The sequence below is a fragment of the Streptomyces sp. NPDC058773 genome (assembly GCF_042746015.1).
Taxonomy (GTDB): domain Bacteria; phylum Actinomycetota; class Actinomycetes; order Streptomycetales; family Streptomycetaceae; genus Streptomyces.
The window spans coordinates 194,252-249,462 of sequence record NZ_JBHYPE010000007.1 but is presented as its reverse complement, the minus strand read 5'-3'; the positions used below and the strand labels follow the sequence as shown (position 1 = coordinate 249,462).

Here is a 55,211-nt window from a genome sequence, read left to right as displayed (position 1 = left end):
GACCTGAGCGCGGCCCTCGACGTCCTGGGCGGCGGACTGGCCGGCTCCACCGTCCTGGCCCGCAAGAAGCACAACTTCACCACCCGCGACTTCACCCCCGGCTTCCGCATCGACCTCCACCACAAGGACATGGGCATCGTCACCGACGCCGCCCGCACCGTCGGCGCCGCCCTCCCCGTCGGCGGCGTCGTCGCCCAACTCGTCGCCGCCCTCCGCGCACAAGGCGACGGACACCTCGACCACTCCGCCCTCCTCCGCGGCGTCGAACGCCTCTCCGGCCACACCACCCAAAGCTGAGCCGGTACCCCCCCGGCACGCGGTCCGGTCCGCGTGCCCATCCAGCTTCCGGGCGGCGGCCACGCCGACACTTGTCCTGTCGCGCCCGGCGCGGCCGCCGCCCGGAACCCTCTCGGACACCCCTCACGTTTGTTTCAACAAACTGTTGACGTTTGGTCGGAGCCCTTCTTACGCTCCGACTGCGGAAGCCAACTTCCGCGCTCTCGTACGGAAGGTCACCATGTCGAAGCCCACGCTGACGTCGCGCTTTCTCACTACGGAGGCTGGCGCCCCCGTCGCCGACAACCAGAACTCCGCCACCGCCGGCGTCGGCGGCCCGATCGTGCTCCAGGACCAGCACCTGCTGGAGAAGCTCGCCCGCTTCAACCGCGAGCGCATCCCGGAGCGGGTCGTGCACGCCCGCGGCTCGGGCGCGTACGGCTACTTCGAGGTGACCGACGACGTCACCGACTTCACCCGCGCCGGCTTCCTCGACACCGTGGGCAAGCGGACCGAGACCTTCATCCGCTTCTCGACCGTCGCCGACAGCCTCGGCGGACCGGACGCGGCGCGCGACCCGCGCGGCTTCGCCCTCAAGTTCTACACCGAGGAGGGAAATTACGACCTCGTCGGCAACAACACCCCGGTGTTCTTCATCAAGGACCCGATCAAGTTCCCGGACTTCATCCACTCGCAGAAGCGCGACCCGTTCACGGGCAAGCAGGAGCCGGACAACGTCTGGGACTTCTGGGCGCACGCCCCCGAGGCCACCCACCAGATCACCTGGCTGATGGGCGACCGCGGCATCCCTGCCTCCTACCGCCACATGAACGGCTACGGCTCGCACACCTACCAGTGGACGAACGCCGAGGGCGAGGCCTTCTTCGTCAAGTACCACTTCAAGACCAACCAGGGCATCCGCTGCCTGGACGCCCAGCAGGGCGCCGAACTGTCCGGCACGGACCCGAACAGCCACCAGACCGATCTGCTGCAGTCCATCGAGCGGGGCGTCTACCCCTCCTGGACGCTGTACGTGCAGATCATGCCGGCGGCCGAGGCGGCCGACTACCGCTTCAACCCGTTCGACCTGACGAAGGTGTGGCCGCACAGCGACCACCCGCTGCAGCGGGTGGGCCGGCTGGTCCTGGACCGCAACCCCGACAACGTCTTCGCCGAGGTCGAGCAGTCCGCCTTCTCCCCGAACAACTTCGTGCCCGGCATCGGCCCGTCCCCGGACAAGATGCTCCAGGGCCGGTTGTTCGCGTACGCCGACGCCCACCGCTACCGCCTGGGCGTCAACCACACCCAGCTGCCGGTGAACGCCCCCAAGGCGACCCAGGCCGACAACTACGGCCGGGACGGCTTCATGGCGACCAACGGCTACGACCGCCACGCCAAGAACTACGAGCCCAACTCCTACGGCGGCCCGGTGCAGACCGGCCGGCCGCTCTCCGCGCCGCTCGCCGTCACCGGCCACGTCGGCACCCACGAGGCCCCCGCGCACACCAAGGACGACGACTTCTTCCAGGCCGGTGAGCTCTACCGGCTGATGTCGGAGGACGAGAAGCAGCGCCTGGTGAACAACATCGCCGGTGGCCTCTCCCAGGTCAGCCGCGACGACGTGATCGAGAAGAACCTCGCCCACTTCCACGCCGCCGACCCCGACTACGGCAAGCGCGTCGAGACCAGGGTCCGCGAACTGCGCGAGGACTGACGGGAGGTCAGTTCCCGCGCGTCCGTACCGGCGGTCCATTGAGGGGTGGCCGGCGGTACGGAGTGGGAGCGCGAGCTCCGCGGCACACGGGGAGCATCCAGTGCGGTGGCAGCGCTCACCCGGCAGGAAGGGTGAGCCGCTCCTCCGCCGCGGAGCCCGCCTCCACCACCCCAGACCCCGTCCGGCGGCGCGATGTCCCGTCGCGCCCGATGGCCCGCGCTGCCGGACGGAATCCACGACAGGGCCCGGCCTCCGTACGCTCACGGGTCGGGCCCCGCGGCCGTACGGCCTGCCACCGGCACGACGCGCCCTTGGCGCGCCACGGTTGCGCTACGCGAGGGGCCTCCACCACGCACCGCCTCCCGCCTTGCGCCGCCGCGCCCTGCGCTCCCGCCGCCCCCCGTGGGCCCCGACGCGTTCCGAAGGTCTTCCAAAAGTCCTCCGAAGTTCTTCGGAAGACCTTCCGAAGGTGTTCCGACGCGTTCTCCCCCGCCCTCGACTCTCCCCCGCAATTCCGCCCCCGGCGCCCGCTTTTGGAGAGACCATGGGGGCAGCAGCAGATCCGACCTGTCTGCCGCCCGACTGCCAGGAGCGACCATGGCCGACAGCGTGCCGGTGCGGTGCCCCACGTGCCGCCGTGAGAACGCCTTCACCCCGCCCACCTTCCCGTGCGCGTGCGGTGCCCCGCTCACCCTGCCCGTGCTGCGCGGCGGGGTGCCCGTCGAGATACTCCACCGCACCTGGCAGGCCTCCTGGGTGGAGGTGCGCTGTGAGGTCTGCGGCCGGCAGGACGAGTGGCCGGCCCCGGAATCCGGCTGCGCCTGCGGCACGGTCGTCCGGGTCCCCGTCGCCCCCGCGCCCCCTCTGCCCCCGCCGAACTTCCCGTCGTCCGGCCCGCCGGCCTCCCATCCCGCGCCGAGGTCCGCGCCGAAATCGGCTCCACCAGCGGCCGCCGACCCCGCACGCGCCGCCCTGCGGCCCGCCTTCCGCCCGGTCACCATCCGCACCGCCCGCGACTGCGTCACCGCCGCCGAGCAGTATCTGAAGTGGCTGGGCTTCGCCGATGTCGCACGCACCCAGGAACGCACCGCCTCCGGCGTGGACCTGCGCGGCACGGGCGTGGTCGCCCAGGTCGACCCGACCACCCGCGCCACCGAACTGCGCGAGATCGAATGCGTCTGGCTCAACGGCCTCAACGACTCCGCCCTCGCGGTCTTCTTCTCCCTCGCCGGCTACGCCCGCGACGCCCGCTCCCGCGCCGACGACCTGCGCCTCCCCCTCTTCGTCATGGACCTCACCGGCACCCCGCAACCGGTCAACGACCCGGCCGACGAACTGATCAAGTACGGCGCGGCGGGGCGGTGACGGGAGCGTCGGCGGCCGTGGTCCGTGCCCGCAGCCGGGCGGCTGACGGCGAGCGGGCACCGGGCCCGCGGGACCGCCGCTCGCCTCCGTCCGTCCGCAATCCCCTCGCCCGCCCCCTCGGAACCCACGACACTGCTCCCATGCTCATCCAGCTCCCCAACCTCGACGAACTGCCCGCGCTGCGCGCCCTTGAGCGTGCGGCCGGCGAGCCCTTCCGCGCCCTCGGCATGGCGTCGGTCGCCGACGACGAGCCGCCGTCGCCGGCACAGTTGACGGAGTACCGGCAGGCGGGGCGGGCCTTGGCCGCGTACGAGGAAGCAGGGCCAGGCGGCGGGCGCCGCCGCCCGGTCGGCTATCTGCTGTGGGCTCCGGTCGACGGCTGCACCCATATCGAGCAGGTATCGGTCCACCCGGACCGCGCCCACCGTGGCATCGGCCGGACCCTCATCGACCGGGCGGAGAGGGACGGCGGCCCGGTCCCGCTGACCCTGACCACCTTCACCGACGTCCCGTGGAACGCGCCGTATTACACCCGGATCGGCTTCCGGACTCTCCCCGAGGCCGAACTCACCCCGGGGCTACGGGCGATCCGTACCCATGAGGCGGCCCTGGGCCTCGACCGCTGGCCCCGGGTCGCGATGCGGCGGGAGCCGCGGTGGGATGGCTGATGCGGCTGGTCCCGGGCGGGCTGCGCGCCAAGGGGCAGCAGGCCGCGTCGGACGCGCGTCAGCGGAGAGCCGAAGTGCGTAGACGCCGCGGTCCGGGGCATCGTTCTCCGGGACATCGCGGACCAGGTCGTCGAGCACCGGTCCGAGATAGTGATGGCCGGTCATATGGCACCAGGCCGGCAGATCGAGTGGAGCCGCCGGATCGGTGGCGATGACATGGACGACCGTGCCCGGCTCGGCCTCGGCGATTGCGGCCCGTAGTCGACCGCCGCGGTGACGCCACCGGCGGCCGCGAGGTGGTTCTCCTTGAGCAGCACCATCGCCGACAGATCGAGCCGGTGACTGCTGCCCCCTCCGGACGTCACGGCGTACTTGTCCGGGGCGCGCAGCCCGGGAGCCGTCTTGCGGGTGTCGAGCACCTTGACGTCCAGGTCGGCGACGAGGTCCGCGTACCGCTTCGTCAGCGTGACGATACCGGACATCCGCTGGAGGAAATTCAGCGCGGTGCGTTCCCCCGTGATCAGACTGCGCGCCGCACCGGTGAGGCGGACCACCGTCCGGCCCGGCGCAACGAGCGTCCCTTCCGCCACCAGCTCGTCCACCGTCACCTCGGGGTCGAGCTGGCCGAACACCTCGGAAACGGTGGCAGTCCGCTGATCACCCCCGGCTGCTTCGCCGTGATCTCGGCCTGCGCACGCAACCCCGCGGGCACGCTCCACCGGGTGGTGACATCGTCGCGGCAGCCGTCCTCCGCCAGCGTGTGCGCGGGCTTCGGCCGCAGCCTGCCACCCGCCCGCGAGAATGGCCGCATGATCGACGCGAATGCCCTGCGGGCCGTCTGCCTGGATTTCAATGGTGCGACCGAGGAGTTCCCCTTCCCCCGGCACCCGGATGTGTCGACCTTCAAGGTCGGCGGGAAGATCTTCGCGCTGTCGACGCTGACGGATGCGCCGCTCAGCGTGAGCCTCAAGTGCGAGCCCGAGCTGGCGGAGCGGCTGCGGGCGGCGCACCCGGAAGTGGTGCCGGGCTATCACCTCAACAAGCGGCACTGGAACACCGTTTCGCTGGCAGGAGACCTTCCCGACCGGCTGGTGCTGGACATGATCGAGGACTCGTACGACCTCGTGGTCGCCTCACTGCCGAAGGCGCAACGGCTGTTGCTGGACTGGCCGGGAGAGCGGCGGGCCTGAACGACCTCAACGGCCTGGACCACCACCGGTCCGGCCCCGCCCCTGTCCACGAGGGGCCCCGTCCACGCGCGGCGCAGGCCGGGCGGCATGCGAACTGCCTGACAGGCGGGCCGAGTTGTCGTACTCGGTCCCGGCGGTGCGCTCTTCCTCTTCCCCGCAGGTGGCGGCGCCCCCGCTGAGTGCCGCGGCGTCCCCGTGCACCCTCACCGCCGCAGCTCCTTCGCCAGCCGCTCGCGCAGTTCGACCTTGCGGACCTTGCCGCTGACCGTCATCGGGAAGGCGTCGAGGATCTCCAGGTGGCGCGGCACCTTGTAGTGGGCGAGACGGGTGCGGCAGTAGTCGGTCAACTCTGCGTGGGTGAGGGGGACTTCGGGGTCGCGGAGGATGACGCAGGCGGCGATCTCCTCGCCGTATTTGTCGTCGGGGACGCCGACGACCTGGACGTCGGCGATCTTGGGGTGGGAGTAGAGGAACTCCTCGATCTCCCGTGGATAGACGTTCTCACCACCCCGGATGATCATGTCCTTGATGCGGCCGACGATCCGGACGTAGCCGTCGTCGTTCATCACCGCGAGATCGCCGGTGTGCATCCAGCGGGCCGGGTCGATGACCTCGGCGGTGCGCTCGGGGTCCGACCAGTAGCCGAGCATCACGCTGTAGCCGCGGGTGCACAGTTCGCCCGGTGTGCCGCGGGGTACGGTCACCCCGCTCGTCGGATCGGCGACCTTCACCTCGATGTGCGGCAGCACCCGGCCGACGGTCGCGGTGCGGTGGACGAGGTCGTCGTCGCGGCGGGTCTGGGTGGAGACCGGTGAGGTCTCGGTCATGCCGTAGCAGATGGAGACCTCGGTCATGTGCATCTCGGCGACCACCCGTTTCATCACCTCCTCGGGGCACGGTGAGCCCGCCATGATGCCGGTGCGGAGCGAGGTGAGGTCGTACGAGGTGAATTCGGGGTGGCCGAGCTCGGCGATGAACATGGTGGGGACGCCGTAGAGGGAGGTGCAGCGCTCGTTCTGTACGGCCTGGAGGGTGGCGGCGGGGTCGAAGGCGGGGGACGGGATGACGATGCAGGCGCCGTGCGAGGTGCTGCCGAGGTTGCCCATGACCATGCCGAAGCAGTGATAGAAGGGCACCGGCAGACACACCCGGTCCTGTTCGGTGTAAGCGAGGGTCTCGCCGACCCAGTAGCCGTTGTTGAGGATGTTGTGGTGGGAGAGTGTGGCGCCCTTGGGGAAGCCGGTGGTGCCCGAGGTGTACTGGATGTTGACCGGGTCATCGGCGGTCAGCTCCGCCTCGCGGGCGGTGAGCCGGTCGGGCGGGACGGTGGCGCCGGCGGCCAGCAGCCCGCTCCAGGTCTCGTCGCCGATGTAGATCACCTCGCGCAGCTCCGGGCACTCGGCCCGGACCTCCTCGGTCATCCCGCGGTAGTCGCTGGTCCGGTGCCGGGTGGCGGAGACCAGGACGGTGATGCCGGCCTGCTGGAGGACGTACGCCAACTCGTGCACCCGGTAGGCGGGATTGACGTTCACGAGGATGGCGCCGATCTTGGCGGTGGCGTACTGGACGAGGACCCATTCGGCGCAGTTGGGTGCCCAGATGCCGACCCGGTCGCCCTTGGCGACGCCCCGGGCGAGCAGTCCGAGCGCCACCTCGTCGACCGCGCGGCCCAGTTCGGTGTAGGTCCAGCGCCGGCCGCTCGCCACCTCGACCAGCGCCTCGCGGTCGCCGAACCGGGCGATGGTGCGGGCCAGATCGGTGCCGATGGTGTGGCCGAGCAGCGGCCGCCCGGCGGTCCCGCAGGCATACGACAACTCCTGGTGCTGCTGGCTCATCGGTGGTTCTCCTCCCGGCACTCCGCACCGCCGTCCCCCTGCGCGGTGCGCTCGCGCAGCTCGATGCGGCGGATCATCATCCGGGGATCGACCCGTCCCCTGACCTCAAGGGGCGGAAGCATCACTCCGCCCTCCGGGGGCGCCTCCCCCGGCACATCCACCAACGCGTTCATCAGCCGCTCCCAGAAGCCCGACGTCAGCCATCGCTGCCCTGCACCCGCAAGATTGCCCGCCGGAGCGGACAAGCCACTCCAAGGACACCCGGTGCGCGTCTTGTACAGCATGGCGTCCAGAGTGCCCCGAGGGTCTCGAAGCCGCCTCCCCTTTCGATCCACGAAGATCGGCGCGGCCTTCGCCCACGCCTCGTCCGTCAACAGAGGAACGCGACGGGCACGCTCCACGTGAGGACAGCTTGCTCGATGGCGGCCTTGGCGTTCCCGCTGTTTGGCGGCCGCAACATCAGCCATCGTCCGCCCGGGTGCGATATCTCTCCCCAGCCGTCGGCCGGTAGGCATCAGCTGCCACAATTGGGGGATGAACGGAGACTTCTTGGCCCGACACCATGACCAGTTGGCTGCGTGGCTGAGGGACGGGAAGGCCGAAAGCCTCAGCGCATTCCTGGGCGCACACCACGAGTCCTTCGTGCTCGTGACGACGGATGGAGCGGTCCTCGACCTTGAGACGCTGCGAGAATCCCTGCGCAGTGCGGGCGGCAGCCGGCCCGGCTTGTCGATCCAGGTCGAGGAAGTCACCAGGATCACCCCCGAGGTATACCGGTTCCTGGAGCGCCACATCGTGGACGGCTCCGTGGTGGGCGTGCGGGTGGTGACTGCCGTAATGGAGGACGGGTTGCTGCTCAGCGTGCAGGAGACCGCCCGTCGGTAGTGGCGCCGGCGGACGTCACCACGACGGCGCGGCGGCCCGTAGGGCCAGGCAACGCCACCGCCGGCACCCGTGGAGGTGGGGCAAGAGATCGCGATCCGCGAGGGCCGCAGTGACCGTCAAGGCGGGCGGCCACGTGGTCCTGCACGGGAGTGAGCGGCTGAGCAGGACCACGCCGTCTGTCATCTGCGTTCCGGGTCAGCGCTTTTCCACCGCTCCGACCTTCACCCACGTGATGGGGTTCCCGGCATAGGCGTACACGCGCAGTGTCTCGCCCGGGTTATAGGCGCCGGTGGCTTGCTTGGCCTGCCGAGTCCCTGTGCACTTCTTCCATCCGGTGTCGAGGATGGTTTTGTTCCTGTCCACGTTCTTGATCGTGATCCGGGCGTACCTGTTCTTCATGCACGTGTACCAGACGCCGTGGTTCTTGACGTTGGTGGTGTAGGGACGTGAGTTCCACTTGCTGTTGTGCTCAGCAAAATACGTCCTGGTGATGCCCGAGGGACCCCAGACATAGCGCCAGCTCGCGCGCTGGAGGTCTGCCTGACCGGCTGCCTGCCCATGCTCAGCAGTTGCCGGGGAGGCGGATTGAGCGGTCACCGAGCCGGCGGACGCCGGCACCACAGCCGGCCCGCCGGTGAGCGCCGCGGTGACAGTACAAATCATCGCCCAACGTCCTGTATTCATGTTTCCCCCTTTGGTTTGATTCCCGTTCTCTGTGTCGGCCACTGACAGTGGTCTCGACTCCTGTCCAACTGATCGTTCTGGCCAGGTCCTCACCGTGTCTGCGCCGACAGCTCATCCGCGTTGGTGAGAACCTGCTGAGGGCTGTTCGGGTGTGCGGCATTCAGGATGCCAAGGGGGACAGCACCTGCCCTTGTCATTCCGCGCAGGGTTGTTGACGATTCGCGCACGCCTTGGGGCTCAGATTTCTGTAGTCCCGCGGAGACATCCCGTAGGTGGCTCGGAACAGGCGGCTGAACCGGGCGGGGTCGGTGAAGGCCCAGCGGGCGGCGATGGCCTGGATCGGGCGGCCGTGCAGGCGGGGGTCGGCCAGGTCGAGGCGGCAGCGTTCCAGACGGCGGTGGCGTATCCAGGCCGCCGGCGAGGTGTCGTCCTCGGCGAGCAGTTGCTGGAGGCGACGCAGGGAGATGTGGTGTGCGTCCGCGATCGTTCGGGGAGTCATGGCCGGGTCGGCGAGGTGCTGTTCGACGAACGCGTTGATCTCAGCCCGCAGGGCGCTCCGGCGGGCTTCGGGGCACAGCGCCTCCTCAGCGGTGAGGCACCGCGCTATTACGGATGCCAGGAGGTCCAGGGTGACCGCGGCGAGGGTGGGGATGTCGGCGGGGGTGAATTCGTCGGCGCGCGTGTTGAGGTCGGACAGCCAGCGGGTGAACACCCCGCCTATCCCGTGGCGCCCGCTGATCGGGACAGCGAGCAGGCGCTGCACCGTCTTCTCCGGCAGCGGCAACAGCCCTCTAGGGAACTGCACGGTCACATGCGACCAACCGCCAGGAACGGTGTGAACATCGCCGCGGAAAGGACGGCTGCTGTCCAGCACCACCATGTCACCGGTACGCAGCGCCGTATCACCCCCGGCCAGGGAGACCACCCCCTGCGCACGGAGGAAGTAGGTGATCAGATAGGCCTCCGGGTCGGACTGCCGTATCAACTTCGCGGTCCGCACGATCTCCAGATGTGGGCAGGTCAGCGCGGACACCTGCACCTCGCCCAATCCGACGCCGCGCAGCTTGGCGCGGAAGTCGTCCTGGTCGTTGCTGCGCAGTCGATTGCGCATGTGCGACCGTGAGGTGGATTCCTCCCACAGGGCGAATCGCTCCGGCGCTTCCACGATGTCCGTGCTGAACTCCGTCACCAGCATTCCCAGCCCCCCGATAGCCGGTTCCCTCGTGGGTTTGAACGTGACACGAGAAGGCGTACCCAGTCCAGCAGCACTTCGGTCACATGTGCCGCCCCGTGCCATCGAGCTTCAGAAGAAGGTTCTCAGGCCCCCGTTGCGGGCGCGGCGGGCGTCGCGTACGGATTCCCCCAGGGCGGCCATCGGGTCCACCGGCGGCTGCGGCTCAACAGGGGGCGCCGCCGTGCGTCTGCGGCGGGGGTGTCGACGAGGAGGTTCAGCGCCTGGGAGGCAGGCTGGACAGCAATCACAGGGTTCATGGGGCGTGCAACCGCTCGACGACGACAGTCGGGCCGCATCTTTCGTCGGCCTCCGCGCCTGCGGCCTTACGGCCGGCCAGTCAGTTGACTCCTCGCTCACTCCCTGACCAGTACGGCTGCCGGAGCTTGAACTTCTGGATTTTTCCCGTGGCCGTCCGCGGAATGCTGTCGCGGAACTCCACGGAAGTCGGGGCCTTGTAGCCGGCCATGTGCTGCTTGCAGTGGGCGATGATGTCGGCCTCCTGTGCCGTCGCACCCTCCGCGAGGACCACGAGGGCCTTGATGGTCTCGCCCCACTTCTCGTGTGGCACGCCGATGACGGCGACCTCGGCGACCGCCGGGTGGCTGAAGATCGTGTCCTCCACCTCGATCGACGACACATTCTCACCGCCGGTGATGATCACGTCCTTCTTCCGGTCCGAGATCGTCAGATGGCCATCGGTGTTGTCGATGGTTCCGCCATCGCCTGTGTGGAACCAGCCGTCCTCAAGAGCCGCCGACGTCTCCTCCGGTTTGTCCCAGTACCCGTCGAGCACCGTATTCGAGCGGGCCAGGACCTCGCCGGAGTCCGAGATCTTCATCTTGACGCCGAGCGCGGGCAGCCCCGCCCGGGACAGCTTGCGCGCCCGCTCCTCCGCGGAAAGCCCTGCGTCGCCGGGCCGGGTCCGGTTGAAGGTCAGCAGTGGCGAGGTCTCGGTGAGGCCGTAGATCTGCATGAATTCCCAGCCCAGTTCCTCCCCCATCCGCTGGATCACCTTGCTTGGAGGCGGGGCCCCAGCGCAGATGACGCGTACGCGGTCGCGGCCCGGGATCTCGCCGTCCCACCTCGCCGCGGCATCCAGCACCATGTTCCACACAGTCGGCGCACCGCACATGAGCGTGACGCCGTGCTCGTCGACGCGTCGCAGGATCTCGGTGCCGTCGACCTTGCGCAGCACCACCTGCTTGACGCCCAGTCCTGCCATCACATACGGCATGCCCCAGCCATTGCAGTGGAACATCGGCAACGTGTGCATATAGACATCGCGTTCCCATGCCCGGGTGTGCAGGCCGAAGGTCAGACCGTTGACCCAGATATTGCGGTGGGTCAGCTGCACGCCCTTGGGCCGGGCGGTGGTACCCGACGTGTAATTGATCGTCGCGGTGGCGTCCTCGTCCGGGTTCGACCACGGACGCGGATCCACGCCGAACCGCATCAGCTCGGTCTCGGTCTGCTCGCCGAGAACGAACCGGTGACGCACCTTGACGCCGGACAGTGCGGCATCCAGCTCCGGGTCGACGACCAGGACCGAGGATCCGCTCTGCTGGACCACGTATGCGACCTCTTCCGGCTTGAGGCGGAAGTTCACCGGCACGCAGATCCGGCCGCTCATCGGCACCGCGAACAGCAGCTCCAGCATCCGCGCGGAGTTGTGGCCGGCCACCGCCACCCGCTCCCCCTCGCCGACCCCGAGCGCATCCAGCCCCGCCTGCCACGCACGGACTCGTTCGCCGAACCGCCCATACGTCGACACGGGCACCGGCGGGGCGGGCTGATGCGGCTCGTCGACCACCCCCGGGCTGTCGTGGAAGCCCAGCTCGGCCCGGTCGAGGAAATCCGCGATCGTCATCGGTGTCCGCATGCTCTCTCCTGTGCTCGGATTTACGGGGAACTCACGTGTCTGAAGTGGAGTGTGGCGGCTGCCGGAGGCGCCTGGGGCGGAGCGGCGGATTCCGCAACGGCAACGTCAGGCAGCCAGCGGCAATGGGAAAGGAATGCCCCCTGGTCCGGACGCCTCGAAGACATCGTCGGCGCGTCCGACGTAGGTGATCCAGCCGTCGCGGTCGCGGATGCCGATGTCGCCGGTGCGGTCGTAGCCCTCGGACATCGCCTCTTCGGTGCGTGCCGGGTCCCCGTGGTGGCCGGTCTGGGCGGACAGCCAGTTGGCGGCCTGGGCGGAGCGGCGGCGCATCGCGTCGAAGCTCAGCTTGGTCTCGGTGCCGTCCTCCTCGACGAGGTGCAGCGCGGTGCGGTCGTTGCCGTGGGCGAGGGGGTCGAACCAGTCCAGGGCCCGGTTGAAGTGCTCCGGACGGGGCCGGCGGAGCGCCTCGCGGCCCGCGTCGTCGTCCTCCCCGTGCCGCAACAGGAGATCGCGCGCCGCCCGGAACTCCTCGGTGGCGGCCGGTGTGCGACCCGCCGCCCGGTCTTCGGTGTCCGTCATGTGTCCTCCTCATCGCCGCACCGCTCCCTGCCATCGTGTAATCAGGGGCGCAGTTCTCACCACCCCCGAATGGGGGGGAAGCGGAGGATTCGGCGTACGGCTCGCCCCGGGTGCGAACGAGACGGCGGACGTACGGGCGGCGCTGTCTCGGCTGCGGCGGACCACCGGACTGCCGGTGGCATTCGGCGGCCTGCTGTCCGGCGGGAGGCGCACGGTGAGCTGCGCGGGCCGGTACGGAGACCGCGGTGCTGCGCGGCCGTAAGGGCCCGCGGGCGGGCCGGCCCTCCCCCGTGAAGGCCGGTCCGCCCGTCGGCGGGCCACTTGCCGGCGGTCAGGGTGCCCGCCGCGCCCCAGCTGTCGGTGGGCACCTCCTGGATCCAGACCGTGACGGTCTCGGCCGGGGACCCGGTAGGCGTCCACGAACGCATCGGTGATCTGCTTGACCAGCTGCCGCTTCCGCTCGACGGTGCGCCTTGCCGGCCGGTCAATCCCGTTGCCGCGAGGGCGCCGCCCGGACAACATCCCCCCATGATCGATGCCACCGCACTCGCCGAGAAGCCGGTGCTCACCGGCGCCCGGGTCCGTCTCGTGACGCTGTCGGCCCGGCATGCGGCCGCCTTTCACGCCGCCTGCCAGGACCCGGAGACGCGCCGGCTGACCGGCACCCACCACGACTTCACGCGCGCGGAGCTGGGGACCTGGTGCGCGGGCAGCGCCGACCGCCCGGACCGTCTCGACCTCGCCATCGAGGACCGGGCGACCGGTGACTTCCTGGGTGAACTCGCCCTGAGCCGGATCGATCCGCCCAACGCCCACGGGGTCTTCCGGATCGCCCTCGTTCCGGAGGCCACCGACCGCGGTATCGGCAGCGAGGCGACCCGTCTGCTGCTCGACTACGCCTTCGACCGGGTGGGCCTGCACCGGGTGCAGCTGGAGGTCTACGACTTCAACCCGCGGGCCCGGCGGGCATACGAGAAGTGCGGCTTCGAGGTGGAGGGCCGGATGCGGGAGGCGCTCCACTGGGACGGTGCGTGGTATGACGTGCTGGTGATGGCGGCGCTGCGGCGGGGGCGGGCCGGGGGCGAGGGCTGACGGCCGGGAGGAGCCGGGCAGGCACGGGCCGAGGGCCGGGACGGGGCACGGGCCGAGGGCCGGCACGACGGACGCCCCGGCCCTCAGCCCACATCCGCGCCCACGCCAGCGCCCATGCCCACACCCGCACCCGCACCCGCACCCGCACCCGCACCAGCGCTCACGCCCGGGCCGCCGCTCAGTCATTCCCCCCGGTGAACGGCAGCCACTCCGTCTCCAGCGCGGCGTCCAGGCGGCGGACCGCGTCCGGGGTGTGCTCGGTGAGCAGTCCGGCGTGGGCGAAGCGCCGCAGCGGAGTGCCGCCGAGGTAGCGGGACGCCAACTCCCGTACGTCCAGGGAGAGATCGGGCGTCTCGTCGGTGGGCCGCCAGGTGGCGCCGTCCGGGCCCGCGGTCAGCCGGAAGCGGCCCGCGTTGGCCGGCAGGGCGGTGTCGCGCAGATCGAGGACGAGGTCGACGGGGGCCGCCCAGGAACGGGCGGTCAGCGCGGCGCCGACGTCCACCAGCCGCAGCCACATGGCGGGTTCCTGGCGGGTGACGCGCACCTGGTCGCGGTCGGCGGCGAGGTGCAGGAGCGGTTCGTCGGCGGGGCAGTCCTGCATGCGGACCGTCGAGGTGAGGTCGATCGAGGCGAGGTAGGACCACAGGGCGGCGGCGGCCGGTGCGGTGTCCGCCGCCAACTCCTCGGCGAGGACCGCTCCGGGGCGGTTCTCGCCGGGGCCGCGGGTGCGGTAGACGGCATAGCCGGCGGGCACCTCGCCGGACGCGCCCAGCACCACCACCCGCGCCGCGCCGAAACCGTCCCGGTCGTCGCCGCCGCGCGCCCCGTCGAGGTCCAGCACCTGGGTGCGCCACCACGCCGCGTCGCGGGTGAAGCGGCCGGCCCGCCGCGGCAGGGTCGCGTCATAGCGCGGTGCGAGCACGGCGGGTGCCTCGGCCGGGTCGATCAGGCGCAGCGGGCGGCGGTCGGGGGCGATGCGCAGCGCGAGCGGGCGCGAGGAGTCGATCTCGATGCGGTGCGACTCGGTGGCGGCCCCGAAGCCGAAGCGGCCGTAGATGGCGCTCTCGGACGCCCAGAGGCAGGCCCGTCACTGGTCACCCAGGGAAGCTAACCCGGAGGCCGGGGAGCTTCACCCGGTTTTCGCGGCGGGGGCGGGGTGTTGCGGGTTCCCGTTGCCGGGGCGGACCCGCGAGCCCGTACGGGAGCGGACCCGTGAGCCCGTACGGGAGCGGACCCGCTGCGGCTCCGCCGCCCCCTGGGCCTCCCTCGCGCCGACCGGGCCCCGCCCCTCCCCGCCGGCACCGCGCCTCAGGCCACCGACCCGATCCGCCCCAGCGACCGGCCCGTGTCATGGTGGATGGGCGTGTGCGCGCCGGTCAGCGGGACGCCGGTGCCGCCGCGGCGGTTGGCGACGATCTCGGCGGCGATGGACAGCGCGGTCTCCTCCGGGGTGCGGGCGCCGAGGTCGAGGCCGATGGGCGAGCGCAGCCGGTTCAGTTCGAGCTCGGTCAGTCCGACGTCCCGCAGCCGCTTCAGGCGGTCCAGGTGGGTGCGGCGCGAGCCCATCGCGCCGACGTAGGCGACCGGGAGCTTGAGCGCCCGCGCCAGCAGCGGTACGTCGAACTTGGCGTCATGGGTCAGCACACACAGCACCGTGCGGGAGTCCAGCTGCTGGGAGTCGAGATAGCGGTGCGGCCAGTCGACGACGATCTCGTCGGCGTCCGGGAAGCGGGCCCGGGTGGCGAAGACCGGGCGGGCGTCGCAGACGGTGACGTGGTAGTTGAGGAACCTGCCGACCCTGACCAGCGCGGCGGCGAAGTCGATGGCCCCGAAGACGATCATGCGGGGCGGGGGGACGGCGGACTCGACGAGCAGGACGACGGGCTGGCCGCAGCGCGATCCGCTGCGCCGCGCGCCGTCGTCGCCTTCCGCTTCCTCGCCGGGCGCGAGGCCCGTGCCGATCTCCAGGCCGGTGGTGCGCCCGGCGTCCAGCAGGGCGCGGGTCTCCTCGATCGCGGTGCGGTCGAGGGCGGGGTGGCCGCCGAGAGTGCCGGTGTGGCTGCCGTCGGGGCGCACCAGCAGGGCGCGGCCGAGGAGTCCGGCGGGGCCCTGGACGACCCGGGTGACCGCCACCGCCTCGCCCGACGCGGCGGCGGCCAGGCCGGCGGCGAGCGTGGCGGCAGTGGTCTCCAGGCGTGCCGCGCTCTCCGCCCGCTCCCCCGCGCCACCGCTGTCGGCGGCGGTCGCGGGGGCGCTCGTCCGGACCGGCTGGACGAGGATGTCGATGATGCCGCCGCAGGTCAGACCCACGGCGAAGGCGTCCTCGTCGCTGTAGCCGAAGCGCTCCAGGACCGGTTCGCCGGTCTGCAGCGCCTGCTGGCACAGTTCGTACACCGCCCCCTCCACGCAGCCGCCGGAGACCGACCCGATCGCGGTGCCGTCACTGTCGACGGCCAGCGCGGCCCCGGGCTGGCGGGGCGCGCTGCCGTTGGTGGCCACCACGGTGGCCACCGCGAACTCGCGGCCCTGCTCGACCCACCGGTGCAGCTCTTCGGCGATGTCCAGCATGTCGGTCTCCTCACGGACGGGGGGAGCAGGCGGGGCGGTTACTTGACGCCCAGCCACTGCTCGATCGGATGGAGCGAGAAATAGACGGTGAAGACGGCGGTCAGCACCCACATGAAGCCGCCGACCTCGCGCCACTTGCCCTGTGCCGCCTTGATGGCGGTGTAGGCGATGACACCGGCGCCGACGCCCGCGGTGATGCTGTAGGTGAACGGCATCAGGGCCACGGTAAGGAAGACCGGGATCGACACCGAACGGTCCCGCCAGTCCACATGGCCCGCGGCACTCATCATCATCGAGCCGATGACGACGAGGGCGGCCGAGGCCACCTGCGCCGGGACCAGTTGGGTGAGCGGGGTGAAGAACAGGCAGGCTGCGAAGAACAGCCCGGTGACGACGGACGACAGGCCGGTACGCGCCCCCTCGCCGACACCGCTGGCCGACTCGATGAACACGGTCTGGCCGGACGCGCCGGTGAGGCCGCCGATGGCCCCGCCCGCGCCGTCCACGAACAGCGCCTTGGACAGGCCCGGCATCCGGCCCTTGTCGTCGGCCAGTTTGGCCTCGGTGCCGACGCCGATGATGGTGGCCATGGCGTCGAAGAAACCGGCCAGCACCAGGGTGAAGACGATCATGCCGACGCTGAGCGCGCCGATGGAGCCCCAGCCGCCGAACTCCACCTGGCCGAAGAGCCCGAAGTCGGGCATCGCGACGGCGCTGCCGGACAGCTCCGGAGGCGTACCGCCCCAGTCCTTGGCCGTCAGCCCGCCGAGCCGGGTCGCCCCGATGGCCAGGACGCTGCCGACGACGATGCCGATGAGGATGGCGCCGGGTATTTTGCGGGCCTGCAGCATGAAGATCAGCAGCAGGGTGACGCAGAAGAACAGGACCGGCCAGCCGGACAGCTGGCCGTTCAGGCCGAGGGTGACCGGGCCGCCTTCCCCCTTGCCCACGAAACCGGCCTTCACCAGACCCAGCAGGGCCACGAACATCCCGATGCCCATGGTGATCGCGTGCTTGAGCGCGAGCGGGATGGCGTTCATGATCATCTCGCGCAGGCCGGTGACCACCAGCAGACAGATGATGACGCCGTACACCACGCACATCCCCATGGCCTGCGGCCAGGTCATGTTCGGGACGACCTGGGCGGTCAGCGCGGCGGAGACGTTCAGACCGGCGGCCAGCGCCAGCGGCACCTTGCCGATGAAGCCCATCAGCAGTGTGGAGACCGCCGCGGCCAGCGCGGTCGCGGTGACCACGCCCGCGTGCGCGAGGGTGTGGTGCGCCACGTCCTCCGTCGAGAGGATCAGCGGGTTGAGCAGCAGGATGTAGCACATCGCCATGAAGGTGGTGATGCCGCCGCGCACCTCTTGCGCGAGCGTCGATCCTCTGTCGGATATGTGGAAGTACCGGTCGAGCCAGGAGCGGCCGGCGGGCTGGCGCGAGCCGGCGCCCGCGTCTTCCGCCGTCGTCCTCGGCTCGGTGGACTGCTGGGTCATGGTGCCTTACTCCCAAGGTTCAAAGGGGCACTCGCATCGCGAGATTTGGGATGGAACTTCGGCTGCACGACCCGGGGGACGGCCCGAGACGAACGTGAGGGGGACTGGCTCCGGCGGACCGGAGCAGCGACTGCGTACTGCGGGGGCCGCGGTCTCCGGACGGTGCGCGGAGGAGGACGGACAGGGACACCCCTGACACGCACCGCCCGGAGACCGTTGTCCGGGGTCGCCCCCGGACGGCTCTCTATGTGCCGGTGAGGTGCTCGGGGCGCACCGGCGTCTTGTTGAGCTCCAGCCCGGTCGCGTTCCGGATCGCCGCGAGGACGGCCGGGGTGGACGACAGGGTGGGGGCCTCGCCGATGCCGCGCAGCCCGTACGGGGCGTGCTCGTCGGCGAGTTCGAGCACATCGACCGGGATGGTCGGTGTGTCGAGAATCGTGGGGATGAGGTAGTCCGTGAAGGAGGGGTTGCGCACCTTCGCGGTCTTGGGGTCGACGAGGATCTCCTCCATGACGGCCACGCCCAGGCCCTGGGTGGTGCCGCCCTGGATCTGGCCGACGACGGACAGCGGGTTGAGCGCCTTGCCGACGTCCTGGGCGCAGGCCAGCTCGACGACCTTGACCAGGCCCAGTTCGGTGTCCACCTCGACGACCGCGCGGTGGGCGGCGAAGGAGTACTGGACATGGCCGTTGCCCTGGCCGGTCCGCAGGTCGAACGGCTCGGTCGGGCGGTGCCGCCACTCCAGCTCCAGGTCGACCGCCTCGCCCTCCAGGACGTCCGTCAGATGCGCCAGCACCTCGCCGCCGTCGGTGACGACCTTGCCGCCCTCCAGCAGGAGTTCGGCGGTGGCCCACGCCGGGTGGTAGGTCCCGAACTTGCGCCGGCCGATGTCGAGGACCTGCTCCCGGACGTGCTCACAGGTGTTCTTGACCGCGCCGCCGGTGACGTAGGTCTGCCGGGAGGCGGAGGTCGAACCCGCCGAGCCGACCTGGGTGTCGGCCGGCTGGATGGTGACCTGCTGGACCCCCAGCTCCGTACGGGCGATCTGGGCGTGGACGGTGACGCCGCCCTGGCCGACCTCCGCCATCGCGGTGTGGACCGTGGCGACCGGCTCGCCGCCGACGACCTCCATCCGCACCCGGGCGGTGGAGTAGTCGTCGAAGCCCTCGGAGAAGCCGACGTTCTTGATGCCGACGGCGTAGCCGATACCGCGGACCACGCCCTCGCCGTGGGTGGTGTTGGACAGCCCGCCGGGCAGCGCGCGGACATCGGCGCCCGCACCGGCCGTCACCCACTGCTGCTCCGGGGGGAGCGGCATCGCCTTGACACGGCGGAGGAGTTCGGCGACCGGGGCCGGGGAGTCGACCGGCTGGCCGGTGGGCATCAGGGTGCCCTGTTCCATCGCGTTGAGCTGCCGGAACTCGACCGGGTCCATGCCCAGCTTCTGGGCGACCTTGTCCATCTGCGCTTCGTAGGCGAAGCACGCCTGGACCGCGCCGAAGCCGCGCATCGCGCCGCAGGGCGGGTTGTTGGAGTAGAGCGCGATGGCCTCGATGTCGACGTCGTCGACGGCATAGGGGCCGACGGCGAGCGAGGAGGCGTTGCCGACCACGGCCGGGGAGGCGGACGCATAGGCGCCGCCGTCCAGCACGATCCGGCACTTGAGGTGGGTGAGCTTGCCGTCCTTGGTGGCGCCGTGCTCGTACCAGAGCTTCGCCGGGTGCCGGTGGACGTGGCCGAAGAAGGACTCGAACCGGTTGTAGACGATCTTGACGGGCTTGCCGGTGCGCAGCGCCAGGAGGCAGGCGTGGATCTGCATCGACAGGTCCTCGCGGCCGCCGAACGCGCCGCCGACCCCGGACAGCGTCATCCGCACCTTGTCCTCGGGCAGGCCGAGGACGGGCGCGATCTGGCGCAGGTCGGAGTGCAGCCACTGGGTGGCGACATAGAGGTCGACGCCGCCGTCCTCACCGGGCACCGCGAGCCCGGACTCCGGGCCCAGGAAGGCCTGGTCCTGCATGCCGAAGACATACTCGCCCGAGACGATGACATCGGCCTTCTTGGCGGCCTCGCCGGCGTTGCCGCGGATGATCGGCTGGCGGTGGACGATGTTCGGGTGCGGTACGTGACCGATGTGGTGGTCGGTGCGGTTCTCGTGGACGAGCGGGGCGCCCTCGGCGGTGGCGGAGGCCTCGTCGGTGACGACCGGCAGCTCGGCGTACTCGATCCGGATCTTGGCGGCGGCGCGGCGGGCGGTCTCCGGGTGGTCGGCGGCGACCAGCGCCACCGGCTCGCCGTGGTGGCGCACCTTGCCGTGCGCGAGAACCGGGGTGTCCTGGATCTCCAGGCCGTAGTTCTTCACGTCGGTGGGCAGGTCGTCGTAGGTCAGCACCGCGTAGACGCCCGGGGTGGCCAGGGCCTCGGCGGTGTCGATGGAGACGATCTCGGCGTGCGCGACGGTGGAGCGCAGGGTGAAGCCCCACAGCATGTCCTCGTGCCACATGTCCGAGGAGTAGGCGAACTCGCCGGTCACCTTGAGGGTGCCGTCGGGCCGCAGCGTGGACTCGCCGATACCGGCCTTGGTCCGGCCGCCCTGGGTGAGGTTGGTGGGCGTGCGGCCCGGGGCGGTGGCGAGTCGTGGTGGCGTACCGGCCATGATGCTCAGGCCCCCTGTCCGGCGGTCGGCTGCGCGCCGCGGGCGGCCGCCAGCCGGACCGCGTCGAGGATCTTCTCGTAGCCCGTGCAGCGGCACAGGTTGCCCGACAGCGCCTCACGGATGTCGGCGTCCGACGGGGAGTCGTTGCGCTCCAGCAGCTCGTCCGCGGCGACCAGCAGTCCCGGGGTGCAGAAGCCGCACTGGACCGCGCCGGCGTCGATGAACGCCTGCTGGATCGGCGAGAGCGCCTCGTGCTCACCGGTCGAGGAGTCCGCGGGCCGGGCCTGCCACTGCCGGGCCTCGTCGAGGCCGGTGCCGCAGGTGCCGTTGGCGCAGCCGCCCTCGGCGCGCTGCCTGGCGAAGTCCGCCAGTCCCTCGACGGTCACCACGTCGCGGCCCTCGACCTGGCCGGCGGCGACCAGACAGGAGCACACCGGCACGCCGTCCAGACGGACCGTGCAGGAGCCGCACTCGCCCTGCTCACAGGCGTTCTTGGAACCCGGCAGGCCCATCCGCTCGCGGAGGACGTACAGCAGGCTCTCGCCTTCCCAGACGTCGTCGGCCTCCTGGCGGCGGCCGTTGACGGTGAATGTCACGCGCACTGGGCGCTCCTCTCGTTGCCCCGGTAGGACTCCCAGGTCCAGCCGAGGGTGCGGCGCGCCATGATGCCGACCGCGTGCCGGCGGTAGGCGGCGCTGCCGCGCACATCGTCGATCGGGTTGCAGGCGCCGGCGGCGAGCTGCGCGAACTGCTTGGCGACGGACGGCGGAACGGGCTTGCCGGACTCCCAGAAGCCGCCCTCCTCCAGCGCCGCGGTGAGGAAGTCCTCGGCCTCGCGGGCCCGTACGGGGGTGGGCGCGGCGGAGCCGATGCCGGTGCGCACCGTACGGCTCCCGGGGTGCAGCGCGATGCCGAAGGCGCAGACCGCGATCACCATGGCGTTGCGGGTGCCGACCTTGGAGAACTGCTGCGGACCGTCGGCCTTCGGCAGATGCACCGACCGGATCAGTTCGTCGGGCTCCAGGGCGTTGCGCTTGACGCCCACGTAGAAGTCGTCGACCGGGATCATCCGGCGGCCGCGTACGGACTCGGCCTCGACCTCGCCGCCCGAGGCGAGCAGCGCGGGGTGTGCGTCCCCGGCCGGGGACGCGGTGCCGAGGTTGCCGCCGACGCCGCCGCGGTTGCGGATCTGCGGGGAGGCGACCGTGTGCGACGCCAGGGCCAGGCCCGGGAGTTCGGCCCGCAGGTTCTCCATGATCTGGGTGTAGGAAACGGAGGCGCCCAGGCGTACGGTCTTCTCGCCCACCTCCCACTCGCTCAGGTCACCGATGCGGTTCAGGTCGAGCAGGTACGCGGGGCGGCGGTGATCGAAATTGATCTCGACCATCACGTCCGTGCCGCCCGCGATGGGCACAGCGGTAGGGTGCTCGGCCTTGGCGGCGAGCGCCTCCTCCCAGCTGGCGGGGCGAAGGAAGTCCATCGTTGGCCTCTTCTGCGAATCGGTCTTCGTTACTCATGGTGAGCACGCCGGGCTCACATCGCCATGGAGCCGTTCATGTCTCGTTAACGGTTGAGCCTTAGTGAACGCGCCCCGGACCGGCCCGGTGCAGTCACCGAAACCATGAAGCGGTTGGCTGGCCAAGGGGCCCGTCTTGTAGATTCGAACGAAAGACGAGGATCTGAAACCTCGCGGCATTCCACCGGCAACACCACACAGCACAGAACGGCGGGCGAGGTCATGCGGCTCCGCGCACTCCTGGACACCCCAACCCTCGGCCTCCGGCTGCTCGGGGGCGAGGACGAGCTGGACCGCACGGTACGCGGCGTGATGACCACCGACCTGCGCGACCCCAGCCGCTACCTCTCCGGCGGCGAACTGGTGCTGACGGGGCTGGCCTGGCGCCGCGCGCCCGAGGACTCCGAGCGGTTCGTCCGCATCCTGGCCGCCGCCGGGGTCGCCGGACTCGCCGCGGGCGAGGCGGAACTGGGCCAGGTCCCGGACGACCTGGTGACGGCCTGCGCCCGGCACCGCCTGCCGCTGTTCTCGGTCGTCGAGGACGTCTCGTTCGCCTCCATCACCGAGCACGTGGTCCGCCAGGTCTCCGGCGAACGGGCCGGTGACCTCGCGGCCGTGGTGGACCGTCACCGGCGGCTGATGACGTCGGGCCCCACCGGCGGCGGTCCGGAGGTGGTCCTGGACCTGCTCGGCTCCGACCTGGATCTGCGGGCCTGGGTGCTCTCCCCCACCGGCCGGCAGATCGCCGGCTCGACGCTGGCCGGCGCCGGGCCCGAGCTGTCCGCCGAACTGGCCGCCCGGCTCGCGGGCGAGCATCTGGCCGCCGCCCGCAGCGGCCGCCGCGGCCCGCAGCGCGTCACGCCGGAAGGGGGCGCAACCTTCTCGCTGTTCCCGATCCGCCACGAGGGCCGTGACCTGCGGCAGACGCTGCTCAGTGACTGGCTGCTGGCCGTCGAGGCGGACGCCGGCGACTGGCCCGCGGAGCGCCTCGACCTGCTGCACGGTGTCACCCAGCTGATCGCCGTGGAACGCGACCGGCGCGACGCCGCCCGTACGGTCCGCCGACGGCTCGCCCAGGAAGTCCTGGAGCTCGTCCAGACCGGTGCGCCGCCCGCCGAGATCGCGGCCCGGCTGCGGGTGGCGGCCCCGGTGCTGCTGCCCGGACTGGGCACCGCGCCGCAGTGGCAGATCGTGGTGGCCCGGGTCGAGTGGGAGGACGGTGACGTCCCCGGCGGCCCGGTGGCACAGAGCCTCCTGGAGGAGGTCCTGGTCGACCCGGGCACCTTCGGTCCGGAGCCCTCCGACCGGATCGCGGTGGCGCACACCGGCGACGAGGCGGTGGCGCTGGTGCCGCTGCCCGTCCCGGACGAGCCCGGGGACTCCTCGACGGCCGGTCTGCACGCCGACCAGCTGCTGGCCGTCGTCCGGGAGCCGCTGGGCCGCGGTCTGGCGGACGACGGGCGGCTGACGGTCGGGGTGAGCGCCTCGGTGCACTCCGCGGAGGGGCTGCGCGGCGCGCTGGAGGAGGCCCGGCACGCCCGCCGGGTCGCCGCCGCCCGTCCGGGCCGGGTCTGCGCCGCCGGGCACGAGGAGCTGGCCTCGCATGTGCTGCTGCTGCCGTTCGTGCCGGACGACGTCCGCCGGGCCTTCACCGCCCGCCTCCTGGACCCGCTGCGCGACTACGACCGCCGGCACCGCGCCGAGCTGATCCCCACGCTGGAGGCGTTCCTCGACTGCGACGGCTCCTGGACCCGCTGCGCCGGCCGCCTCCACCTGCACGTCAACACGCTCCGCTACCGGGTGGGCCGGATCGAGCAGCTCACCGGCCGCGACCTGTCCCGCCTGGAGGACAAGCTCGACTTCTTCCTCGCCCTGCGGATGAGCTGACGGCAACGGCCCCGGCCGGGACGCCGGGACTGCGCCGTCCGGGGTCATCCGATCGGGCGGCACCCGTTCCCGGCCGCCGGCCGCGGGCCGGGCGCAACGCGCCACGGCGCACCTGATCATCACTGCGCCCCCTGTCGAAACCGTGCACCGAGTGATTGTGAAAACATTCACTCGCCCCCTTGGCCCCGCCACGGATTCCGTGCTGAGATTCGCCCACGGTCTCCAACTTCCGGCTCAATGGCGCGCTAGGGGAGGGCAATGTGGCGGATACCGCCATGTCAGGATCCGATCCGGTCCGTTCTGCGGATCCGGTATCGATCGCGGTACCGGGACCCGCATCCGCACCGGAGGCACCCGCGGACGGCACGGTCGAGGGGGACGATCCCCTGGACCGTGCCGTCTGGCGTTTGCGCTCCCGCGGCTGCTGGAGCGACGCGGCCGCGCTGCTGGAACGGCACGCCGTCCGGCACGCCCCGTCCGCACTGCGTCGCGCCGCGCTCCTGGTGGAGCGCTGCATGTTCACCGCCACCGGCTGGGCGGAGGCGGAGGACGCGCTGCGCACCGCCGAGGCCCTCGCGAGCGACGACGACGAGCGGGGCGGCGCCGCCTGCGAGCGCGGCCATCTCGCCTACGCCGCCACGGTCCTGCACTTCCGCGACCGGGCCGACGAGGCGCGTTCGGCGCTCGGCCGGGCCGCCGCGCTGCTGGCGCCCGCCGCGCCCGGCCGCCCGCTGCTGGACTTCCGCCGCGGGCTGATGGCCGAGCATGTCGCCGACAGCCCGGACGCGGCGCGCGCCGCCTACCGCCGTGCGCACGCCGGCGCCACCGCACACGGCGACACCCTGTTGCTGTCCTTCACCTGGCGTCACCTGGCCGGGCTGGCGCTGCGCGACGGCGAGGTGGCGGAGGCCCGGCACGGTTTCGCGGAGTCGCTGCGCATCCGCGAGGAGCTGGGCTTCCTCATCGGCACGGCACCGGCCCTGGCGGCGCTGGCGGACGCCGCCCCGGACACCGACGCACCCCGGCTGCGCGCCGAGGCGGCCCGGCTGTTCCGACTCATGGGCGGCGTACCGACCTGGCTCGCCGACCACCTGTCCGCCGCCGTCCCGGCAACGTAAGGGGACACCCTGGGACCCCTCGCCCACCACGGCCAACCACGCGCCGCCCGCGCGTGGTTGGCCGCCGCCCGTCCCTCACCGTCCACGCCGCCGCACCCGCCACCCTTGCCGCTGCACCCGCCGCCGCTCCCCCATGCCCGCTTCTGCCGCTCGCCGTCAACCCCCCGTCGTCGGCCATGCCGGCTCGCGCCGCGATTGGCCGGATCTGAACGGTCCCCGCGGCGGATCGGCCGGGGCGTGATGGTTGCCGGCCACGCGTTCGGTCGACGAGCCGGGGGAACCATGAGGTGGGACCATGGGCCGAAGGCCTGGGGCCGCGGTGTTCCATCCCGCCCCACTGGCCCCGAGAATGGCCGCAAGTCGCACTGTGAGGCGGCGACGGGGACTTGGATGCTGGTCCGGGACCGGCTGGGCCCCCACCCACTGGCACAGCCTTGACAGGAGGCCATAGATGACAGCAGGAGTGACGAATACGACCACTGGCACCGACTGGGGCAAGGCGGATTTCGAGGCGATTTACAACTGCCCGGATCCCCGTCGGTACTTCACCACACTGAACCCCCTGGACTACCAGATTCCGCACCACGGCCAAGCGGTCTTCCGTGCCGTGGCCGAGACCCTCCAGCGGCACCGCAGCGACCGCCCCCCACTGAACGTGGTCGACCTCTGCTGCTCGTACGGGGTCAATGCCGCGCTCCTCAACCACCGGCTGTCCCTCTCCGACCTCTACGGCCGCTACGCCGCGCCCGGTCCGGGGATGCCCACCACCCGCCAACTCATCGACGAGGACCGCACGTTCTTCGCCAACCGGCGGCGCGCCGCGCCCTTCCGGATCACCGGCATCGACTCGGCGGACCGCGCGGTCGGCTACGCCCGGTCGGTCGGCCTGCTGGACCACGGCTTCGCGGAGAACCTGGAGCTCGACGAGCCGAGCCCGGAGCTGCGGCGGGTCCTGGCCGGCACCGATCTGATCACCGTCACCGGTGGCGTCGGCTACATCACCGCGCGTACCTTCGGCCACCTCATCGACAATGTGTCCGCACCGCCCTGGATCGCCGCGTTCGTGCTGCGGACGGTGTCCTACCAGCCGGTCTCCGCACTGCTGGCGCGGGCCGGCCTGGTGACGGAGAAGCTCACCACCCGCACGTTCCGGCAGCGCCGGTTCGCCGACGACGGCGAGCGGCGGGCGACCTTCGACGCGCTGGCGGGCCTCGGCCTGTCCACCGCGGGCAAGGAGAGCGACGGCTTCTACCACGCCGAGCTCTATCTGTCCCGGCCCGCCGCCGATGTCGCGGCGCTGCCGCTGGAGGAGCTGCTGCCCGACTGAGCCGCCGGACGGCAGGGCTCAGTGCGGGTGCCGGGCCACCGAGACATGCTCACGGGTGATCCGCTCGACGACCGCGTACTCCTGGGCCACCAGGGCGTCGAGCAGCGCCGTGTGCTCGGAGGCATCGGCCAGCAGCTCGGCCGTACGCAGCCGGGAACCGCCGGCCGGCCACTGGGAGCGGCGCAGCAGATCGCCCGCGACCTCGGTCAGCCGGCGGTTGCCGGTGAGCGACATCAGGGCGACGTGGAAGGCGTGGTCGGCCTCGGCGTAACCGACCCGGTCCCCGCGGGCGGCGGCCGCCACGCCCGCCGCGGCGAGCGGGCGCAGTTCCTCCCAGCGCTCCGGGGGCAGCGCCCGCGCCAGCCGGACGACGGCGGGCACCTCCAGCATCCGCCGGACCTCGGCCAGCTCGGCGAGGTCGCGGGAGCTGCGCTCGGCGACCCGGAAGCCGCGGTTGGGCACGACCTCGACGGCGCCCTCGCCCGCGAGCTGCTGCATGGCCTCGCGGACCGGGGTCGCGGAGACGCCGTAGCGCTCGGCGAGCGCGGGCGCGGAGTAGACCTCGCCGGGGGTCAGCTCCCCGCCTACCAGCGCATGGCGCAGCGCGGCCAGCACCTGGCCGCGGACGGAGTGCCGCCGGGGCGCGTCAGGGCCGGGCTGCGCGGGCACCCACGCCCGCACGACCTGCTCCTGTTCCGCTGTGCCCTGTTCCATGACGGATCCTCCTGACGTTCTCCAGCACCTTAGGCGGCGCGGGCCACAGTACAAATCCGTGCGCCGGTCCCGGAACCGCGCCGGCCCGCCGGGACGGCCGTCCGACGGGCATCGGCGGAGACTTCGGGCAAGGTAAGCCTTACCTGCCAATGATCGCGATTCGGCGGTCTCCCCATGGCTTCTGCGCTCGCCGCCCCGGCCGCGCCCCACCCCGTCACGGCCTACGCCCGGCTCTCCGCAGTCTTTCCCGGTCCGGCTCACGGCCACCGCCTGACGGGCCCGTGCGGTCAGGCCGCCCCGCGGTTCACGTCGCGCCCCCGAGCGCCGCCGGCGAATCGGCGTCGTGCAGCAGCATCCGCGGTGTCCCCGAGCCGTCGGCCGGCACCCGCCAGACGTCGGCGCGGCCTTGCCCCCTGGGCAGCGCGTACGCCACGGTGCGCCCGTCGAGCCACGCCGCCTGGTCGTCCACGGAACGCGTCTCGGCCAGCGGCGTGACCCGGTTCGTGGCCACATCGAGGACGGAGAGCCGCCAGCCGTGCGAAGGCTGGTCGTCGCGGGCCGACTTGAAGGCGATACGGGTTCCGTCCGGGGACAGCGAGGGGCACTCGACGTTCGCGCGGAGCGCGCGCAGGGTGCGGTGTGCGAGGTCACCGCGGACCAGGTAGCGGTGGCCCTTGGTGGACAGGGTCGCGTAGAAGTGCCGGTCGTCGGGGGCGAAGGTGACACCCCAGATGTTGACGTCGACGGCGGTGTAGGGCTTGCCGTGCAGCGTGACGTGCCAGTCCTCCAGCGTCGGGACGAGCCGCTGCGTACGGGTGTCGAGGATGCCGGCCCGGGTGGAGAAGCGGCCGCCGTTGTAGGAGTCACCTGCGACGAAGACCGTCCAGGCGACCATACGGCCACTGGGCGACACCCGGGCCCGGTTGGGAACCCCGACCAGCGGAAGGGTTCTGCGCACCTTCAAGTGCCGGTTCATCACGGCGAGTTGATAGGTCTTGAGGCCGTCATCCAGGCGCAGGCACAGGGCGGTGCCGCCGGCCGCGTAGACCCGGGCGCAGGTGACCGGTGAGGTGACGCGCCGCGCCCCGGGCCGGCCGGCGCCGACGGAGATCAGATGGTCGCGGCTGCCGGGGGCCGTGCTGCGGGCGATGATCCGCGGACCGGGGGCGACGGACATCGCGGAGGCCGCACCGGCGGCCGCGGTGGGCCGGGCGGCATGACGGATCGCCAGCGTCGCCAGAACGGCGAGGACGACGGTGGCCACGGTCACCAGGAGCAAAGGGGTACGCCGGTTCATACGGCGGCCTCCTCGGCGCGGCGGCGGGCCAGGGCGCCCGCGGTGAAGGCGAGGGCCGGCAGTACGGCGCAGGCGGCCACCGCGGTGGCGGGTCCGGCGCCCCACTGCGACCAGGCGGCGCCGAAGGCAACCGACGATCCGAAGTAGGCCAGCGCCTGGACGGTCTGCACCAACGCCATTCCGGTGGTGCGCAGTTCGGGCGGCAGGACGGGCCCGGCGAGCGCCATGAGGACGCCGTCGGTGGCGGCGTAGAAGGTGCCGTAGCAGCAGAGCACGAGGACGGTGGCGGCCGTGCCGGACAGCGGGGAGCACAGCAGCACGTAGACGGCGAAGAGCATGCCGTAGCCGCAGATCAGCATCGGTGTGCGGCCGATGCGGTCGGCGAGGGCGCCCAAGGGGGCGGCGAGCAGGAGGTAGACGAGGTTGGTGCCGACGGCGAAGAGCGGGAACCAGCCGGCCGGCATGTTCTGGCGGTGCATCAGCTGGAGGTAGACGAAGCCGTCGCCGATGGTGGTGAGTCCCAGCAGGCCGGCCGCGTACACCAGTCGGCGGACGCCGCGCCGGCGCAGCAGGTCGCCGACGGCGCGGGGGCTGACGGTGCGGGTGGCGGGCCGCGCCGCACGGTGGTCGCGGGCGAATGCCAGCAGGACGACGACGGCCAGGGCGGCGATGCAGAAGCTGGTGAAGAAGATCGCGTCGAAGGCGCCGGGCGAGGCCGCCCCGATGAGCGAGAGCAGGCCCAGGGCGACCAGCGGGCCGGCGAACGCGCCCGCGCTGTCCATGGCCCGGTGCAGACCGAAGGCCCGGCCCAGGACCGGTTCGGGCACCGAGAGGGAGATCAGGGCGTCGCGCGGCGCGCTCCGCAGCCCCTTCCCGGTCCGGTCGCCGACGATGACCGCGCCGAGCGCCCCCACCGAGGACCCGGCTGCCACCAGCCCGAGTTTGGCGAGCGCCGAGATGCCGTATCCGGTGGCGGCGACCGCCTTGCGGCGCAGGGTGCGGTCGGCGACATAGCCGCCCACCAGGCGCAGCAGGGCAGTGGCGCCGGTGTAGAGACCGTCCATCAGACCGTAGGCGGCCGGGCTCATCTGGAGGGTGAGAACGAAGTAGAGGGGAAGTACGGCGGTGACCATCTCCGCGGAGATGTCGGTGATCAGGCTCACGGCGCCCAGCGCCAGAACGTTGCGCCCGACGGCCGCGAAGGCGGTACGCGGTGCGGTGCCCGCGCCGTCCTTCGGTGCTCGGTCGATGGTGGACAGGTACACGGTCGAGGTCCCCGCCTTTCGTACTGCTCGGTCTGCTGCATCTGATGCATCTGGTCCATCAGGTCCAACTGGTCCCTCAGGCCCACTGGCCCATCAGGTCCACCTGGTCCATCTGCCCCTCCGGCCCGCCCGGTCCGGGGCCGCCGCCGGGTGACGAGCGGCGGCCCGGGCCGGGTTCAGGTCACTCCGAGGTCCAGATGTCGCCGAGGGCCGACTTGTCCGCCGCGCCGCCGAGCGCCGGCAGGCCGTACATGTCCTCCAGCGTGCGCAGGACGCTGTAGTGGTTGATCTGCTGCTGCGACTCGTAACCGGCCTTCACATGCGCGCCCACGAAGGAGGTGTAGATCTGGTTGACGGAAGTGAAGTTGTCCTCGTCGAAGGTCACCACCAGCAGGCTGTTGTGGGTCTTGGCCCACTGCGCGTAGTCGTCGAGATTCTCCTTGAGCCAGCTGTCCCCGGTCCCGACCGAGCAGTCGTGCATGTCGTGGCACATGTCGGGCACCACGTACGACACCGTCGGCAGCTTGCTGTAGTCCGACGGGAAGCTGGAGAACGGCAGGTGGTGGGCGGAGTCGCCGACCGTCGGGAAGTCGGCCCAGGGGGCGTGCTTACGGCGGTAGTTGCCGCTCTTGCAGCCGGTGTAGCCGGCGCTGGGCAGGCCCTCCGAGTACGCCTTGAAGGTCTTGCCCGCGTCGATGAGCTGCTGGCCGAGGTTGCCCTTGGAGAAGTCGTTCGGGCAGCTGTCGTCGTCGACGCCCTGCATCGAGCCGGAGAACATGCCGATGTAGTTCGGCTGGCTGGGGTGGGTCAGGCCGAACGAGTTGGCGGACAGGGCGCCTTGCTTCGCGAGGGAGTTGAGATAGGGCGCACCGGAACTGCCCTTGATGGACGTGTAGTTCTTGTTCTCGAACGGCACGATCACGATGTGGTCGTACTGCGGCAGCGAGGCGTCCGCCGCCGTGGCGGACGCCACCGTCGTCGTGCGCCTGCCACTGTGCTCGTCCGCTTCGGACGCGAAGGCGCTGGCGGCCACCAGTGTCAGGGCCACCGCGGCGGCCGTGGTGGCGAGGTGGGCGAAACGCATGGGGTACCTCCTGAGGGCAGGACGGGAACGGGATGTGCGGTGGAGCCGTGGGGGGGTGGAGCCGTGGGGGGTGAGGGAGTGACGTACGAGCGGGGCGGCGTCCCCGAGGGGGCGGCCGGCGTTACGGCGCGCCCAGGCCGCCGGTGAAGAGCAGCCGGTTGGGGCTGCCGCTGCCGGCGTCGGAGACCTTGCCGTCCGTGGCGTTGTCGATCAGGACCTGGTGGACCTCCGCCGGGGAGGCATCCGGGTGCGCGGAGAGGTAGAGGGCGGCGGCGCCGGCCACATGCGGTGCGGCCATCGAGGTGCCGGTGAGGCTGTGGGTGTCGGTGTCCCCCGTGTTCCAGGCCGAGACAATGTCCGTTCCCGGGGCGAACAGGTCCGTGCAGGGGCCGTAGTTGGAGTCGGAGCGGCGCCGGTCGGCGGAGGTGGCGTTGTTCACGACGAGGGCGGCATCGATGTCACCGGGCGAGTTGTTGCAGGCGTTGTCACCGTCGTTGCCCGAGGAGACGACCCAGGTGACCCCGGCGGCGATGGACTTCTTGATCGCGCTGTCCTCGCTGCTGTTCCTGCCGCCGTTGATGCTCATGTTCACCACCGCGGGCTTGGCGGCGTGAGCGGTGATCCAGTCGGCGGCCGCGATGATCGACGACGACGAGCCCTTGCCGCTGCAGTTCAGCGCGCGCACGGACACCAGCCTGACGCCCTTGGCCACGCCGTAGTCCTTGCCGCCGATGGTGCCGGCGACATGGGTGCCGTGACCGGCGCAGTCCTGTCCGTTCTGCCCGTCGCCGACCTCGTCGGCCCCTACGGACGCCCGGCCCTGGAACTGGCTGTGGGAGGTGCGTATCCCGGTGTCGACGACGTACGCCGTGACGTCGCTCGCCGTCGAGGCGTACGAGTAGCTCCGGTCCAGCGGCAGGGCCTCCTGGTCCACCCGGTCGAGCCCCCACGACGGCGGGTCGCTCTGGACGGCGGAGGCACGGACCTCGGCGTCCTGCTCCACGTAGTCGACACCGGGATCGGCCGCCACCCGTCGCGCCTGGTCGGCGGTCATCGCGGCCGAGTAACCCTTGAGCACCGTCCCGTAGGTCTGCTGGACGGCGCCGCCGTGCGCCTTCACGAGGCGGGCGCTCTCATCCTTCACCGAACGGGCCGACAGCGCACGGTCCTTGAGGACGACGATGTACCGGCCCGGGAGGGCGTGACCGGAGGTGCGGACGGCGGCAACGGACGGCGCGTCCTCCGCGTGGGACACATAACCGGCGAGCAGAGGCGCCGCCGCCGCGAGGGCGACGACCGTGGCGAGCCTTGATATGCGCAGGGGCACAGCAACTCCAAGGGGGATAGGAAGCCCGGAAACCCCGGGCCCCCCTTGGTGTACCGCCCGCTCAAGGCCAGTGGCGGCACAGCTGTGTCAGTGGCACAGATGCGCAACCCGCGCCCGCCCCCGCTCCCCCCGTCCGGCTTGCGCCCTCAGATCCACTCCTTACGGGCCGCGTGCAGGGCGAGTTGGAACCGGCTGGTGGCGCCGGCCAGCTGGTAGAGCCGCTCCGTGTGACGGGAGAGGGTGCGGCGGCTGATGCCCAGCAACTGCGCGATGGTGTCGTCGGTGACCCCCGTCCCCATCAGCTCCAGAATGCGGCGCTGCACGGGACGCAGCGCGGGCGGCACCTGCTCGCTGAGGTGCATGGGGTGGCCGGAGCGCCACGCCGTCTCGAACAGCCCCAGGAGCGCGGTCAGCAGACTCGACGGCCGCACCAGGAGCAGCGCCTCGTTGGACTCCGCCTCGACGGACGACATCGAGACGATCGCCAGCCGCCGGTCGAAGACCGTGAGTTTGACCGGGACCACCGACAGCACCCGGGCCTGCTCCCCGGCGGCAATGCACGGCCCGATATTGACCTCATAGTAGGTACAGTTCCGCACCGCGGAACTGGAATACACCACCCGGTACTCCACCCCCCGTTTGAGGTTTTCCACCTCTACGTCATTCGCCCCGCCGTCGGTGTGATAGGGCGGCGAATCAAATCGCACCACTTCGGACTCCACCGCCCTCTCGAACTGCCAGATGCGATCCACGATCTGCGGCCCCGTCACCACTTCGACGAGATCGTCGGTCATCTGTGCGCCGTTACAGCGCCGATAATCGCGATAGGCGTGCAGCGCCGCCAGCTGAGCCTCCCGGACCTCGGCCGACCGGATGTGCACCAGACGGTCGAGCGCGATGCTGGGCTCCGTCGGAGACAGCGGAGCGTCGCAGTCGGCCCCACCAGCGACCACCAACCCCAGCTCGATCAGCCGCCCAACGGCATCCTCCACCTCCCCGCGCTCCCATCCCAGCAGCTCCCCAAGATTCCCCGCACTGCTCCTCCCGGCCTGCAACAGCACCTGAAACAGCTCGGCCTCCCGCCGAGCCACCCCGAGATCCCTCAGATATGCCGCCAAATCCCTGTCATTCACATGAACCCCCGGTGAAGTGGCTGGAATTACGTCGATCGACGAAGAGCCCACGACGGCCGCCATCGTGCCACGCAAAGATCAACCGTCAAGTTGAATGCGCAGTTAATTCCAAAAAACACCCAGGAAGGATTTCTTTCGGGGCGGTCCGAGCTCTACGGGTATCACCCGAAGCGCCCTAAAGCACCTTCAGAGCAACATTTCTGATGGGCATGCAGAACCATCCACCTCGCCGGATTCCACCTCACAGGCATCTTCATCCGGTCAGCCCCCGGGTCCAGACCCAGTCGGCCGACGGTCCCGTTCCGGCACGTCCAGGGCGGCGACCGCGCACGACCACGGCATGCCGGTGACGGTGGCTTCTTCTCTCCTGGCCATCGTGGGGATCTTCAATGTGGTGGGCACGATTTCCTCCGGCCGGCTCACCGACCGCAGCAACCCCCGCTGGCTGCCCGGCAGTTACTGCGCACTCCGTGGTCTGTTGTTGAGGTTCCTGCCTGCCGGGCGCGCACAGCTGACAGACGCGGCGTGGCTCGGCCCCGCGCCCGAGCGCCTCGCGCCCCACGCCACCCCCATCAGAGTGATCCGAATCGAACGCAACTCACCTTGAATGAATCACAGTTCGAAATCGGAGTGGCTCAATCGCACCCCTTGGCGTCCTCTTGTTCCGAAACCCTCTGGGCGCGGGGTGGATTCCGCCAGGATGTCGCGGAAATCGCGTACCCAAGGCAAAGGGATCCCAGAATGAGAATGACCGACATATCGCTGGATTGGCTGGTTCCCGGTGCCCTGCTGCTCGTCGGCGTGCTGGCGGCCACGGCGTTGGTGGTGCGTGGGAAGCGGGCGGCTGCCAAGTCCGCCGGGGAGGACTCCTGGGAGCGGAGTGAGGAGCGGCGCCGTCGGAAGGAGGCCGTTTTCGCCTCGGCCTCCTATCTGTTGCTGTTCTGCTGTGCGGCGGTCGCCGCCGCGCTGTCCTTCCATGGGCTGGTCGGATTCGGCATGCAGAACCTCGGGCTGTCCGGTGGCTGGGAATATCTTGTGCCGTTCGGGCTCGACGGTGCGGCGATGTTCTGCTCCGTGCTCGCCGTACGGGAGGCCAGTCACGGCGATGCGGCGCTCGGGTCGCGGATGCTGGTGTGGACCTTCGCGGGCGCCGCGGCGTGGTTCAACTGGGTGCATGCACCGCGCGGTCTGGGCCACGCGGGTGCACCGCAGTTCTTCGCCGGGATGTCGCTGTCGGCGGCGGTCCTCTTCGACCGGGCGCTCAAGCAGACCCGCCGGGCGGCGCTGCGTGAGCAGGGGCTGGTGCCGCGGCCGCTGCCACAGATCCGGATCGTCCGCTGGCTGCGCGCGCCCCGCGAGACCTTCGCCGCCTGGTCGCTGATGCTGCTGGAAGGCGTACGGACGCTGGACGAGGCGGTCGAGGAGGTCCGCGAGGACCGGCGCGAGAAGGAGCAGAACCGTATCCGCCGGCGCGAGCAGGGCAGGCTCGACCGGGCCCGCATCAAGGCCATCAACCGGCAGCACCGCGCCTGGGGCATCGGCCGGGGCGGCGGCCGGCAGGTGGCGGTGCCGCAGGCGGCCATGGCACAGGCGGCGCCCGCGGAGATGGCCGGCGCCGACCCTGCCATAGCCGGCGAGCCGCAGCCGCTGCTCACCGGAGAGCTGCCGGTGCCCTCCCGCCCGGCCCTCAAAGCCGTCTCGGGCGCTGAGGCCGAAGGCGCCGGGGCCCCGGCCGGGCCCCCGCGGGCCGTGGATCTCACCGCGGAGGACGACACCCAGACGATTCCCCGTCTGGACTCCCTGGAGGAGAAACTCGCCGAGATCGAGCGGCAATTCGGCTGACCGGTGGCGGACCGCGCCGTCCGGGGCCCTCGCCCCTGGGTCAGGCCGGTCCGCCGCCCAGCTCGAACCACACGCTCTTCCCGATGCTCTCGGTGCGTATCCCCCAGGCGTCGGCCAGGGCGCGCACCAGCATCAGCCCCCTGCCGGACGTCCCGTCGGTGGTGGGTGCGCGCGGCTCGGGCCGTCCGGGGACAAAGTCCCGCACCTCCACCCGCAGCCGGTCGCTGACCCTGGCCGTGACGACGGCGCCGCCCTCGGCATGCACCAGGGCATTGGTGACCAGCTCGCTGGTGAGCAGGGTCGCGACGTCCACCAGCTCACCCACCCCCGGCACCGTCCAGCGGCTCAGCAGCTGGCGCAGCTCCCTGCGCACCTCGCCGACGGCCGTCAGATCCGCATGCCGCACCCTCCGCTCCAGCACTCCCGGTGCTCGCGCGGTGGTCCCCCCGTTGCGGCCCCCCTCGGCCGTTTCCTGCGTTCTCTTCCGTTCCTCGCGCCGCACAGGCTGACGCATTCTCTCCCCCGCCCCCAACGAACCTCGGCGCTCTGCCTCGAACAGCCTCACGGTCAGCATGCCCATCGGATCTCCCGCCATGCTTCGGCGCGCCGCCTCGGCTCATCACCGCCGCTTGCCGAGCCGCCACTCGCCATGCCACCGCTCCGCCGTCCGCGCGCCGGGTGGGCCGGGCGGGCCCCAGTGGGTATGCCTGACCCGATATGCCCGACCGAGCCTGTCACGAAGCCCCGGGCCGGCAGCCGGTGCACTCCCCCGGTTGCCGCCTGGTCGGCCCGCCCGCGCCCCGGGGCGTGGGGAGTACGAGCGTGAGGAGCCGCTGTGCACGACGACCGACTGCTGGTGGAGGCGCGCCTGGAGCGCGCGCTGAGGCAGTTCATCCGGCCCGCGCAGTACGCGGCGCGGGTGCCGCTGCGGCTCGCCGTCTGGCATGCGCCCGGGGAACCCGTACCGGTGAGCGAGGCCCTGTCGGCCACGTATGAGCCGTTCGCGGTCGGCGAGCCCTGGGGGCCGCCGTGGTCCACCAGCTGGTTCCGGCTGACGGGTGAGGTGCCGCCGGAATGGGCGGGCCGGCGGGTGGAGGCCGTCATCGACCCCGGCTTCAGCGGCGACGGGCCCGGGTTCCAGGCCGAGGGTCTGCTGTACGACACCGACGGGGTGCCGCTCAAGGGCATCCATCCGCGCAACCGGCACCTCCCGGTCGGCGCGCCGGTCAGCGGCGGTGAGGAGGTACGGCTGCTGCTGGAGGCGGCCGCGAACCCGGCGGTGCTGCGGGACTTCCGCCCCACCGACCTCGGCGATGTACGCACCGCGCCCGCCCGGCCGCTCTACCGCTTCGCCTCGGCGGATCTCGCGGTGCTCGACGAGACCGTCTGGCAGCTGATCCTCGACATCGAGGTGCTGTCGGAGCTGATGCACGAGCTGCCCGCCGACGGCTCGCGCCGGCACGAGATCCTGCGGGCCCTGGAGGACACGCTGGACGCCCTGGACCTGCATGACGTCGGCGGGACGGCGGCCGAGGGCCGGGCCGCGCTGGCGGACGTACTGAGCCGGCCGGCCGCCGCGAGCGCCCATCGCGCCTCGGCCACCGGGCATGCGCATATCGACTCGGCCTGGCTCTGGCCGCTGCGCGAGACCGTACGCAAGGCGTCCCGCACTTTCGCCAATGTCACCCAACTGGCCGAGGAATACCCGGAGTTGGTGTTCGCCTGCTCCCAGGCGCAGCAGTACGCCTGGGTCAAGGAGCACCAGCCGCACATCTGGGAGCGCATCAAGGAGGCCGTACGGGGCGGGAACTGGGCTCCGGTCGGTTCGATGTGGGTGGAGTCCGACGCCAATATGCCCGGCGGTGAGGCGCTGGCCCGGCAGCTGGTGCACGGCAAGCGCTTCTTCCTGGAGGAGCTGGGGGTGGAGACCGAGGAGATCTGGCTGCCGGACTCGTTCGGCTACACCGCGGCCTTCCCGCAGCTGGCCCGGCTGGCCGGCGCCAAGTGGTTCCTCACCCAGAAGCTGTCGTGGAACCAGACCGACAAGATGCCGCACCACACCTTCTGGTGGGAGGGCCTCGACGGCACCCGCGTCTTCACGCACTTCCCGCCCGTCGACACCTACAACTCCCGCTTCCACGCCGCCGAACTCGCCCACGCCGAACGCAACTTCACCGAGAAGGGCCGCGCCACCCGCTCCCTGGTCCCGTTCGGCTGGGGTGACGGCGGGGGCGGCCCGACCCGCGAGATGCTGGAGCGGGCCCGCCGGCTGCGGTCCCTGGAGGGCTCGCCGCGGGTCGAGATCGAGCCACCGGCCCGGTTCTTCGAGGCCGCCCACGAGGAGTACGGGGCGGCGGCACCGGTCTGGTCGGGCGAGCTGTACCTCGAATTCCACCGCGGTACGTACACCTCGCAGGCGAAGACCAAGCAGGGCAACCGGCGCAGTGAACACCTGCTGCGCGAGGCTGAGTTGTGGGCGACGACGGCGGCCGTACGGGCGGACGGCGACGGTTCGTACACCTACCCCTACGACGCCCTCGACCGCCTCTGGAAGACCGTGCTGCTGCACCAGTTCCACGACATCCTGCCGGGCTCGTCCATCGCCTGGGTCCACCGCGAGGCCGGTGCCACCTACGCGGCGGTCGAGGCCGAGCTGACCGGGATCATCGAGACGGCGCTCGGCGCGCTGGCCGGGCCCGGGGCCGAGGCGCCCGAGGTGCCGACGGTCTTCAACGCCTCGCCGTACGCCCGGAACGAGATCGTGGAGCTGCCGGACGGGGCGACGCCCTCCGGGCCGGGCGGGCCGTCCGCCGTCGCCGTCCATGTCCCCGCGCTGGGCTCGGCCCCCGTCCGCCCGCCCGGTCCGGACTCCCCCACCCCACCGCCGCCGCCCGTACGGGCCGACACCGGCACCGGGGGAACCCTCACCCTCGACAACGGACTGCTGCGGGTACGGCTCGACGCCGACGGCCTGCTGACGTCCGTACGCGATCTGCACGCCGGACGGGAGGTGCTGGCCCCGGGCGCCCGCGGCAATCTGCTCCAGCTGCACCCCGACCACCCCACCCAGTACGACGCCTGGGACCTCGACCGGCACTACCGCCACCGGCACACCGATCTGACCGACGCCGAGTCCGTGGAACTGACGTCGACCGGACCGCTGTCCGCGACGGTGCGGGTGACCAGGGCGTTCGGCACGTCCCGGATCACCCAGGACCTGACCCTGCGGGCCGGCTCACACCGCCTCGACATCACCACCGACATCGACTGGCACGAGTCGGAGAAGGTCCTCAAGGCCGCTTTCCCCCTGGATGTGCACGCCGAACGGTCCACCTCCGAGGTGCAGTTCGGACATGTGCACCGCCCCACGCACACCAACACCAGCTGGGACGCGGCCCGTTTCGAGATCTGTGCGCACCGCTGGCTGCGGGTCGCCGAGCCCGGCTACGGCATCGCGCTGCTCAACGACTCGACCTACGGCCATGACGTGACCCGCGCTCCGCACCCCGAGGGTCTGGGCACGACGGTACGGCTGACGCTGCTGCGCGCCCCGCACAGCCCCGACCCGGAGACCGACCAGGGCACCCACCGCTTCACCTATGCGCTGCTGCCGGGCGGCGGGGTCGGCGACGCGGTCGCCGAGGGCCTGGCGCTCAATCTGCCCCTCAGGACAGCCTCCGCACCGGCCGTTCCCCCGCTGATCCGCGTCGACCACCCGGCCGTGACCGTAGAGTCGGTCAAGCTGGCCGAGGACCGCAGCGGCGATGTGGTGGTGCGCCTGTACGAGTCCCGGGGCGGCCGCGCCACCGGCATCGTCTCCCCCGCCTTTCCCGTCGAACGCGCCACCGTGACCGATCTGCTGGAACGCCCGCTGCACGAGGAGGAGGAAGGCCCGACCTCCGATGTGACCGTCGAGTTGCGCCCGTTCCAGATCCTGACGCTGCGGCTGCGTCCGCAGCGTCCGCCCGTGGCCTGAACGGCGTGACGGCCGGGGCCCCGTGGTGGGGCCCCGGCCGTGTGCTGGTGCCGGTGCGCGGGTGCCCGTGGAGTCCACGGGAACCGCTCAGTTCAGGCCCTCGGCGTCGGCCGGGCCGTCAGTGCGGTGTACGCGCGCTCTCGGTGACCACATGATCCGGTCGGGCGGCTCAGCGCTCGACGTCGACCAGACCGCCGCCACCGGTGTGCACGCCGCCGGCCGGCCTGTGGTGGTGGTGCTTCGGGTGGTGCTTCTTCACGTGCTTCTTCTTGGCGTGCTTGACGTGGTGGTGGTGATGCTTGACGACGGTGTGACGGTGCACCACCACACGGCGGTCGATGTGGCCGTTGAGGCAGGTGTTACCGAAGGCCGGGTTCAGCAGACCCACAATGTTGACGGTGTTGCCGCACACATTGACCGGAATGTGGATCGGGACCTGAATCGCGTTGCCCGACACCACTCCCGGCGAATTGGCCGCCCCGCCGGCCGCGCCACTGTCTGCGAACGCCGCCGACACGCCGCCCCCCAGGGCAGTACTCGCCGCAAGCGCGGCCATAGCAGTCACCCGCGTGATCCGTGACATAAAAAACTCTCCCGATCGCTCCAAGCGGCTCACTGCCGCTTCTTACTCATCTCTTTCGGCGCACGCGGCCCCACATTGAGACCCTTTGCTAACATTTCACTCTTTCCGGTTATAAATGTGGTTTAGAGATCGCTTCTGCGGGCCAAGGGCGCCAGTTGGGGTGGTCGGCACGCCAAGTACCCTTGCCACGTGACGATGCACCGGACCGCCCGTGTCGACGCGATGATCGAGGACCTCAGGACCCTCGTCGAAGTCGAGTCCCCCTCACGCGATCTCGACGCCCTGCGGGCATCGGCCGAAGCCGTCGCCACCGTCATCGAACGCCGCCTCGGCGGGCGGGCCGTCCTCCTGGAGAGCGCGGCCGGGCCGCATGTCCACTGGACCGCCGGCGGCGATCCGACCGTCCTGGTCCTCGGTCACCACGACACGGTGTTTCCGCTCGGCACGCTTGCGCGCCGCCCGTTCCGGGTCGCGGACGGGCGGGCGACCGGCCCCGGGGTCTTCGACATGCTCGGCGGTCTGGTGCAGGCCGTGCACGGTCTGGCGACGCTCGACGACCGGTCGGGCGTCGAGATCCTGGTGACCGCCGACGAAGAGGTCGGCTCCCACTCCTCCCGCGCCCTGCTCGAAGAGCGCGCCCTCGCCTGCGGTGCGGTGCTCGTACTCGAAGGCGCCGCTGACGGCGGGGGCCTGAAGACCGGGCGCAAGGGCTGCGGCACCTTCCATGTCGCGGTCACGGGCCGGGCCTCGCATGCCGGCCTCGAACCGGCGGCCGGAGTCAATGCCCTGGTCGAAGCGGCCCATCAGGTGCTGGACATCGCGGCGCTGGGCCGTCCCGACATCGGCACGACCGTGACCCCGACCGTCGCGTCCGCCGGCACCCTGGACAACGTGGTTCCCGCGGAGGCGACCGTCACCGTCGACGTCCGGGTCGAGACGGCCGACGAGAAGGACCGCATCGAAGCGGCCTTCACGGCGCTGGCCCCGCATCTCGACGAGGCGGAGATCGCGGTGCGGGGAGGCATCGGCCGGCCCCCGATGCCCGAGTCGGCGTCCGTCGAACTCTTCGCGGTGGCACGTCAGTTGCGGCCCGGCATCGAAGCCGAGGCCGTCGGCGGCGGCAGCGACGGCAACTTCACGGCCGCACTGGGCGTACCCACCCTCGACGGCCTCGGCGCGGTCGGCGGCGGCGCCCACGCGGACCATGAGTACCTGCTGATCGACACCATGGCCGAGCGGGCGCACCTCGTCGCCGGACTGGTGCACGCACTGCAGCATCCGGAGGAGCACGAGGTCCTGCGCGGCCGGTGAGCGGACGGACGGCGGGGTGGGGAGGAGCCGGAAGGGGCGGAGGTCGCCGCTGACCGGTATGGGTGCGCGATCAGTGGCCAAGCGTCCACCTCACTTGCGTGCGCGGCCCGTTACCGTACCCCTCCGCCTCCTTCGGCCATCGGGCGCCGCTAGGGCCGGGGAATGTTGCGCAGGTTGGAGCGGGCCATCTGGAGCATGCGGCCGACGCCGCCGTCCAGCACCATCTTGCCGGCCGACAGGGCGAAGCCGGACACCATCTCGGCGCTGATCTTCGGCGGGATGGACAGTGCGTTGGGGTCGGTGACGACGTCGACCAGGGCCGGCCCCTTGTGGCGGAAGGCGTCGCGCAGGGCGCCGCGCAGCTGCTTGGGCTTCTCCACCCGGACGCCGTGTGCCCCGGCCGCGCGGGCGATGGCGGCGAAGTCCGGGTTCTGGTTGGTGGTGCCGTACGACGGCAGGCCGGAGACCAGCATCTCCAGCTCCACCATGCCCAGCGAGGAGTTGTTGAACAGCACCACCTTCACCGGCAGGTCGTACTGGACGAGGGTGAGGAAATCGCCCATCAGCATCGAGAACCCGCCGTCGCCCGACATGGACACGACCTGGCGTCCGCGGTCGATGAACTGGGCGCCGATCGCCTGCGGCAGCGCGTTGGCCATCGAGCCGTGGCTGAACGAACCGATCACCCGGCGGCGGCCGTTGGGGGTGAGGTAGCGGGCGGCCCAGACGTTGCACATACCGGTGTCGACCGTGAAGACCGCGTCGTCGGCGGCCTCTTCGTCCAGGACGGAGGCGACGTACTCGGGGTGGATCGGGGTGTGCTTCTCGACCTTGCGGGTGTAGGCCTTGACCACGCCTTCCAGCGCCTCGGCGTGCTTCGTCAGCATCCGGTCGAGGAACCTGCGGTCCTGCTTCGGCCGGATCTTGGGGATCAGACCGCGCAGCGTCTCCCGGACGTCGCCCCAGACCGCGAGGTCGAGCGTGGTGCGGCGGCCCAGGTGTTCGGGCCGGACATCGATCTGGACGATCTTGACGTCATCGGGCAGGAACGCGTTGTACGGGAAGTCCGTGCCGAGGAGGATCAGCAGATCGCACTCGTGGGTGGCCTCGTACGCGGCGCCGTAGCCGAGCAGTCCGCTCATGCCCACGTCATAGGGGTTGTCGTACTGAATCCATTCCTTGCCGCGCAGCGCGTGCCCCACCGGGGACTTCACCCGCTCGGCGAACTCCATCACCTCGGCGTGCGCACCGGCCGTGCCGCTGCCGCAGAAGAGCGTGACCTTGTCGGCCTCGTCGATCATCGTGGCCAGTGCGTCGAGTTCGGTTTCTCCGGGGCGGACGGACGGGCGCGCGGTCACCAGGGCGTGTTCGATGGCGCGCTCAGGGGCGGGCTCGGCGGCGATGTCGCCGGGGAGGGAGACGACCGCGACGCCGCTCTGCCCGATGGCGTGCTGGATCGCGGTCTGGAGCACCCTCGGCATCTGCTTGGTGCTGGAGATCAGCTCGCTGTAGTGGCTGCACTCGACGAACAGGCGGTCGGGGTGGGTCTCCTGGAAGAAGGTGGTGCCGATCTCGCTGGAGGGGATGTGGGAGGCCAGCGCGAGAACCGGGGCCATCGAACGGTGGGCGTCGAAGAGGCCGTTGATGAGGTGCAGATTGCCGGGGCCGCAGGAACCGGCGCAGGCCGCGAGGGAGCCGGTGAGCTGGGCTTCCGCTCCGGCGGCGAAGGCGGCGGTCTCCTCGTGCCGGACCTGGATCCAGTCGATCGCGGAGTTCCGGCGGATGGCGTCCACCACCGGGTTCAGGCTGTCGCCGACGACGCCGTAGAGCCGTCGTACCCCGGCCCGTACGAGGATGTCCACGAACTGCTCGGCCACGGTCTGCTTCGCCATGTCGCTGTCGCTCCTTCGACGGGGGTGCGGCGGATCGCTGACGGTTGTGCGGTGGTCTTGGGCGGTCGTCGGGTGTCTTCGACGGCGGTGCTGCGTCGTTCGGCCGGCGGATGGCGGTCCGCTGACGCGGTGTGGTGCAGTCCCGTGAAACTCCGGTGCCTGGTCCCATGAACCCACGGGGTGCGCCGGGCCGCCTCCGCTGGACCGCTCCTGCCGTGCCGTTCGGCTCCGTGCCTTTCTTCCGCTCCGGGTCCGCGTCTGCCCGTCGCTACGACTCCCACACCCCGACGGCCGTACGGTCCTTCGGGTGGCCGGCCACCCGCAGTTGCGCGGCGTCGAGGAAGGCGGTCGGGGCCGGAGGTTCGGCGGCGGACCACTGACCGGCCAGCCGGGCGGCGAATGCGGAGTCCTGCTGGAGCGGCTCGGCGAGACCGGCGCTGCACAACAGCAGGGTGTCCCCCGGACGGGCGAAGGCCGTACGGAAGAGGAACGGCTGGGTCCCGTACGGGTCGTGGTCCGGGTCGTCGTCCGGTTGGCGGTCGGAGGCGGAACGGAGCCGTCCGGGGGTGGCGTCCGGTCCCCCCGTGGCGACCTGGTCCGGCACGGCGGGCTCCAAGTCCTCCCAGGCGCCGTCGCGGAGCCGGAAGAGGCCGCCCGCGCCGATGCCGAAGAGCACCCGGATACGGCAGTCCGGGTCGGCGGGCAGCAGCAGACAGCGCAGTGCGGCCGGGTACCGCTCCGGTGCGTCATCGGGTTCCGGTGCCCCGTCGCGCAGCCTGCCGTAGCTGCGCTCGGTGAGCCGTTGCAGCCCGGATTTGAGGGCGCTGCGGTGGTCCGTACGGATGTCCTCCGCCAGTCGGGTGTAACTGCGGCCGACCGCGCCGCCGATCCGTGCGCAGGCTTCCCGGGCGGCGCGATGGGCTCCGGTGGCGCCGGGCCGGCCGGTCGCGACGGCGATCAGGATGAGGGCGTGCCGGCCGGCCCCGAAACGGGCGGTGAGCAGCGCATCGCGGCGTACGTCACCACGCCGGCGGGCGACGTCGCCGCGCCGGGAGGCGGCGAGCAGGGTCAGCGAGCCGTATCGGGCGCCGTCCAGAGTGGTGTCCGGCACCTGGTCGTCGAGGGCGGCCGGATCGGCGGCGGGGAGGGTGCCCAGCTCGGGGGCGGCGGGGTCGGCGGAGGAGGCGGGGTCAGCCGGGTCGCCGGGGCCGGCGAGCGGTGGCCAGTCGTCCGGGCGCTCGGGGGCGGGCGGTGCGGGGGTGCCGTGCGCCGGCTCCGGTGTGGGGCGGTCGGCCTTCGGGGCGGGGGGCGACGGGCGTGAGCCCGGGCCGGTGGCCTGGAGCGGGATCGGCGCCGGAGGGGAAGCCGTGGGGCGGGCCGGGGGCGGGGTGGCCGTGCGGCGGGGTGCGGGTGGCTGGCGGTAGGGGGTCGTCCGCCGGGGTGGGGCCACCGCCCGGAGTGCCGAGGCGACTCGGTCATCGAGGGTGTCCGGGGTGTCGGACGGCCCGGCATCGCGCACCGTGGCGCTCCCCGATCCGTCGTCCCCTCCTCCTTCGCCGTACAACTGCCGCCACCAGTCGTCCTCCTGGCCGGACCCGGCCCCCTGCTGGTTCATGCGCCGTATTGTCCCTGCGCGGCGGTGCCCTCAACAGGGCGCAAAAGAGCGTCCACCGGGCGTCCGGTCACGTAAGGGTGACCATCCGGCGGGACCGGTGATCCCCGCCTGTCACCGGTGCGGAGGAGGGGCCGACCGGGCGAATCGCGGTGGGCAGCGGCCAGTTCGGACCCGGTATGACCAATGCGGCCGCCGCGCTTCCCTTGGGCCCGCGCCCGGGCACGCCGTGGACCTGCCCCGGCCGCACACTGTCCCGGCCCGGCCCCGCTCCGGCCCCCTCCGGCCGTCCTGCCCGCCCGTCGGCAAGCGCTTCCCGGCCGGTTCCGGCACGCTGGGCTCATGAGACTGTGCAGCGTACGAGCCGTCACGGGGCGTGCGCCCGCCGGGAGTGAGGCCGGCGCGTGACCGACTGCGGCGAGCGGACCACGGGACGGCGCGCGCGAGGCGACGGCAGGCGGGCCGGGCGAAGTGCGGCCGGCGCATGAGCGTGTGGCAGCTGGTCGCGGCCGGTCTGGTGATGCTGCTCGGGCTGCTCGGGGTGCTGGTGCCCGGCATCCCCGGGCCGCTGATCGTCTGGGCGGGCGTGATGTGGTGGACGCTGTCGGAGAAGTCCGCGCTCGCCTGGGTGGTGCTGATGGCCGCCACCGCCGTGCTGCTGCTCAATCAGGTGGTGAAGTGGCTGTTGCCGGCCCGCGACCTGCGGGCGGTGGGCACGCCGTACCGGGCGCTGTTCCTGGCGGGGGTGGCCGGCATCGTGGGCTTCTTCGTGATCCCGGTCATCGGGGCCCCGCTGTGCTCCGTCGGCGTTCTCTATCTGCTGGAGCGCATCCGGCTCGGCAGCCACGGCGACGCCTGGGCCTCGACCCGTACGGCCCTGCGCGCCATCGGCCTGAGCGTGCTGATCGAACTGTTCGCCTGTCTGCTGGTCGTCGGTGCCTGGACCGGGGCCGTGACGGCGGGCTGAGGTGCCGGCCGGCGCGGCGGGTCGTGGCGGACGCGGACGGCTCCGGAATCCGAGCGTCGGGGCGCCGGGCCCGGGCTCCGGAAGAGGCGGTGTGGCGGGCGGCGGCACCCCGTTCGCCGCCGCCCGCAGCTCAAGGGGCCCGAGCAACAAGACGCTCAGCCGCGACCGCCCGCCACCCCCGCCCTTCAGCCCTGCGCGCCCCGCTTCCGCTCCATCAGATGGCGGCCCAGTGCCTGCTTCTGTTTCCAGTCGCGGCGGAGTTCGGCGCGCAGACGGGCGTCCGTCTTTGCCACGATGCGCTGGTTCTCGCGCTGCAGCTTGCGGTAGCTCTCCAGCCGACGGGCGGGCAACTCCCCGTTCTCCACTGCCTCTTGTACGGCGCAGCCCGGCTCCGTCCGGTGCGCGCAGTCGTGGAAGCGGCACTCCTCGGCCAGCGCCTCGACCTCCGCGAAGGTCCGGGCGAGCCCGGTCTCCGCATCCCACATCCCGACGCCGCGCAGCCCGGGGGTGTCGATCAGCACCCCGCCGCCGGGCAGCGCCCGCAGATCCCGGGTGGTCGTGGTGTGCCGGCCCTTGCCGTCGCGGTCACGGATGTCCTGCACCCGTTGCACGCGCTCCCCGAGCAGGGCGTTGGCCAGCGTGGACTTGCCCGCACCGGACTGCCCCAGCAGTACGGACGTACCGCCCGTGAGGACGGCGGCGAGCACATCGAGCCCGTCGCCGGTCTCCGAGCTGACCGCCAGTACCGGCGTCCCGGGCGCCGCGGACTCGGCGTCCTCGACGAGATGCGCCAGACCATCCGGGTCCCCGGCAAGATCCGCCTTGGTCAGCACGACGACCGGCTGCGCACCGCCCACCGCGGCGGGTGCGGCGGGGTGCCACGGGGCGTCCTCGCCCGCGCCGGACATCGCGAGCGCCAGGAAGCGCTCGATCCGCCCGAGGTCCAACTGGTCCGCGAGGGAGACGCAGATGACGATGTGGTCGATGTTGGTGGCCAGCACCTGGCCCTCGGAACGCTTCGACGACGTCGACCGTACGAACGCCGTCCGGCGTGGCAGCAACGCCCGTACGACACCGTCGGCATGGTCGCCGCTGCGCCCGTTCTCCAGGTCGATCGCGGCCCAGTCGCCGGTGCACGGCACCCGCAGCGGGTCGGAGGTCGCCACCAGCGCGGTGTCCGCAAGAACGGTACGGATGCCGTCGCCGTCCGCCACGACGGCATCCACGCGTCCGCGGTCCACGCGGACGATACGGCCGGGCACGACGCCCGGCCCGGTAAAGGGGGTGAAGCTCTGCGCGAATCCGTCGTCCCAGCCGTAGGAGGCCAGCGGGTGCGCAGCGGAGAGAGGAAGGTCGAACAACGGGATGACCCTTCGAGAAGGAGCGGTCCCGGCCGCACGGCGCGATGCGCGCGCGAAGTGGAGTGACGTCGAGTCAGTCGGGTCAGCCGGAGACCACAGGGAGGAAGTTGACGATCTGCTGGATGCGGGCGGCGCCCTTGGCAACGACAGTCATCAGTACTCACCTCCCGGATTTCTCCACGGCCGACGAGGACGGAACCGGGCCGTCCTCCGAACGCTGCCGACTGTAGACCGGCCCCCCGCGTCCCCGCCAACCCTTTTTCCGGCACCGGGCCCCCGCCCCGGTCCCCGGCGGCCTCAGGCGCCCGTGACGCCGTCGATGCGCTCCCTGAGCAGGTCCGCATGGCCGTTGTGGCGTGCGTACTCCTCGATCATGTGGATCAGGATCCAGCGCAGGGAAACGCCCTGGTCACCTACGAATCCGGCCTCGCGTTCCGAGAGTGTGCCGGAGGCGTCGAGCGAGGCGGTGGCGATCAGCTCGCGGCTGCGGGCGACTTCCGCGTGCCAGTCGGCCAGCGCCTCGTCGATCCCGCGGTCCGGGGTGAGCGTGAACCCGTCGCCCGCCTCCGGCCCGTACACCGGCGGCACGTCCTGGCCCGCGAACACCCGCTGGAACCAGTTGCGTTCGACCTCCGCCAGATGCTGGACCAGGCCGAGCAGCGTCATCGTGGACGGGTCCGCGGAGGCCAGGCGGAGCTGCCGGTCGTCCAGTCCGGCGCACTTGAGCGGAAGCGTGGCGCGGTGGAACTCCAACCAGCTTTCCAGCATGGCGCGTTCATCGGCGTGCGGGGACGGAACGGGCCGCCCGTCCGGTGTCATTCCCATGCGCGTCAGCCTCGCACAGAGCACTGACAACGCGACAACGCGACCGGCGAGGCGAATGACCATGCGGGGGCCCGGGGCAGCGGCGGTGCGGTGGCAGTGACGGTCGCTGAGCATTGCTCAATAGACCTGCACTGGGGTGCCGCGGCAGCGCGGGGCCCCGTCGACCCGGCCGACGACCCCGCGGTGGAGCACAATGCTAAATATGGGTCATGACGGAAAATTTCGGGCGAGAGGGTGACGATTCGCCGGCGTCACCACGCTCCCCGGAACAGCGTCTGCGGTCGCTGCTGAACGATCACGGCGTCGCGGGCCAGATGTTCGTGCTGCAGCTCGCCCTCGCGGTGCTGCTGGTCGTGGCGGCCGTCCTGGCGCTCTTCCAACAGGCGCAGGACGCGAGCGCCCGCAAGGCCCGGCAGATCTCGACCGTCGGGGCCGAGAGTTTCGCCCACGCTCCGGGCATCCGCGCCGCCATGCGGTCCGCCGACCCCAGCGCGAAGCTCCAGCCCCAGGCGGAGGCGGCCCGGAAGGCCTCCGGCGTCGACTACATCATCGTCCTGCGGCCCGACGGAGTGCGCTGGACCGACCCCGATTCCCGTCTGATCGGGAAACGCTTCACCGGCAACGACTACCGGCCGGCGCTCCGGGGGAAGCCGTACACCGCCACCTTCACCTCGCCCCTCGGTCCCGCGGTGACCACGACGGTCCCGGTCTTCGCGCCGGACGGCTCGCTCCTCGGACTGGTGGCCGTCGGCATCCGCGTCCAGCGGCCGGACGTGGAGGTGGTGCACCAGCTGCCGCTGGTGATCGGCTCCGCCGCCGGGGCGCTGTTGCTGGTCGTCGGCGGGTCTGCGCTGGTCAGCCGGCGGTTGCGCCGGCAGACGCGCGGGCTGCATCCGGCCCAGGTGCGGCGGATGTACGACCACCATGACGCGGTGCTGCACGCCGTACGGGAGGGCGTACTGATCATCAGCAGCGACGGGCGGCTGCTGCTGGCCAACGAGGAGGCCCGGCGGCTGCTCGAACTGCCCGCGGACGCGGAACACCGCACCGTCACCGATCTCGGCCTGGATCCCCGGTTGCGCGCGCTGCTCACCTCGGGGCGGGAGGCGAACGACGAAGTGCTGCTGGCGGGCGACCGGCTGGTCGCGGTGAACGTCCGGCCGACCGCCCCGCACGGCGGGCCCGCCGGCACCGCGGTGACCCTGCGGGACACCACCGAACTGCGGGCGCTGGCCGGCCGGGCGGGCGTGGCCCAGGAGCGGCTGAAGCTGATCTACGACGCGGGGCTGCGGATCGGCACCACGCTGGACGTGGGGCGGACCGCCGAGGAGCTGGCCGCGGTCGCGGTGCCGCGGTTCGCCGATGTGGTCACCGTCGAGCTGCTGGAGCCGGTGCTGCGGGGCGATGAACCGGCCACCGGGGCGGGCACCGAACTCCAGCGGATGGCGGTCAGCGGGGTCTCCGGCGAATCGGCGATCTACCGGGTCGGCGAGGTGATCCGGTATCTGCCCGGGACGCCGATGGCGACCGGTCTGGCGAGCGGGCGGCCCGCCCTCGTCGGGGACCTGAGCGGGTCGGAGGCGTGGCGGCGGCAGGACCCGGAGGGCACCCAGCGGGTGCTGGACGCCGGTATCCGCTCGCTGGCCGCCGTGCCGCTGCAGGCCCGGGGCGTGGTGCTGGGGCTGGTCAATTACTGGCGGTCCGGCGCCTCGGACCCCTTCGGGGAGGAGGATCTGGCCTTCGCCGAGGAGCTGACCGCGCGGGCCGCGGTCGCGGTCGACAACGCCCGCCGCTACACCCGCGAGCACACCACGGCCGTCACCCTCCAGCGCAGTCTGCTGCCGCAGACCCTGCCCGAGCAGTCCGCCCTGGAGGTCGCGCACCGCTATCTGCCCGCCCACGCCGGGGTGGGCGGCGACTGGTTCGACGTCATCCCGCTGCCCGGTGCCCGGGTCGCGCTGGTCGTCGGCGATGTCGTGGGGCACGGGCTGCACGCCGCCGCCACCATGGGCCGGCTACGGACCGCGGTCCACAACTTCTCCGCGCTCGATCTGCCGCCCGACGAGCTGATCAACCACCTGGACGAGCTGGTCACGCACATCGACACGGACGAGGCGCGGGCGGCCGGCCTCGACGCCGGTGACCAGGGCGTCCGCGACGGCGCGGGGGCCTGGCCCGGCGGCACGGACGGCGACAACGAGGCGGGGCCGGCGCACCCGGGGCGCACCGGCATCACCGGAGCGACCTGCCTGTACGCCATCTACGACCCGGTCACCGGCCGGGTCACCCTGGCCACCGCGGGACACCCCGGACCGGCCGTGATCCGCCCGGCCGGCGCCGTCTCGTTCCCCGAGGTGCCCGTCTCCCCGCCGCTGGGGCTGGGCGGCAGTGTGCCGGTGGAGACCGCGGAGCTGACACTGAGCGAGGCCTCGCGGCTGGTGCTGTACACCGACGGCCTGGTGGAGAACCGCGACCGCGACATCGCCACCGGGCTGGAGCTGCTCCGTACCGCCCTGGCGGCCGGGGCGGACCACACCCCCGACGAGACCTGTACGGCGGTCCTCGACGCGATGCTGCCCGCCCACCCCAGCGATGACATCGCCCTCCTGGTGGCCCGCACCCGGCTGCTGGACCCCGCCCGGGTCGCCGAATGGGAGGTGGCCTCCGACCCGGCGGCCGTCGCCCCCGTCCGTGCGGACTGTCTGCGGATGCTGGAGTCCTGGGGGCTGGCGGCGATCGAGTTCACCACGGAGCTGATCCTCAGCGAGCTGATCACCAACGCCATCCGGTACGGCGCCCAGCCGATCCGGGTCCGGCTGCTGTACGACCGCGCCCTGATCTGCGAGGTCTCCGACGGCACCAGTGCCTCCCCGCATCTGCGCCGGGCCGCCACCACGGACGAGGGCGGCCGTGGCCTCTTCCTCGTCGCCCAGTTCGCCCAGCGCTGGGGCACCCGTTACACACCGGGCGGCAAGGTCATCTGGACCGAGCAGTCCCTCGACGGCGGCCGGCCGGAGCCGGGGCCGGACTCGGCCGAGGACGTCCTTGACCAGTGGGACGACGTGCCGGCGTTGTGACGCGGGTGGGGCAGCGGCGCCCGCTCGGAGACGGTGCCCGCCCGCCCCCCGCACGGCCGCTGCCGGATGCAGGCCCCTGGCCCGCTGGCTAAGCTCGGCCGGGGGGCCGACGACTGATCTTGGAGGCTCCCATGGTGCAGTTGCCCGAAGCGCGCGATCTGGCTCCGCGCCTGGCCACCGGGGCCTTCATCCTGGATTCCGGGCTGAAGCTGCTGCAGGCCGACCGGGAGACCGCCGAGGGCGTGCACAGCATGGCGTGTGTGGCCTATCCGTTCCTGACCAAGATCCGCGCCGTGCCGTTCACCCGGCTGCTGGCGTGCTCCGAAGTGGCGGTCGGCGGTGCGCTGCTGGCCCCGTTCGTCCCCACCCGGCTGGCCGGACTCGCGCTGACCGGGTTCTCCGGCGGGCTGGTCGGGATGTATCTGCGGACGCCCGGCATGCGGGAGCCGGGGAGCCTGCGGCCGACCCAGGACGGCACGCTCCTGGCCAAGGACGTCTGGATGCTGGGCATCGGGCTCGGCTTCCTGGGCGCGGCGAGCCGCCGGCGCCGGGCCGCGGTGTCCCGGTACCGGCGCGCGACGCGCTCCCGGCGCCGCAGATGCGGGTGCCGGCACTGACTCAGGGCCGGCGGACGGCCCGTACGACGGCCGCGCAGCCCGCGCCCACCACGGCGGCGAGGAGCAGGACGAGCAGGCTCAGCCGGTCCGGCGCGCGGAAGGCCAGCTCCGCGCGCTGATGGAGCACGAAGCCGTCGTAGAACATCCAGGACACCAGGGCCGCGACGGGTACCAGAAGCAGCCGGGTGCGCAGCGCCACGGCCACCGTCAGCACGGCGAAGAGCGCCAGTACGGGCATCGCGCGGCCGGTCCCGCCGGTCAGCATCAGGGCGGTCACCAGCAGCGCCGCCCCCACGGCGCCGAGCGGCAGCGCGAGATCACGGGCGAGGGTGCCCTCCGCCCGCACCCGCCGGGCCGGGTGTCCGCCGGGTGGCCTCACCTGCGGGAACCGAGTGGTGCGGGGGCGGTGGGGGCGCGGGCGGCAGGGGTGCGGCGCGGGCGCCGGGCGGTGAGGGGTGAGCACGGGGAACACCTCCTGCTGCGGCCCCCGGCGGCGGACCGGTGTGGTCCCGTGGACCCGCGGTGGACCCTTGCCGCCAGACTGCGCGCCGCGGAGAGTGCGGGCGCGCTGTGGCTTCGTCTTTAACGCCGTACGTACGGGCGGCGCACACTTTCTGACACCGCCTTGACGCCGGGGTGAACCGGCGGATGTCGCCGGGCGCGGGGTGGGGCGGGGCGCCGTGTACCCGGTGATGCATACTCGCTCCTCGTTGCCGGAACCCGACGAGCGATGATCGGCAGGACGTACCCGCATGACCACTGTCCAGGCGGACCCCGAGGCCCCCGCTCCCACGTCCCGACGGTGGCGCCGCTGGCTCCTGGACGGGCTGAGCAGCCAGGCCGCCCGCCACCCCGGGCCGCACGGCACCCCGCCGGCCGAGCACAAGGGCCACTCCTGGTGGCGCGTCATGTGCCTCACCGGTGTCGACTACTTCTCGACGCTGGGCTACCAGCCGGGCATCGCCGCGCTGGCGGCCGGGCTGCTCTCGCCGTTCGCCACCCTGGTGCTGATCGCGCTGACCCTGCTCGGCGCGCTGCCGGTGTACCGCAGGGTCGCCAAGGAGAGCCCGAACGGCGAGGGTTCGATCGCCATGCTGGAGCGGCTGCTGCCGTGGTGGGCGGGGAAGCTGCTGGTGCTGGTGCTGCTGGGGTTCGCCGCCACGGACTTCATCATCACGATGACGCTGTCGGCCGCGGACGCCTCGGCGCATGTCGTGGAGAACCCGTTCGCCCCTTCCCCGCTGCACGGTGCGAACCTCTGGATCACCCTGGTGCTGCTGGCCGCCTTGGGCGCGGTGTTCCTCAAGGGCTTCCGCGAGGCGATCGGCATAGCCGTCGGGCTCGTCGGGACCTACCTCGTGCTGAACGTCGTCGTGCTGGCCGCCGCTGCCTGGCAGGTGCTGTCGCACCCGGTGGTGATCGGCGACTGGTGGGGAGCGATGACCGCCGGGCACGCCTCGCCGCTGGCGATCGTCGGGGTGGCGCTGCTGGTCTTCCCCAAGCTGGCGCTGGGCATGTCCGGCTTCGAGACGGGCGTCGCCGTCATGCCGCAGGTACGGGGCGACGCCACGGACACCGCGGCGCACCCGGCCGGCCGGATCCGCGGCACCCGGCGGCTGCTGACCACCGCGGCGCTGGTGATGAGCGGCTTCCTGCTGCTGTCGAGTCTGGCCACCACCCTGCTCATCCCGCAGCACGAGTTCGAGAGCGGCGGCTCGGCCAACGGGCGGGCGCTGGCCTACCTGGCGCACCGGTACCTCGGCGAGGGCTTCGGCACCGTTTACGACCTGTCCACCATCGCCATCCTCTGGTTCGCCGGCGCCTCGGCGATGGCGGGGCTGCTCAACCTCGTACCTCGGTATCTGCCGCGCTACGGCATGGCGCCGGAGTGGACGCGGGCGGTGCGCCCGCTGGTGCTGATCTTCCTGGCCATCGCCTTCGGTATCACCGTCCTCTTCAACGCCAGCGTCGATGAGCAGAGCGGGGCGTATGCGACCGGTGTGCTGGTGCTGATGCTCTCGGCGTCCTTCGCCTCCACGGTCGCCGCCCGCCACCGCCACCACCGGGCGGCCACCGTCGGCTTCGGCGCGATCACCCTCGTCTTCGGCTACACGCTGGTCACCAATGTCATCGAGCGGCCGGACGGACTGAAGATCGCCCTGCTGTTCATCCTCGGCATCCTGCTGACCTCGTTCGCCTCGCGGGTCCACCGCGCCTTCGAACTGCGCGCCGTGCAGGTCGGCTTCGACGCGACCGCGCGGCGGCTGATCGACGCGGCGCTGGCGGCCGGGCCGCTGCGGGTCATCGCCAACGAGCCCGATGAGCGGGACGAGGCGGAGTACCGGGAGAAGGAGTACAGCCAGCGCGAGGAGACCCATATACCCGACGGCCGGCCGGTGTTGTTCCTGGAGGTCACGGTGGTGGACTCCTCGGACTTCACCACGGAGCTGCACGTCCGGGGCGAGGAGCGCTACGGGGCCCAGATCCTGCGGGTGGAGGGCGCGGGTGTGGCGAACACCATCGCCGCCGTGCTGATGCAGCTGCGCGAGCACACCGGCGAGGTCCCGCACGCCTACTTCAACTGGACCGAGGGCCATCCGCTGAGCCATCTGCTGCGCTTCCTGGTCTTCGGCGACGGCGAGGTCGCACCGGTCACCCGGGAGGTCCTCCGCCGCGCCGAGCCCGACCCGGCCCGGCGTCCGCGGGTTCACGTCGGCTGAGGCCGAGGCCGACCGGCCGGCTCCGGGAGCACGGGCCGGTGTGCCCGCTCCCCCGCCGGCCCGCTGTGACAGGCTGCGCGGAGATGCCCGGCCGGTCCGGCCGGGCCGCAGAGATCGGGAACACCGACCATGAACACCTCGCACCCCACGGGCCGGCCGGCCGTCGGTCCCGCCGCACACCGCGCCGCCGTCGCGACCGAGACCGCCGCGTTCGTGGCGGCGCTGGAGGGCGCGGAGCTGTCGGCCCCCGTGCCCGGCTGCCCGGAGTGGACGCTGCGCGATCTGGTCCGGCACACGGGGAGCGTGCAGCGCCTGTTCTCGGCCCTGCTGCACCGGCTCGTCCAGGAGCCGCCGCGCAGCCGTGAGGTGGAGCTGCAGCTGCCGGCCGCGGACGACGGCTGGGCCGACTGGCTGTCGGCGAGTGCCGCGGTGGCCGCGGACGCGTTCGCCGCCACCGACCCGGATGCCCCGATGTGGGCGTGGGGCGTCGATCAGCACGCCCGGTTCTGGATGCGGCGGATGCTGTTCGAGACGCTGGTGCACCGCACCGACGCGGAGCGCGCGGTCGGCCGCCGCCCCGTGATCGACCCCGCGCTCGCGACCGACGGCGTGGCCGAGTTCCTGACCAACCTGCCGTTCGCCACGTCCTTCGCACCGCACACGGCCCGGCTGCGCGGCAACGGCGAAACCCTCCGCTTCCGGTGCACCGACACCGACGGCGACTGGCTGGTACGGCTCGGCCCGGACAGCTTCCACGCCACACCGCGCACCGGGGACGCACCGGCCGCGGACGCCGGCGTCCAGGCCACCGCGGCAGATCTGCTGCTGCTCCTGTACGGGCGCCTGGACCGCACCGCGGACACCGTCGAGAGGACGGGTGACGAGGAGCTGCTGACGCACTGGTTCACCAACTCGGCGTTCTGAGAAGGGCCTGCCGGTGACCTCCGGCGAAGACGAAGACGAGGACCGCGACGGCGGCCGGCGAGGAACCGCCGGCCGCCGTCGGCGTAACGCTCTGATCACGTCCCGTCGTCCACGCGGTCTCAACGCATCACTACCGCCCGGTAAGCACCGGAGCATCGGCTATACCCAGTAAGCCAGTTGAGGCGTGAAATCGGACAGATAGCGCACATCTCCCGCCTACGGGGGCGTGCGGCCCCGCTCACCTTCGAAGCGCAGGGGATATGGAGATTCGTACCTATCACCCATCTGTTAATCTTCCCGCTCCTGGATGTTCCTCCATGCCGTCCCCCCAAGCACCCCTCGTTCGCCGGGTGCAGCGAGGTGTCCCGTAGTCGTGTACAGCACTCCGTTCTCCCCTGCCGGGGCCAGATCCGCGCGGGCCCGGGTGGGCCTGAGTACAGCTCAGGTCGCCCAGTCCATGACGGCGTGCGGCACGCCGGTCCGCCCCGAGATGGTCGAGGCCTGGGAGTACGGCTCCCAGGTGCCGACCGAGCCGCAGCTGTTCGCCCTGGCGGATGTGCTGTGGTGCCCGCTGACGGTGCTGATGGGTGTCGAGCCGCGGACCCTGGCCGAGCACCGGCAGGCCCGTCAGATGAGCGTGGAGCGGCTGTCGCAGCTGATCGGCATGGACCCGGCGGAGTACTGGGCGGCCGAGTCGGCGCGGCAGTGGAGCGGC

At 71.8% G+C, this 55,211-nt stretch carries 43 protein-coding genes and 5 pseudogenes (1 of these 48 cut by a window edge); 20 read left to right on the top strand and 28 right to left on the bottom strand.

Annotated features, from left to right (window positions below):
* The 4 genes from ACFW5B_RS09510 to ACFW5B_RS09495 form a co-directional block, all read left to right on the top strand.
* A partial coding sequence (locus ACFW5B_RS09510) for an NAD-binding protein (RefSeq protein WP_386435758.1) occupies positions 1-297 on the top strand: 297 nt, incomplete at its 5' end.
* Between the two features lie 235 nt (positions 298-532).
* On the top strand, positions 533-1,990 hold the full coding sequence (locus tag ACFW5B_RS09505) for a catalase (RefSeq protein ID WP_386435782.1): 1,458 nt from the start codon (positions 533-535) through the stop codon (positions 1,988-1,990).
* Positions 1,991-2,587: 597 nt separating this feature from the next.
* Positions 2,588-3,355, top strand: a complete 768-nt coding sequence (locus ACFW5B_RS09500; protein ID WP_386435755.1) for a hypothetical protein — start codon at positions 2,588-2,590, stop codon at positions 3,353-3,355.
* A gap of 140 nt (positions 3,356-3,495) precedes the next feature.
* Positions 3,496-4,023, top strand: coding sequence for a GNAT family N-acetyltransferase (locus tag ACFW5B_RS09495; protein ID WP_386435753.1), 528 nt, complete (start codon positions 3,496-3,498; stop codon positions 4,021-4,023).
* Here ACFW5B_RS09495 and ACFW5B_RS09490 read toward each other — a convergent pair.
* Together ACFW5B_RS09490 and ACFW5B_RS09485 are read right to left on the bottom strand one after the other, a co-directional pair.
* The gene (locus ACFW5B_RS09490) at positions 3,934-4,236 is read right to left on the bottom strand and encodes a sulfurtransferase TusA family protein (RefSeq protein WP_386435779.1); all 303 of its coding nucleotides are present in this window, start codon (positions 4,234-4,236) and stop codon (positions 3,934-3,936) included. The two genes, ACFW5B_RS09495 and ACFW5B_RS09490, sit on opposite strands and share 90 nt — an antisense overlap.
* Entirely contained in the window at positions 4,185-4,655 is a 471-nt protein-coding gene (locus ACFW5B_RS09485) for a hypothetical protein (protein ID WP_386435749.1), read from the bottom strand. Before ACFW5B_RS09485 ends, ACFW5B_RS09490 begins: the two co-directional genes overlap by 52 nt.
* Before the next feature lie 177 nt (positions 4,656-4,832).
* Between ACFW5B_RS09485 and ACFW5B_RS09480 the strand changes: the two genes are divergently transcribed.
* Positions 4,833-5,213: an MmcQ/YjbR family DNA-binding protein gene (locus ACFW5B_RS09480; protein WP_386435746.1), complete on the top strand. Its 381-nt coding sequence runs from the start codon at positions 4,833-4,835 to the stop codon at positions 5,211-5,213.
* A 203-nt stretch (positions 5,214-5,416) separates the two neighbouring features.
* On the opposite strand, the gene ACFW5B_RS09475 is transcribed toward ACFW5B_RS09480, so the two are convergent.
* The 3 genes and pseudogenes from ACFW5B_RS09475 to ACFW5B_RS09465 form a co-directional block, all read right to left on the bottom strand.
* Entirely contained in the window at positions 5,417-7,048 is a 1,632-nt protein-coding gene (locus tag ACFW5B_RS09475; protein WP_386435743.1) for an AMP-binding protein, read from the bottom strand.
* Positions 7,045-7,221 carry a hypothetical protein gene (locus ACFW5B_RS09470; RefSeq protein WP_386435785.1) on the bottom strand — a complete coding sequence of 59 codons (177 nt, stop codon included), beginning with the start codon at positions 7,219-7,221 and terminating at the stop codon, positions 7,045-7,047. Before ACFW5B_RS09470 ends, ACFW5B_RS09475 begins: the two co-directional genes overlap by 4 nt.
* Positions 7,222-7,230: 9 nt before the next feature.
* Positions 7,231-7,515, bottom strand: a pseudogene (locus tag ACFW5B_RS09465) (transposase); the annotation flags it as partial.
* A gap of 67 nt (positions 7,516-7,582) precedes the next feature.
* Here ACFW5B_RS09465 and ACFW5B_RS09460 point away from each other — a divergent pair.
* Positions 7,583-7,933, top strand: a complete 351-nt coding sequence (locus tag ACFW5B_RS09460) for a hypothetical protein (RefSeq protein WP_386435741.1) — start codon at positions 7,583-7,585, stop codon at positions 7,931-7,933.
* A gap of 195 nt (positions 7,934-8,128) precedes the next feature.
* On the opposite strand, the gene ACFW5B_RS09455 is transcribed toward ACFW5B_RS09460, so the two are convergent.
* The 4 genes and pseudogenes from ACFW5B_RS09455 to ACFW5B_RS09440 all read right to left on the bottom strand — a co-directional run.
* On the bottom strand, positions 8,129-8,617 hold the full coding sequence (locus ACFW5B_RS09455) for a hypothetical protein (protein WP_386435738.1): 489 nt from the start codon (positions 8,615-8,617) through the stop codon (positions 8,129-8,131).
* Between the two features lie 193 nt (positions 8,618-8,810).
* Positions 8,811-9,812: a helix-turn-helix domain-containing protein gene (locus ACFW5B_RS09450; protein WP_386435735.1), complete on the bottom strand. Its 1,002-nt coding sequence runs from the start codon at positions 9,810-9,812 to the stop codon at positions 8,811-8,813.
* Between the two features lie 376 nt (positions 9,813-10,188).
* Positions 10,189-11,730: an AMP-binding protein gene (locus ACFW5B_RS09445; RefSeq protein ID WP_386435732.1), complete on the bottom strand. Its 1,542-nt coding sequence runs from the start codon at positions 11,728-11,730 to the stop codon at positions 10,189-10,191.
* Between the two features lie 270 nt (positions 11,731-12,000).
* Positions 12,001-12,309: pseudogene (locus tag ACFW5B_RS09440) on the bottom strand (hypothetical protein); the annotation flags it as partial.
* Between the two features lie 528 nt (positions 12,310-12,837).
* Here ACFW5B_RS09440 and ACFW5B_RS09435 point away from each other — a divergent pair.
* Entirely contained in the window at positions 12,838-13,401 is a 564-nt protein-coding gene (locus ACFW5B_RS09435; protein ID WP_386435729.1) for a GNAT family N-acetyltransferase, read from the top strand.
* A 178-nt stretch (positions 13,402-13,579) separates the two neighbouring features.
* On the opposite strand, the pseudogene ACFW5B_RS09430 reads toward ACFW5B_RS09435, so the two are convergent.
* The 6 genes and pseudogenes from ACFW5B_RS09430 to ACFW5B_RS09405 all read right to left on the bottom strand — a co-directional run.
* Positions 13,580-14,473 (bottom strand): annotated as a pseudogene (locus tag ACFW5B_RS09430) (sterol carrier protein domain-containing protein); the annotation flags it as partial.
* A 236-nt stretch (positions 14,474-14,709) separates the two neighbouring features.
* Positions 14,710-15,969 (bottom strand): XdhC family protein, encoded by a 1,260-nt coding sequence (locus tag ACFW5B_RS09425; protein ID WP_386435726.1) that lies wholly within the window; start codon positions 15,967-15,969, stop codon positions 14,710-14,712.
* 38 nt (positions 15,970-16,007) lie between these two features.
* Positions 16,008-17,465, bottom strand: a complete 1,458-nt coding sequence (locus ACFW5B_RS09420; protein WP_386435723.1) for an NCS2 family permease — start codon at positions 17,463-17,465, stop codon at positions 16,008-16,010.
* A gap of 244 nt (positions 17,466-17,709) precedes the next feature.
* Positions 17,710-20,121 carry a xanthine dehydrogenase family protein molybdopterin-binding subunit gene (locus tag ACFW5B_RS09415; RefSeq protein ID WP_386435720.1) on the bottom strand — a complete coding sequence of 804 codons (2,412 nt, stop codon included), beginning with the start codon at positions 20,119-20,121 and terminating at the stop codon, positions 17,710-17,712.
* 5 nt (positions 20,122-20,126) lie between these two features.
* Complete coding sequence (locus ACFW5B_RS09410; RefSeq protein WP_386435717.1) at positions 20,127-20,723, bottom strand: (2Fe-2S)-binding protein; 597 nt, start codon at positions 20,721-20,723, stop codon at positions 20,127-20,129.
* Entirely contained in the window at positions 20,714-21,601 is an 888-nt protein-coding gene (locus ACFW5B_RS09405) for an FAD binding domain-containing protein (RefSeq protein WP_386435714.1), read from the bottom strand. Before ACFW5B_RS09405 ends, ACFW5B_RS09410 begins: the two co-directional genes overlap by 10 nt.
* 258 nt (positions 21,602-21,859) lie before the next feature.
* Between ACFW5B_RS09405 and ACFW5B_RS09400 the strand changes: the two genes are divergently transcribed.
* The 3 genes from ACFW5B_RS09400 to ACFW5B_RS09390 all read left to right on the top strand — a co-directional run bounded on the left by ACFW5B_RS09400 (position 21,860) and on the right by ACFW5B_RS09390 (position 25,969).
* Positions 21,860-23,524 (top strand): PucR family transcriptional regulator, encoded by a 1,665-nt coding sequence (locus ACFW5B_RS09400; protein ID WP_386435711.1) that lies wholly within the window; start codon positions 21,860-21,862, stop codon positions 23,522-23,524.
* A gap of 275 nt (positions 23,525-23,799) precedes the next feature.
* Complete coding sequence (locus ACFW5B_RS09395) at positions 23,800-24,642, top strand: hypothetical protein (RefSeq protein ID WP_386435708.1); 843 nt, start codon at positions 23,800-23,802, stop codon at positions 24,640-24,642.
* Positions 24,643-25,093: 451 nt separating this feature from the next.
* Positions 25,094-25,969, top strand: coding sequence for a hypothetical protein (locus tag ACFW5B_RS09390; protein ID WP_386435705.1), 876 nt, complete (start codon positions 25,094-25,096; stop codon positions 25,967-25,969).
* 18 nt (positions 25,970-25,987) lie between these two features.
* Here the strand turns inward: ACFW5B_RS09390 and ACFW5B_RS09385 are convergent, their stop codons facing one another.
* The 6 genes from ACFW5B_RS09385 to ACFW5B_RS09360 all read right to left on the bottom strand — a co-directional run bounded on the left by ACFW5B_RS09385 (position 25,988) and on the right by ACFW5B_RS09360 (position 32,747).
* On the bottom strand, positions 25,988-26,683 hold the full coding sequence (locus tag ACFW5B_RS09385; protein ID WP_386435702.1) for a GntR family transcriptional regulator: 696 nt from the start codon (positions 26,681-26,683) through the stop codon (positions 25,988-25,990).
* Positions 26,684-26,987: 304 nt separating this feature from the next.
* On the bottom strand, positions 26,988-27,980 hold the full coding sequence (locus tag ACFW5B_RS09380) for a TolB family protein (RefSeq protein ID WP_386435699.1): 993 nt from the start codon (positions 27,978-27,980) through the stop codon (positions 26,988-26,990).
* A complete protein-coding gene (locus tag ACFW5B_RS09375; RefSeq protein WP_386435696.1) occupies positions 27,977-29,245 on the bottom strand; it encodes an MFS transporter in 1,269 nt (422 codons plus the stop codon). Before ACFW5B_RS09375 ends, ACFW5B_RS09380 begins: the two co-directional genes overlap by 4 nt.
* Before the next feature lie 181 nt (positions 29,246-29,426).
* Positions 29,427-30,329 (bottom strand): alkaline phosphatase family protein, encoded by a 903-nt coding sequence (locus tag ACFW5B_RS09370; protein ID WP_386435693.1) that lies wholly within the window; start codon positions 30,327-30,329, stop codon positions 29,427-29,429.
* 121 nt (positions 30,330-30,450) lie between these two features.
* A complete protein-coding gene (locus ACFW5B_RS09365) occupies positions 30,451-31,656 on the bottom strand; it encodes a S8 family peptidase (RefSeq protein ID WP_386435690.1) in 1,206 nt (401 codons plus the stop codon).
* 146 nt (positions 31,657-31,802) lie between these two features.
* A complete protein-coding gene (locus tag ACFW5B_RS09360; RefSeq protein ID WP_386435687.1) occupies positions 31,803-32,747 on the bottom strand; it encodes a LuxR C-terminal-related transcriptional regulator in 945 nt (314 codons plus the stop codon).
* Between the two features lie 367 nt (positions 32,748-33,114).
* On the opposite strand from ACFW5B_RS09360, the pseudogene ACFW5B_RS09355 reads away from it, so the two are divergent.
* Positions 33,115-33,285: pseudogene (locus ACFW5B_RS09355) on the top strand (MFS transporter); the annotation flags it as partial.
* 245 nt (positions 33,286-33,530) lie between these two features.
* On the top strand, positions 33,531-34,631 hold the full coding sequence (locus ACFW5B_RS09350; protein ID WP_386435684.1) for a DUF2637 domain-containing protein: 1,101 nt from the start codon (positions 33,531-33,533) through the stop codon (positions 34,629-34,631).
* Between the two features lie 40 nt (positions 34,632-34,671).
* On the opposite strand, the gene ACFW5B_RS09345 is transcribed toward ACFW5B_RS09350, so the two are convergent.
* On the bottom strand, positions 34,672-35,037 hold the full coding sequence (locus ACFW5B_RS09345) for an ATP-binding protein (protein WP_386435681.1): 366 nt from the start codon (positions 35,035-35,037) through the stop codon (positions 34,672-34,674).
* Between the two features lie 429 nt (positions 35,038-35,466).
* Here ACFW5B_RS09345 and ACFW5B_RS09340 point away from each other — a divergent pair, with 429 nt between their 5' ends.
* Positions 35,467-38,607, top strand: a complete 3,141-nt coding sequence (locus ACFW5B_RS09340) for an alpha-mannosidase (RefSeq protein ID WP_386435678.1) — start codon at positions 35,467-35,469, stop codon at positions 38,605-38,607.
* Between the two features lie 346 nt (positions 38,608-38,953).
* Here the strand turns inward: ACFW5B_RS09340 and ACFW5B_RS09335 are convergent.
* Positions 38,954-39,190: pseudogene (locus ACFW5B_RS09335) on the bottom strand (chaplin); the annotation flags it as partial.
* Positions 39,191-39,385: 195 nt separating this feature from the next.
* Here ACFW5B_RS09335 and ACFW5B_RS09330 point away from each other — a divergent pair.
* On the top strand, positions 39,386-40,501 hold the full coding sequence (locus tag ACFW5B_RS09330; protein WP_386435777.1) for a M20 family metallopeptidase: 1,116 nt from the start codon (positions 39,386-39,388) through the stop codon (positions 40,499-40,501).
* Between the two features lie 149 nt (positions 40,502-40,650).
* On the opposite strand, the gene ACFW5B_RS09325 is transcribed toward ACFW5B_RS09330, so the two are convergent.
* Positions 40,651-42,393 carry a pyruvate dehydrogenase gene (locus ACFW5B_RS09325; protein WP_386435675.1) on the bottom strand — a complete coding sequence of 581 codons (1,743 nt, stop codon included), beginning with the start codon at positions 42,391-42,393 and terminating at the stop codon, positions 40,651-40,653.
* A 268-nt stretch (positions 42,394-42,661) separates the two neighbouring features.
* The gene (locus tag ACFW5B_RS09320) at positions 42,662-44,008 is read right to left on the bottom strand and encodes a protein phosphatase 2C domain-containing protein (protein WP_386435672.1); all 1,347 of its coding nucleotides are present in this window, start codon (positions 44,006-44,008) and stop codon (positions 42,662-42,664) included.
* A 481-nt stretch (positions 44,009-44,489) separates the two neighbouring features.
* On the opposite strand from ACFW5B_RS09320, the gene ACFW5B_RS09315 reads away from it, so the two are divergent.
* Entirely contained in the window at positions 44,490-44,972 is a 483-nt protein-coding gene (locus ACFW5B_RS09315; RefSeq protein ID WP_386435669.1) for a DUF456 domain-containing protein, read from the top strand.
* A gap of 185 nt (positions 44,973-45,157) precedes the next feature.
* On the opposite strand, the gene rsgA is transcribed toward ACFW5B_RS09315, so the two are convergent.
* Positions 45,158-46,333, bottom strand: a complete 1,176-nt coding sequence (gene rsgA / locus ACFW5B_RS09310; RefSeq protein WP_386435666.1) for a ribosome small subunit-dependent GTPase A — start codon at positions 46,331-46,333, stop codon at positions 45,158-45,160.
* 297 nt (positions 46,334-46,630) lie between these two features.
* The gene (locus ACFW5B_RS09305; RefSeq protein WP_386435663.1) at positions 46,631-47,158 is read right to left on the bottom strand and encodes a DinB family protein; all 528 of its coding nucleotides are present in this window, start codon (positions 47,156-47,158) and stop codon (positions 46,631-46,633) included.
* Between the two features lie 209 nt (positions 47,159-47,367).
* Between ACFW5B_RS09305 and ACFW5B_RS09300 the strand changes: the two genes are divergently transcribed.
* Complete coding sequence (locus tag ACFW5B_RS09300; RefSeq protein WP_386435660.1) at positions 47,368-50,235, top strand: SpoIIE family protein phosphatase; 2,868 nt, start codon at positions 47,368-47,370, stop codon at positions 50,233-50,235.
* A gap of 131 nt (positions 50,236-50,366) precedes the next feature.
* Positions 50,367-50,852 (top strand): hypothetical protein, encoded by a 486-nt coding sequence (locus ACFW5B_RS09295; RefSeq protein ID WP_386435657.1) that lies wholly within the window; start codon positions 50,367-50,369, stop codon positions 50,850-50,852.
* Position 50,853: 1 nt separating this feature from the next.
* Here ACFW5B_RS09295 and ACFW5B_RS09290 read toward each other — a convergent pair whose 3' ends face one another.
* Complete coding sequence (locus ACFW5B_RS09290) at positions 50,854-51,231, bottom strand: DUF4118 domain-containing protein (RefSeq protein WP_386435654.1); 378 nt, start codon at positions 51,229-51,231, stop codon at positions 50,854-50,856.
* A gap of 373 nt (positions 51,232-51,604) precedes the next feature.
* Here ACFW5B_RS09290 and ACFW5B_RS09285 point away from each other — a divergent pair, with 373 nt between their 5' ends.
* From ACFW5B_RS09285 to ACFW5B_RS09275, 3 genes are all read left to right on the top strand, one after another.
* A complete protein-coding gene (locus ACFW5B_RS09285) occupies positions 51,605-53,572 on the top strand; it encodes an amino acid transporter (RefSeq protein ID WP_386435651.1) in 1,968 nt (655 codons plus the stop codon).
* A 129-nt stretch (positions 53,573-53,701) separates the two neighbouring features.
* Complete coding sequence (locus ACFW5B_RS09280) at positions 53,702-54,496, top strand: maleylpyruvate isomerase family mycothiol-dependent enzyme (protein ID WP_386435647.1); 795 nt, start codon at positions 53,702-53,704, stop codon at positions 54,494-54,496.
* Positions 54,497-54,869: 373 nt separating this feature from the next.
* Positions 54,870-55,211 carry the 5' portion of a transcriptional regulator gene (locus ACFW5B_RS09275; protein WP_386435644.1) on the top strand. The gene runs 384 nt beyond the window's last position, so only the first 342 of its 726 coding nucleotides appear in the window; it begins with the start codon at positions 54,870-54,872; its stop codon lies beyond the right edge, outside the window.

What these genes read in the sequence shown, in the direction of transcription:
- ACFW5B_RS09500 (WP_386435755.1), top strand. Translation starts at nt 2,588, where the DNA reads ATGGCCGACAGCGTGCCGGTGCGGTGCCCCACGTGCCGCCGTGAGAAC.
- ACFW5B_RS09495 (WP_386435753.1), top strand. Translation starts at nt 3,496, where the DNA reads ATGCTCATCCAGCTCCCCAACCTCGACGAACTGCCCGCGCTGCGCGCC.
- ACFW5B_RS09480 (WP_386435746.1), top strand. Translation starts at nt 4,833, where the DNA reads ATGATCGACGCGAATGCCCTGCGGGCCGTCTGCCTGGATTTCAATGGT.
- ACFW5B_RS09475 (WP_386435743.1), bottom strand. Translation starts at nt 7,048, where the DNA reads ATGAGCCAGCAGCACCAGGAGTTGTCGTATGCCTGCGGGACCGCCGGG.
- ACFW5B_RS09470 (WP_386435785.1), bottom strand. Translation starts at nt 7,221, where the DNA reads ATGAACGCGTTGGTGGATGTGCCGGGGGAGGCGCCCCCGGAGGGCGGA.
- ACFW5B_RS09460 (WP_386435741.1), top strand. Translation starts at nt 7,583, where the DNA reads ATGAACGGAGACTTCTTGGCCCGACACCATGACCAGTTGGCTGCGTGG.
- ACFW5B_RS09455 (WP_386435738.1), bottom strand. Translation starts at nt 8,617, where the DNA reads ATGAATACAGGACGTTGGGCGATGATTTGTACTGTCACCGCGGCGCTC.
- ACFW5B_RS09450 (WP_386435735.1), bottom strand. Translation starts at nt 9,812, where the DNA reads ATGCTGGTGACGGAGTTCAGCACGGACATCGTGGAAGCGCCGGAGCGA.
- ACFW5B_RS09445 (WP_386435732.1), bottom strand. Translation starts at nt 11,730, where the DNA reads ATGCGGACACCGATGACGATCGCGGATTTCCTCGACCGGGCCGAGCTG.
- ACFW5B_RS09435 (WP_386435729.1), top strand. Translation starts at nt 12,838, where the DNA reads ATGATCGATGCCACCGCACTCGCCGAGAAGCCGGTGCTCACCGGCGCC.
- ACFW5B_RS09425 (WP_386435726.1), bottom strand. Translation starts at nt 15,969, where the DNA reads ATGCTGGACATCGCCGAAGAGCTGCACCGGTGGGTCGAGCAGGGCCGC.
- ACFW5B_RS09420 (WP_386435723.1), bottom strand. Translation starts at nt 17,465, where the DNA reads ATGACCCAGCAGTCCACCGAGCCGAGGACGACGGCGGAAGACGCGGGC.
- ACFW5B_RS09415 (WP_386435720.1), bottom strand. Translation starts at nt 20,121, where the DNA reads ATGGCCGGTACGCCACCACGACTCGCCACCGCCCCGGGCCGCACGCCC.
- ACFW5B_RS09405 (WP_386435714.1), bottom strand. Translation starts at nt 21,601, where the DNA reads ATGGACTTCCTTCGCCCCGCCAGCTGGGAGGAGGCGCTCGCCGCCAAG.
- ACFW5B_RS09400 (WP_386435711.1), top strand. Translation starts at nt 21,860, where the DNA reads ATGCGGCTCCGCGCACTCCTGGACACCCCAACCCTCGGCCTCCGGCTG.
- ACFW5B_RS09395 (WP_386435708.1), top strand. Translation starts at nt 23,800, where the DNA reads ATGTCAGGATCCGATCCGGTCCGTTCTGCGGATCCGGTATCGATCGCG.
- ACFW5B_RS09390 (WP_386435705.1), top strand. Translation starts at nt 25,094, where the DNA reads ATGACAGCAGGAGTGACGAATACGACCACTGGCACCGACTGGGGCAAG.
- ACFW5B_RS09385 (WP_386435702.1), bottom strand. Translation starts at nt 26,683, where the DNA reads ATGGAACAGGGCACAGCGGAACAGGAGCAGGTCGTGCGGGCGTGGGTG.
- ACFW5B_RS09380 (WP_386435699.1), bottom strand. Translation starts at nt 27,980, where the DNA reads ATGAACCGGCGTACCCCTTTGCTCCTGGTGACCGTGGCCACCGTCGTC.
- ACFW5B_RS09370 (WP_386435693.1), bottom strand. Translation starts at nt 30,329, where the DNA reads ATGCGTTTCGCCCACCTCGCCACCACGGCCGCCGCGGTGGCCCTGACA.
- ACFW5B_RS09350 (WP_386435684.1), top strand. Translation starts at nt 33,531, where the DNA reads ATGAGAATGACCGACATATCGCTGGATTGGCTGGTTCCCGGTGCCCTG.
- ACFW5B_RS09330 (WP_386435777.1), top strand. Translation starts at nt 39,386, where the DNA reads ATGCACCGGACCGCCCGTGTCGACGCGATGATCGAGGACCTCAGGACC.
- ACFW5B_RS09325 (WP_386435675.1), bottom strand. Translation starts at nt 42,393, where the DNA reads ATGGCGAAGCAGACCGTGGCCGAGCAGTTCGTGGACATCCTCGTACGG.
- ACFW5B_RS09320 (WP_386435672.1), bottom strand. Translation starts at nt 44,008, where the DNA reads ATGAACCAGCAGGGGGCCGGGTCCGGCCAGGAGGACGACTGGTGGCGG.
- ACFW5B_RS09315 (WP_386435669.1), top strand. Translation starts at nt 44,490, where the DNA reads ATGAGCGTGTGGCAGCTGGTCGCGGCCGGTCTGGTGATGCTGCTCGGG.
- ACFW5B_RS09305 (WP_386435663.1), bottom strand. Translation starts at nt 47,158, where the DNA reads ATGGGAATGACACCGGACGGGCGGCCCGTTCCGTCCCCGCACGCCGAT.
- ACFW5B_RS09300 (WP_386435660.1), top strand. Translation starts at nt 47,368, where the DNA reads ATGACGGAAAATTTCGGGCGAGAGGGTGACGATTCGCCGGCGTCACCA.
- ACFW5B_RS09295 (WP_386435657.1), top strand. Translation starts at nt 50,367, where the DNA reads ATGGTGCAGTTGCCCGAAGCGCGCGATCTGGCTCCGCGCCTGGCCACC.
- ACFW5B_RS09285 (WP_386435651.1), top strand. Translation starts at nt 51,605, where the DNA reads ATGACCACTGTCCAGGCGGACCCCGAGGCCCCCGCTCCCACGTCCCGA.
- ACFW5B_RS09280 (WP_386435647.1), top strand. Translation starts at nt 53,702, where the DNA reads ATGAACACCTCGCACCCCACGGGCCGGCCGGCCGTCGGTCCCGCCGCA.